The organism is Streptomyces flaveus (genome assembly GCF_014647675.1).
Classification (GTDB): domain Bacteria; phylum Actinomycetota; class Actinomycetes; order Streptomycetales; family Streptomycetaceae; genus Streptomyces; species Streptomyces flaveus.
In genome coordinates, this window is record NZ_BMPQ01000007.1 from 130,591 (window position 1) to 188,261 (window position 57,671).

Sequence of the window (57,671 nt, forward strand, 5' to 3'; positions counted from 1 at the left end):
GCTTCGCCGCAGTCCTCGCGCAGGCCGGCGCCACCGTGTTCGCCGCGGCCCGCCGCATCGACCGGCTGAAGGAACTAGCCGACTCCGACGCCCGCATCCACCCCGTCGCCTGCGACGTCTCGCTCGCCGCCGACCGTACGCGGCTGGCCGAGACCGCGCTGGCCGCCACCGGCCGTCTCGACATCCTGGTCAACAACGCGGCCACCTCCGGCGAGACCCGCGCCGAGGACGAATCGCCGGATGCCTTCGCCGACGTCCTCGGCGTCAACCTCACCGCGCCCTACCACCTGGCCCGCCTCACCGCCGAGGCACCCGGTGACACGGGCGGCAGGAGCATCATCAACGTCTCCTCCATCCTCGGTCTGGTGACCGCCGCCCCCCTCGGCGGCGCGAGTTACTCGGCGTCCAAGGCCGGACTGATCGGCCTGACCCGGGAGTTGGCCGGGCAGTGGGGTCGCAGCGGCATACGTGTCAACGCGCTCGCCCCGGGCTGGTTCCGCACCGAGATGACCGCCGACCTCTTCGGCGACGAGCGCTCCAGCCGCTGGGTCGAGCGCAACACCCTGCTGGGGCGCGGCGGCGACGGCCACGAACTCGACGGCGCGCTGCTGTTCCTCGCCTCGGACGCCTCCTCGTACTGCACAGGACAGGTGCTGACCGTCGACGGCGGATGGACGGCGCGATGACGGCCGGAGCGATGAGTGTCGGCATCGAGATCGACGACGACGGCCTTGCCCGCATCACCCTGCGCCGGGGCGAGGCGGGCAACGCCATCGATCTGGACACGGCGCGCGGACTGCTGGACGCGGCACGGATCTGCGCACGTGAGGCCGTACGGGCCGTGCTGCTCACCGGCGAGGGGAAGTCCTTCTGCGTCGGGGGTGACCTCAGGGAGTTCTCGCGCCTGTCCGGCGAGGCACTGGAGAAGCACCTCACCGCGGTGACCGACGCGCTGCACGACGCCCTGCGTACGTTCGCCGCGGGCGACGCGCCCGTGGTGGCCGCCGTGCAGGGAGCCGTCGCGGGCGCGGGCATCGGTCTGGCCGCGGCCGCCGATGTCACCCTCGCCGCCGACAACGCCTCGTTCACCGCCGCGTACACCGGTATCGGTTACTCACCGGACGCCGGAGTCAGCTGGTTCCTGCCCCGCCTGGTCGGCCACAAGCGAGCCCTGGACCTGCTGCTGACGAACCGTCGGATACCGGCGGCGGAAGCCGCGGACATCGGACTGGTGAGCCGCGTCGTCGCCCAAGACCGACTGGCCGCCGAGGCCGTGCGCACGGCAGAGGCCCTGCGCGGTGGACCCACCGCCGCCTTCGGGGCCACCCGTCGCCTCGTCGCCGCCGGGCTGACCGCGGACCTCGGTCCCCACCTGGACCGCGAGGCCCGTGCGCTCGCCGCCGCGGCCGCCTCCGACGCGGGCCGTGAGGGCGTAGCCGCCTTCCTCGGCAAGCGGGCGCCCGACTTCACGCGCGTCCCGCCCAGCAGCTGAACCCGTACCCGAAACCCCCTGGAGCCCACCGTGTCGGAAGCATTCATCGTCGGAGCCGTCCGCACCCCCGTCGGCCGCCGCAAGGGCACGCTCAGCGGCGTGCACCCCGCCGACCTCGGCGCCCATGTGCTGCGCGCCCTGCTGGAGCGCACCGGGGCCGACCCGGGCGCCGTCGACGACGTGTACTTCGGGTGCGTCAGCCAGCTCGGCGCACAGACCGGGAATATCGCCCGCACGGCCTGGCTGTCGGCGGGGCTGCCGCAGCACGTCCCCGGCACCACCATCGACCGCCAGTGCGGTTCCTCCCAGCAGGCCGTGCACTTCGCCGCCCAGGCGGTCGGCTCCGGCGCCGCCGACCTGGTGGTCGCCGGCGGTGTGGAGGTGATGAGCCTGGTGCCCATCGCCAGCCCGATGTTCGTCGGCGAGCAGGCCGGCATGGGCAGCCCGTTCGCGGGGGACGGCTGGCGCGAGCGCTTCGGTGACCAGGAGGTCTCGCAGTTCCGCGGGGCCGAGCTGATCGCCGAGAAGTGGGGCATCTCCCGTACGGACATGGAGCGGTTCGCGCTCACCAGCCACCAGCGGGCCCTCGCCGCCCAGGCCGACGGCGCCTTCGACGACGAGATCACCCCGGCCTTCGGGCTCACCGCCGACGAGGGCCCGCGCGCCGACACCACCCTCGAGAAGATGGCCGGCCTGAAGACCCTCACCGAGGACGGCCGGCTGACCGCCGCTGTCTCCAGCCAGATCTCCGACGGCGCAGCCGCCCTGCTGATCGCCTCCGAGGAGGCGGTGCGCCGTCACGGTCTGACCCCGCTCGCGCGCGTGCACACCATGGCCGTGGTCGGCTCCGATCCGATCCACATGCTCACGGGTCCGATTCCCGCCACCGAGAAGGTCCTGGACAAGGCCGGGCTGTCGATCGGCGAGATCGACCTGGTCGAGATCAACGAGGCCTTCGCCTCCGTCGTCCTCGCCTGGCAGAAGGAACTCGGCGCCGCCCCGGAGCGGGTCAACGCCTTCGGCGGGGCCATCGCGCTCGGGCATCCGCTCGGCGCCACCGGTGCCCGGCTCATGACGACGCTCGTCCATCAGCTGCGCAGGACCGGCGGACGCCATGGTCTGCAGACGATGTGCGAGGGCGGTGGCATGGCCAACGCGACCGTGCTCGAGCGTGTGTGACCTGAAGTCGATTGGCAACTGAGTTCAGCTTGGGGCTACTCTCGGGTAGGACCAGATGGGCGGCAGCCAGGAGACAGGCGGATCATGGGGACAAAGATCGTTGAACCGGAAGCGGGACCCAGGTCCAAGCGCGCCGCCATCCTGGCGGCCGCCGTCGACTGCTTCGGGGAGACCGGCTTCGAGGCCACCAAGTGGTCCACCGTGGCGGAGAGGGTCGGTATCGGGCAGACCGCGCTGTACCACTACTTCGAGTCCAAGACCCACTGTCTGCTCACCATCATGCGGCTCGAGTTGCAGCGTTCCCACGACAAGTTCACGGAGGCCACCGCGGACGCCGCGGAGCCGGTGGAGGCGCTCCGGGCCGCCGTACGTGCGGCGTACGACGTCTCCGACCAGGAAGTTCTGCAGATGCGCATCCTGCAGAACCACATGGACCTGCTCTCCGGCCCGCGCAAGTCCAAGCGGGAGGAGGCCGAGCGCGTCGCGGCCCGTCAGCTGGTCCAGCTCGTCGAGCGGGACTGGACGAACCTGCTGGTGCGGGGCATGTCCCAGGGCGCGTTCCCGTTGCGGGACGCGCAACTGCTGGGATCGAGCGTGCTCGGCCTGATCGTGAGCGTCTGGCGGTGGTACCGGCCGTCAGGGCCGACGCCGCTGTCGGAGGTCAGCGAACTGATCGAGGGTGCCTGCGTGCGGATGGTCGCCACGTGATGCCCTGAGCGGCCGCTGTCGGCTTCCCGTAAGTTTTCCTGCCCCCTGGCGGACATTCGTCAGGGGGCTTTGTCGTGCCCCGTTTCCGGCGCCGCGCTACCGCCGCGGAAGCTTCGTGACGCACTATTGCCAGGCCTGTTTCCGCGGGATTACCATCCAAACTGAATTGAACTTGGCTCAGGTTGATCTGAAGAGGGTTCCTATGGCGTTGCGTGACTACATGGCCAGCATGGACAGCCGGCATCCGGAGCGGACGCTGGACCTGCTCGAACCCGATTTCCGCTTCCTCATCGCCCTGCCGGGCAAGGAGGTCATCGGCAAGTCCAGGGAGGACTTCGCCGCGTACATCGCGGGCCGCAATCCCGTGGACCGGGCGCACGAGATCCTGCGCTACAGCAGGGACGGCGACGTCGAAACCGTCTACGGAGTGGTGACGGAGGGCGGGCGGTACTGCGGCTCCTTCCTCTCAGCCGCGGTCGTGTCACCCGACGGACTCCTGGCCCGCTACCAGTCCTTCTTCACCACTTCCTTCGAGCTCGTCGACTGGTCCGGGCAGGCCGCGAACGAAAGGAGCCGGACATGACCGACACCTCGACCGCGGCCCCCTTCCTCACCGCGTGGTTCGAGATCCTCGACGGGGACGAGCCGTCCCGGATCCTCGACCTGATCAGTGACGACTTCTCGCTGTCCATCCTGTTCTCCACCGGCGACGGCAACGCCACCGACTTCGCCGGGGACCGCGCCGCCCTCGTGGGCTACCTCGAACAGCGCGAGCGGGGCACCCGCACCCACCATCGGCTGTCGGCGACCACGCTCGGCCAGGACGAGCTCTTTCTGGGAGAGGTACGACGCGCAGGTGTCCCCGAGGCGAGCTTTGTCGCCGCCGGGCGGGTGAACGGAGAGGGCCGGCTGCAGCGCCTGCTGATCGGCCGCTCGTCCGAGATCCGCTTCGACTGACCGCACATCTTCACCCGACCGCGTACGGAGGACCGTCATGTACAACCTCGTCCTGCTGGCAGCTCGGCCGCCGGAGTGGACGCACGAGCAGTTCATCGAGTGGTGGCGCGGCGACCACGCGGAGCTGACCTACCGCCTGCCCGGACTGCGTGCCTGGCGGCACACCGAGATCGACGCCGCGCTGGAGCCGCGCTCCGAAGGCTGGGACGGGATCTCCGTGCTCAGCTTCGACTCCCCGGAGGACCTGAAGAAGGCCCTCGCGAGCGCCGAGTGGGCGGAGGCCGTCGCACAGGTCGGTGACATGAAAGGCCGCCGCATCGCGGTGATGGGGCACGAGGCGGAGATGTTCGCCGCTTGAGGCGCCTGGACCGACAGGTCCCGGTCCACCGGCACAGCAGGCACCGCAGCGTTCAGTAGACGGAGTTCGGCACAGCGCAGCGAGGGACGAGATGCGACAGGTAGTGCGGGAGTTCCAAGAGAAGGCGGACGAGGCCGACTTCGTTGCCGTCATCGATGACACGGGCAGCCATACGGCCCGGCAACTGCTCGACGAGGCCACACGGCTGGCCGGGGCCCTGTCCACCGGCACGGCCGGCAAAGCGGGCGGCACGGTCCTGGTCCAGGCGGACAACTCATGGCGTACTGTCGCCGCCACCCTCGCCGTGGGCCTGAGCGGCGGGGTGATCGCGGTGGTCAATCGGCACACCACACACGCCGAGTTCACCGCGGCCTGGGAGGACATCCGCCCGGACGCCGTCGTCGCCGAGCCCTCGGCGATGGAGGAGTGGGCGGTGGCCGAACGGCTGCCGGGACCGGCACAGACGGTGCTCGACGGCTGGACGTGCCTGTCCGCACCCCAGAAGCGCGAGGTGTCGCGCTGGTCCGGCGGCGTCCTGATCGGCCTCACCTCCGGGTCGACCGGGCGGCCCAAAGGCGTAGTACAGTCCGAGCAGGCCCTGCGCTATGCCGCCACGAGCACCATGACCGTCAACGGCCTGTCGCCCGGCGACGCCGTCGCCGCGATCGTGCCGCTGTCGTCGACGGCGGCGTACTGCTTCGGCGTCTACCTCTCTCTCTTGCTGCGCGGGCCGCTCGTCATGACGGGGAAGTGGGACAGGGCCGTCGCACTGCGGCGGATGGCCGACGCCGACGTCCGCTGGACCATGTGCGTACCGACCATGGCGCTGCAGATGGGTGCCGAGGCGGCCGGCTCCGGCATCCTCCGCGGGGTCCGGTCGATCACCGTCGGCGGCGGGCCCATGGACCGCGGCGCCCTGGCCCGGGCCGAGCAGTCCCTGGGCACGAGGATCCTCCGCGTCTTCGGTATGTCCGAGTGCCTCGGCCACACCTCGCCGAGCCCGGACGACCCCGAGGAGATCCGGCTCGGCCGAGACGGCCGGCCCTTCCCGGGCACGGACGTGCGCGCTCTCACCCCCGACGGGCGGGTGGCCGGACCGGGCGTGACCGGCCGGGCGCAGGTGCGCGGCCCTTCCCTCTTCCTCGGTTACGCCCGCGACGGCAAGGTCGATCCGCCGGCGCTGACAGAGGACGGCTACCTGCCCACCGGCGACCTGCTGATGACCCACGAGGACGGCAGCATCAGCATCATGGGCCGCGAGAAGGACATCATCATCCGCGGCGGCCGCAACATCGACATCACGGAGATAGAGCGCGCGGTCGCCAGTTACCCGCGCGTGGCCAGGGCCTGTGTCGCGGCGGTTCCCGACGACGTCCTCGGCGAACGCGTGGCGCTGCTCGTCGTCACCGAGGACGGCGGCGGCATCGACCTGGCCGAGGTGACCGGTCACCTGGAGAGCGTCGGCCTGTCCAAGACCAAGTGGCCCGAATTCGTTTTCGGCGTCGACGAACTGCCCCAGACCAAGGTCGGCAAGCTCGACCGGAGAGGGGCCCGGGACCTGGCCGTCAGACTGAATTCCCCTATGGTCGACCGGACCTGACGAGGCAACACACTGCGAAATGTGCCGTCGCGCGTGCCATCGGGCATGATCCACGGCGGTACATCAAGGAGGAGGAACATGACAGCGCGGTTCGACCAGGGCCCGTGGGCCGCCGCCGGGGTCCAGACCGTACAGCCCGGGGTGCATCGCGTTCCTCTGCCACTCCCCAACGACGGCCTGCACGCCGTCAATGTCTATCTGTTGGAGGACCTGGCCGACGACGGGGGCCTCGTCATGATCGACGGCGGCTGGGCGATCCCCGAGGCGCGCAAGGCGCTGGAGGAGGCGATGGCCTCCATCGGCCGCGACCTCGGCGACATCAGCCACATCCTCGTCACCCACATCCACCGCGACCACTACACGAACGCGGTGGAACTGCGCCGGCTGCTGGGCTCGCGCGTCTACCTCGGCGCGGGTGAACGCCCGGGCCTGGAAATGCTCGACCGACTGCGCAGCGACGAACCCGCCGGCTCACTGGAGACCCTGCGCAGGGCAGGAGCCGGCGAACTCGCCGACCGTATCCAGGCGATGGACCACGGCGGCTACGACCCGAGTGTGTGGGAGGCCCCCGATCACTGGCTCGCCGCCGAAACGCTCCGCTTCGGCGAGCGCGAACTGCATGTCGTACCAACTCCCGGACACACCAAGGGACATGTCGTGTTCCTGGACGAGCAGCGGGGGCTGCTGTTCTCCGGGGACCACGTCCTGCCGCACATCACCCCGTCCATCGGTTTCGAGCTGGCCGAACCGGGCGGCCGGCCGCTCGCCGACTACCTGGATTCGCTGCGGCTGATGAACCGGTACGCCGACGCCCGCCTGCTGCCCGCGCACGGGCCGGTCGCCGACAGTGCCCACACCCGGGTCGCCGAACTGCTCGCCCACCACGACGACCGGCTGGCCAAGAGCCTGACGGCGCTGGGTGAGGACACGCTCGACGCCCACGCGGTGGCGCGCAAGCTCGGTTGGACGCGCCGGGCGGTGCCGTTCGGCGAGCTCAGCGCCTTCAATCAGATGCTCGCGGTCAACGAGACGGCGGCGCATCTGGATGTCCTCGTGCTGCAGGGGCGGGCGATGGTGGCGTTGGTGGGCGGCGTGAACCAGTACACGCGCGTGCGTTGACACCACGGGCCTGTGCGGTTCCGGCACCAAGGGCACCGGACTGCCATGCGCAGGAGGTCGCCCAGGAAGATCACTCGTCCAGGACCACCACCGGGCCGGCGCGCAGGGCGCCCGCGCTCCCGGATGCGGTCCAGGACCGCATCCGGGACGTGCTGCGGCCGGCTCGAATGCGTCGGTGGGGCCATGGTGGTGGGGGGATCCACCCGCCTGGTGTCCGGCGGCGCGTACCGGATCTGTCCTTGGGTACCCGGGCACAAAAAGCCCAACGAGGATCACGTTGGGAGGCAGCAGATGATCTCCGACTTGGTGTTGGTACCCGCACGTGGGGCCCCGCTCGCAGGCGATCTGGTCGTCCCCGGCCCGGTGCGGTCGGTGGTGGTCATCACCGAGGGCAGTAGCAGTTCCCGGGGCAGTTCGCGCGACCGCGAGCTCGCCGACACGTTCCACCGGGCAGGAATGGGCACGCTTCTCCTTGATCTCCTCACTGAACTGGAGAAACGAGCGGACGCACGCTCGGCCCGGCATCTCTTCGACATCCCGTTCCTGGCCCAGCGGCTGGTGGCTGCCATCGACTGGCTGGAGCAGCGGCCGGAGACCGCCGATGTTCCGGTGTGTCTGTTCGGTGCCGATACGTCGGCTCTGCTGGCGGCTGCCGAGCGGCCCCGACGTGTCTCGGCCGTGGTCATTCGAGGCGGGCGTCCGGACCTGACGTACGACGCGCTGCAGAGCGTCCAGGCTCCGGTGCTGTTCATCGTCGGCGGCGATGACGAGCCGGACTCGCGAATCAACCAGGAGACGGCCGGAAGGCTCAGCGCGCCGAGCGAGATCCATGTCGTGCGCGGCGCGACGCATCTGTTCCATGAGCCAGGGGCCCTGGAGGAAACGGCTACTGCGGCTCGGCACTGGTTCGTCTCCCACCTGGGGAACGGGCGGGGGAGCGGACGCCGTTCAGTCTGAACGGCGACCATGGCCGACCTTCTGGTGTGCTTCAGCACGCCACTCTGAGCGGCACGTTGGGTAAGAAGGTTTGGGTAAGAGGGTGATGAAGAGTTTCTGCGATCAGGAGCGGTTGAGCATGGCGGTAGTGCGGAGGCCCGGCATTCTGACGGCGGTCGACGGCAATGCCCGTATCCCTGACAATGCTGCGGAGCATCTCGTATCGCCGGTCAATTCGCATAACGAGTGGGATCCGCTGGAGGAGGTCATCGTCGGGTGTCTCGATGGCGCGGCGTTCCCTTCCAAGCATCCGGTCGTGGACTGCAATATGCCGCCGTGGGCGGCGCGGCTGCTGGGGCTTGCCGCCGGTTTCAGATATCCGCGCGTGCTGATCGAACGGGCGCAGCAAGAGCTCGACCAGTTCGTCACCCTCCTGCAGTCCCTCGGCATCACGGTCCGGCGCCCGGACCCGGTCGACCACAGGCGACGCTTCGGTACTCCGGACTGGTCGTCGCGCGGATTCTGCAACACCTGCCCGCGGGACAGCATGCTCGTGATCGGCGACGAGATCATCGAGACCCCGATGGCGTGGCCGTGCCGGTATTTCGAGACGCACTCCTATCGCCCGATCCTCAAGGACTACTTCCGGCGTGGCGCGCGCTGGACGGCGGCTCCCGAGCCGCAGCTCACCGACGAACTGTTCGAGTCGAATTTCCGTATCCCCGAGGCCGGCGAACCGATGTGGCACATCCTCACCGAGTTCGAGCCCGTATTCGACGCGGCAGATTTCGTGCGCGCGGGACGCGACCTGTTCGTCACGCGGAGCAATGTCACCAATCGCATGGGTATTGAGTGGTTGCGCCGCCATCTCGGACCTGGCTATCGCATCCACGAGATCGAGAGCCGCTGCCGCACGCCCATGCACATCGATACGACGTTCGTCCTGCTCTCGCCCGGCAAGGTACTGGTCAATCCCGAGTACATCGATGTCGACCGCCTGCCCGACGTGCTCAGCTCGTGGGACATCCTGATCGCCCCGGAGCCCACCCCGATCGACGAGCGCCTGCTCAAGGTCACCTCGATGTGCGGCAAGTGGCTCAGCATGAACATTCTCATGATCGACGAGAAACGGGTGATCGCGGAACGGCATCACACCGGCATGCTGCGCGCCCTCGAGAAATGGGGGTTCGAGCCGATCCCGTGCGACCTGCTGCACTACGCGCCGTTCGGCGGATCGTTCCACTGCGCGACACTCGACATCCGGCGTCGCGGCACGCTCGAGTCGTATTTCGATTGATCGGCCGACAGCCGGCCACCTCTGGGACAGGGGCGCCGTCAAGGGTGGGGTGGGGACCCTGCGTCGCTGCCTGGGCGCAGGGCGGTTTCTCGTCGGCCCCGCCTTCGTCCGGTCCACGGCGGATGCCTGCGGTTCGGTCGATCCGGTCGGGCCCGGGTGGGTGTGCGGGACCGTGCGGCGGATCACGTACGTGCCGCTCGCCCGGTCCAGGACGGTCAGATGCTGATGGGTCAGGCCGCGGGCGCCGATGCTCCCCCAGAGGGGGCACCCCCAGCCAGGCGACCACTCCCGTGAGCCGCCATGGACGGTCGCCGGGCGTCTCCTGGATGCCGGACATGGCACTGGATACAGGCATGTGATTGAGCGTCAAACGCCGTTGTCAGTGCCTCCCCATAGAGTGAAGACATCACTCGGGGAACCTCGGAGGGGGAGCACAAACGTGTCCGCAAACAAGATCCAGCACAAGGTGAATCACGTCGCGCTGGTAGTGGACTGTTCGGGTTCGATGCGTCCGCACCAGAGTCAACTCATTCGAGTTGTGGACGAGTTCGTGGCGGGGTTGAAGGCCGAATCCGACAGCCTTGGCCATGAGACGCGGATCAGCCTCTACTCCTTCGACCACAGGGTGGAGAATCTGGTCTGGGACATGGACGTAAAACATCTGCCGTCCATGCGGGGGCTGTACCAGGTCAACAATGGCGCTACGGCCCTCATCGAGGCTTCTCTGAAGTCCCTGGATGACCTGGGTCATATTTGGGAGGAATACGGCGAGCACAGCTTCCTCCAGATCGTCGTGACGGATGGTGAGGAGAACGCCTCCGGCGGCGACAGGCGGCACGACGGCGACATGGCCATCCTTGGCCCCTGGCTCGACAGGATCGCGGCGAAGATGGGCAGGCTTCCGGGCCACTGGACTTCCGCGATCCTCGTTCCGAACTCACTGGCCAAGCGCACCGCCCAGAACTACGGTTTTCCGGCCGGGAACATCGCCATCTGGGATGCGGACTCCCAGAAGGGCGTCGAGGAGGCGATCGGCACCGTGCGCGCTGCCGCCACCAGCTTCCTCCGCGGGCGAGAGCAGGGGGTGCGCGGCACGAAGAACCTGTTCACCGTCGGTCAGGACATATCGGTTGACGAAGTGCGGGCGAACCTCGAACCGATCCCGGCTGACAAGTACCGGATCCTGAAAGTCGACAAGGAGGTCGAGATTCGCCCCTTCGTCAACTCGCATCCGGGCGTGACGTACGAACGTGGTTCGTGTTACTACCAGTTGGGCGCCCGGGCTCAGGTTCAGCAGAACAAGGAAGTCATCGTGGTCGAGAAAGACACCGACCGCGCCTATACGGGCGACGCGGCGCGCAGCCTTTTGTTCGGTACGGACGTCCAGGGGACCGTCTCCGTGAAGGCGGGAAACAATCCCAAGTTGGAGGTGTACGTACAGAGTCGTTCGGTGAACAGGAAGCTCAAGCCGAAGACGCGTCTGCTCATCATGCTCTGAAATCAATGAGCGAAGAGCGGGGTGATCCGGGAGCAGCCTGCTCTCATTGACGGTGGGCTGCCCCGATAGGGGCCTTCGTCTTCCATGGCGCAGTCGCCGCAGCAGCGATCCGCTTACGACTCCCGCCCATGATCCGCCGGACAGGACCGAGCCCCACCGGCTCCTGTCCGGCGGGCTACTTCAAGACCCTTGACGAGACGGACCGTATCGTCTAACTTCTTGTTCGTCGGTCGGCAGCTGGTGCTCCCTCTGCTTGCCGCACGATCCTGTTCACCCAGCAAAGGACTGCCCTTGCACTGTGCTTCCGCCCGCACCACCGTCACTGCTTCTCCTCTCACGACGTCTCAGATCGCTCTTGCCGAGGTGACCAAGCACTACGGCGACCGCATGGTGCTGGACCGCGTGTCTCTCACTGTCCGACCGGGCGAAAAGGTCGGGATCGTCGGGGACAACGGCTCTGGGAAGTCCACGCTCCTGCGGCTGCTGGCAGGACAGGAGCCCGTCGACAACGGCAGCCTGACCGTCATGGCACCGGGCGGGATCGGCCACCTTCGCCAGACTCTCGATCTGCCCGGTTCGGCGCGCGTGGGCGATGCCGTGGATCACGTACTGGGCGAACTGCGCGCCCTGGAGCACCGTATTCGTGTCGCCGAGGCCACACTGGGCACGGCCGGCCCCGCTGAGCTCGAGCGCTACGCCGCACTGGTGGCCGAGTTCGATGCGCGGGGCGGATACGGAGCGGATCGCCGGGTCGAGGTGAGCCTGCGCCGGCTCGGAGAGCACGCGCCACTGGACCGGGAGCGTGTGCTGAGCACCCTCTCCGGAGGGCAGCGCTCCCGGCTCGCGCTCGCCGCGACCCTGGCTTCGGCCCCCGAACTGTTGCTGCTCGACGAGCCGACCAACGATCTGGACGACGAGGCCGTGGCCTGGCTCGAAGGGCATCTGCACCGTCATCGAGGCACGGTCATCGTGGCCACGCACGATCGGGCGTTCCTGGAACGCGTCACCGACACCATCCTGGAAGCGGACCACGATCAACGCACGGTACGGCGCTACGGCAATGGATACGCCGGCTTTCTCGCCGCCAAGGCGGCGGCCCGGGCCCGGTGGGCGTGGGATCACGAGCAATGGCGCAATGAGGTCGCCCGGCAGGAACACCTCGCCGACTCCAGTATCGGGATGCTGGCCGAGATCCCCCGCAAGGGGCCGTGGGCGTTCAGCGGCGCCGGCGCTTTCCGGGCACGCTCGCGGGCGCACGGCGCACAGAGCCGCATCCGGAACGCACGCGAGCGGTTGCAACGGCTCACGGAGCACCCTGTGCCGCCACCTCCGCAGCCACTGCGGTTCACAGGCCGCGTCGAAGGCACGCCGGCCGCCGAGGAAACATCAACTGCAGCACACCTGGAAGACGTCCTGGTCGAAGGGCGGTTGTACGTTCCGTCCCTGAAACTCGCCCCTGGTGACCGCCTCCTCATCACCGGCCCCAACGGTGCCGGCAAAAGCACCCTTCTCCAGCTGCTGGCAGGGGAACTGACGCCTGACGCCGGTATCGTCCGCCGACCGCGCCGGGTTGGATTCCTACGTCAGCAAAGCGCGCCCGACGACGCCTTCGATGCCCGAACGCTGCTCGCGGCATTCGCAGCCGACAGGGCGGGGCAGCCCGACGAGCACGCCGACGCACTCCTTGCGCTCGGCCTGTTCCACGCCGCCGACCTCGATGTTCCCGTACGGAACCTGTCCGTCGGGCAGCGCCGCAAGCTCGAACTGGCCCGGCTCGTGACGGCCGGCTCACTCGATCTGCTCCTGCTCGACGAGCCGACGAACCACTTGGCCCCCGCCTTGGTGGAAGAGATCGAGGCAGCCCTGGCCCGCTACACCGGCACGCTGGTCGTGGTGACGCACGACCGGCTCCTGCGCGAACGATTCAACGGGCCCCGCCTGGAACTACCCATGGCCGCCGAGAAGACGCGCCAGAACTGACGGCCTTGAGCCGTCCTTGACCCGCCCAACCGTCCGCGCCGGATGGCCGCTCAAGGACGGGACGTGCGCGACCTGCCAGGAGCTCGCCGACACGGGAGGGATCCTGGCGACGAGCGGCTTCATCCCGGCCGACGGTTCTTTCCCGGCTCACCACCTCCCGGTCCGTCCTTGATCCGCCGGACACGCCGTAGGGCTCCGCGACGTCCCCCTCAGGGGGCGGCCCTGGCTTTGCAGGGCACCGACCCACGTAGGGAATCCAGCGGGGCCCTGCGTTGCGGCGGGGTTGCCGCGATGTTGCGTGAAGTCTTGACACGTTCTGTTCGACTGCGTAGACATGACACCGCAGTCATGACAGCGCAGTCATACAGCTGACCGGTCGGGCCGGCTGCAGGGCAACGGGCCATGACTGGCTAGGATTTGAGCCGCCGAGCATCGGGAGACCGCAATGACGCGAGTGGGAGGACGGGGCGGAAGCCCCGCCGCGCCGCGCAGCGTGGACGTGGCCCGGCTGGCCGGTGTCTCGCAGAAGACGGTGTCGCGGGTCTTCAACGGTGAGCGGTACGTGTCCGACGAGGTGCGCCGGCGGGTGCTCGAAGCCGCCGAGGAACTGGGCTACCGGATGAACAATGCGGCCCGGGCACTGGCCTCGGGGCGCTCCCGCACCATCGGCGTGGTCACTCTGGGAACCGCCTTGTACGGACCCGCCACGCTGCTCATCGGCGTCGAGCGGGCCGCCCGGGACGCGGGCTACGCACTCCGGGTGGTCAACACGCTGGAGGGCGACCCGGGAGGCGTCGCCGGGGCCGTGGAGTCACTGCTCGAGCAGGGCGTGGACGGCATCGTCGTATCCGAACCGATCGACGAGGGATCGGTCTCTCTCAGCGTGGACGTGCCGGTCCTCGTCCTTGGTGCGCCCGCGGTGTTCGGCGGTTCACGGACCGTGGCCGCGGGGGTCGGCGCCGAGCCGCTGGCCCGGGCGGCCACCGAACACCTGCTGGATCTAGGGCACGTGACGGTCCATCATCTCGCCGGTCCGCAGGGGTGGTTCGCCGCCCGGGACCGTCTCGGGGGCTGGCGCGCTGCGTTGTCGGCGCGCGGCAGGGAACAGCCGCCCGTGATCGAGGGCGACTGGTCGGCCGAGTCCGGCTACGCGGCGGGCCGTGAGTTCGCCTCCGCCGGTGACGTCACCGCCGTGTTCGCGGCCAACGACGACATGGCCATCGGTCTGATCCGCGCGCTGACGGAAGCCGGTCTGCGGGTGCCGGGCGATGTGAGTGTCGTCGGCTTCGACGACGTCCCCGTCGCGGCCTATGTCACTCCTCCACTGACCACGATGCGCCAGCCCTTCGACGCCGTGGCGAACGACGGGATCCGGCTCCTGGTGCAGGCCATCGAGAAACCGGACGCGGAGCCGGCGCCGGCGCACGATCCGCCGGTCGAACTCGTCGTCCGTGCCTCGACCGCACCCCCGCCCACCCGGAAGACCCCGGCACGCGGGCGGCGCACGGCCTCCGGCTCGAGCGGCTCGGCACACTCGCCTCCGGGCGGGGACAGCCGCCCGCCATTAACTGAGCCCACCGTCAACTGAACCGCATTCATCGGCCGCCCGAGTGGCACCCGCTCATGGCCGGGCGGTGACTGCCGCCTGCGCTGGACTCTGACCGCCCGTCAAAAACCTCGCACGACCGTGGGCTTACGGCCCGTGGACTTCCGCAGTACGGCACGTCACGCACGCGCCGGCCGCACCCCGCGCGACGCAAACCCGAACATGGCGACCCCGATGCCCTGGTAGCGACGTCCGCGCCTCAGCCCTTCTCGCGCCTCACCCTTCCCACCCATGCGCAGCGCCCTCGCCAGGCGCTCCGTTCCTCTGCCCATCGTCTTCCCAACGTCTGCCCTTCGGCGGGAGTCCACCATGCCCCGATCCTTCGTTCCCACGTCCTCCATGAGCCGTCGGCGGTTCCTCGCCGCGACCGGCGCGGTGTCCCTCGGCGCCGCACTCGCCGCGTGCAGCGGCGACAGCGACTCCGGCTCCTCCTCCGCCGAGCCGGTGAGCCAGGCCGATATCGACAAGGCGATGAAGACGCCCACCGAGCTGACGTTCTGGACCTGGGTCCCGGACATCCAGCAGGAGGTCGCGCTCTTCCAGAAGAAGTACCCCGCGATCAAGGTCAAGGTCGTCAACGCCGGCCAGGGCGTCGCCCACTACACCAAGCTGCGTACGGCGCTGAAGGCCGGAACCGGCGCGCCGGACATGGTGCAGATCGAGTACCAGGCGATCCCCACTTTCACGATCACCAACAGCCTGCTGAATCTCGCCCCGTACGGCGCCACGGCACTCAAGGACCAGTTCGTCGACTGGACTTGGGGACAGGTCAGCGGACCGGGCGGCGAGGTCTGGGCGATCCCCCAGGACACCGGCCCCATGGGGATGCTCTACCGCAAGGACATCTTCGACAAGCACGGCATCCAAGTGCCCGAGACCTGGGAGGAGTTCGCGGCCGCCGCACGCAAGCTCCACAAGGCGGACCCGGACGTCTACCTGACCAACCTCGCGGCGAACGAACCCGCCGCCTGGCACGGCCTGCTCTGGCAGGCGGGCGCCAAGCCGTATGCGACCTCGGGCAAGAGCAATCTCTCCATCAGCGTGGACGACGCCGTCTCCAAGAAGCTCGGCGAGTACTGGGGCGAGCTCGCGAAGGAAGGCGTCATCAGCACCGACCCGGACTTCACCGACCCCTGGTACGCCGGGTTCAACAAGGGCAAGTACGCCACCTGGCTCACCGCGGCCTGGGGCCCGTCCTTCCTGTCAGGCTCGGCCAAGCCCACCGCCGGCAAGTGGCGGGCGGCGCCGCTGCCGCAGTGGGATGCCGCCAAGCCGGTCTCCGGCAACTGGGGCGGCTCCACGACCGCGGTCACCGCGGCCACCAAGAACAAGATCGCGGCGGCGCAGTTCGCCCAGTTCATCAACAGCGACCCGGCCAGTGCCAAGATGTTCGCCACCAAGCAGTTCTTCTTCCCGGCGACCAAGGACCTGCTCGCGGACCCGAGTTTCACCGGCAGCGCGCCCGAGTTCTACGGCGGCCAGAAGGTCAACCAGATCTTCGCCGACATCAGTGAGACGGTCTCGCCCGAGTTCCAGTGGCCGCCGTTCCTCGACCAGGCGGCGACCGACTGGACCGAGACCGTCGGCAAGTCCCTCGCCGCCAAGTCCGACACCGTCGCCGCGCTCGGCACCTGGCAGTCCCGGCTCACGGCGTACGCCAAGAAGCAGGGCTTCACGGTCGAGGGGACCTGAGATGGCTGCCACGACCGCGGCCGCCGCCAGGAAGCCGCGCCGAGCGGGACCGTCGCCACGTCGCCGGACCCGCTCGGCAGGACCCCTGTTCGTAGCCCCGTTCCTGATCCTCTTCCTCCTCCTCTTCCTCGCCCCGCTCGGCTACGCCGCCTACCTGAGCCTCTTTCAGGAACAGCTCATCGGCGGCACGGTCTTCGTCGGCCTGGACAACTACGTCACCGCCCTCAAGGACCCTCAACTCCTGCACGGCGTCGGACGCGTGGCCCTGTTCTTCGTGATCCAGGTGCCGCTGATGCTGCTGCTGGCCCTGCTGTTCGCGCTCGCGCTGGACAGCGGCCTGCTGCGTCTCGCCCGCGTGATCCGGCTGGGCATCTTCGTGCCGTACGCGGTCCCGAGCGTGGTCGCCGCGCTCATGTGGGGCTACCTGTACGGCCCCGACTTCGGTCCGTTCGCCCAGCTGAGCCGCAATCTCGACCTGCCGGCCCCGCAGTTCCTCAGCGAGAGCTGGATGCTGGGCAGCCTGGCGAACATCGTGACCTGGGAGTTCGTCGGCTACAACATGATCATCCTGTACGCGGCCCTGCGGACCGTCCCGCACGACCTGTACGAGGCTGCCGCGATGGACGGCGCAGGAGCCTGGCGCGTCGCCTGGTCGATCAAGCTCCCGGCGCTGCGGCCCGCGCTTCTGCTGACTCTGCTGTTCTCGGTGATCGGCAGCTTCCAGCTGTTCAACGAACCGAGCCTGCTGATGAAGATCGCCCCCGACGTCATCAGCAGCTCCTACACCGCCAACCTCTACGCCTACTCCCTCGCCTTCACCGGCCAGCAGGTCAACTACGCGGCCACGGTGTCCTTCCTCCTGGGCCTGGTCATCGTCATCGCCTCCTACGCCGTGCTGCTCACCGCGAACCGAAGGAGGGAAAAGTGACGACCACCATGCCGAAGGCCACGACCGCACCGGCCGACGGCCCGGCCCCCACCGCACCGAAGCGGCGCCGGTCCGCATCCCCCCGCCGCAGCACCCCGCTGACGATCGCCATGCTGGCGGCCCTGGCGTACTTCCTCCTCCCGCTGTTCTGGCTGCTGGTCGCCTCGACCAAGAACACACAGGACCTGTTCAACAGCTTCGGCCTGTGGTTCTCCGGCGCCCCGCAACTGCTGGACAACATCAGCCAGACCTTCACCCAGGACGACGGCGTCTTCGTCGACTGGCTGCTCAACACCGCCGTGTACGCCGTCGTCAGCGCGGTCGGCGCGGCGATGATCGCGGCCGCCGCCGGCTACGGCTTCGCCAAGTTCCGCTTCCGCGGCGACCGGGCCGCCTTCAACCTCGTACTCGGCGCCATCATGGTCCCGGCCACCGCGCTGGCGATCCCGACCTACCTGCTGTTCGCCGAGGTCGGCCTGGTCAACACCCCCTGGGCGATCATCCTGCCCTCCCTCGTCAACCCCTTCGGCCTCTACCTCATGCGCGTCTACGCGGCCGACGCGGTCCCGGACAGCCTCATCGAGGCCGCCCGCATCGACGGGGCAGGGGAGGGGCGGATCTTCTTCCGGATCGCCCTCCGGCTGCTGGGCCCCGGCCTGGTGACCGTCCTGCTCTTCACGCTCGTGGCGACCTGGAACAACTACTTCCTGCCGCTGATCATGCTCAGCGACCCGAACCTGTACCCCGTCACGGTCGGCCTCTCCTCCTGGGCCGCCCAGGCGCAGAACGGCGGGAGCGGCGCCAGCAGCGACATGCTCCCGCTCGTCGTGACCGGCTCCATGATCTCCATCGTGCCGCTCGTCATCGCCTTCCTCATGCTCCAGCGCTACTGGCAGAGCGGCCTGGCGACCGGAAGCGTCAAGCAGTAACTCCCCCTACTTTCCCGGAGGTTGCTTCATGGCGGAACTGCCCGCCCGCGTCCTGTTCGGAGCCGCGTACTACCACGAGTACACGCCCGCGTACGACCCCGAACTGCGGCCCGACGAACAGCTCAAGACCGACCTCGACCTGATGGCCGCGGCGAACTTCACCGTGATCCGGGTGGGCGAATCGGTCTGGTCGACCTGGGAGCCGGAGAACGGGCGCTTCGACCTCGACTGGCTCCAGCCGGTCCTCGACGGCGCCCACGAGCGCGGCATCTCCGTCATCATCGGCACGCCGACGTACGCGGTGCCGCCGTGGCTGGCCCGCCAGTACCCGGAGATCACCGGGGAGTACGCCACCGGACAGCGCCTCGGCTGGGGCGCCCGCCAGGAGGTGGACTTCACTCACCCCGCGTTCCGCTTCCACGCCGAGCGGATCATCCGCAAGATGGTCGCCCGGTACGCCGACCACCCGGCGGTCATCGGCTGGCAGGTCGACAACGAGCCGGGCCTGCACCTCTTCCACAACCAAGGCATCTTCCAGCGCTTCGTCGACCACCTGCGCGACAAGTACGGGGACATCGAGACCCTCAACCGCGAGTGGGGCCTGGTGTACTGGTCCCACCGCCTGTCGACGTGGGCGGACCTGTGGACTCCGGACGGCAACGTCCAGCCTCAGTACGACGTCGCCTGGCGGGAGTTCCAGGCTCGCCAGGTCACCGAGTTCATCGGCTGGCAGGCGGACATCGTGCGCGAGTACGTCCGCCCCGAGCAGTTCGTCACCACCTGCATCTCGTACACCCGCCAGGGAGTTGAGGACGACGAGCTGTCCGCCCGGCTCGACATCGCCTCCGGCAACCCGTACTACGACATGCAGGACGGCCTCCTGCTCCCCGACCCCACGCCCGACGACCACCAGCAGATCTGGAAGACCACCGGCGTCTGGTCGATGTACCAGACCGCGGACTGGATGTTCTCCTCCCGCCAGGAACCGTTCCTGGTCACCGAGACCAACGCCCAGTGCATCGGCACCCCGTGGGACAACCGACCCGCCTACGACGGCCAGTGGCGGCAGGCAGCGTGGGCGCACGTCGCGCGTGGCGCGCGGATGATCGAGTACTGGCAGTGGCAGACGCTGCGCTTCGGCGCCGAGACCTACTGGGGCGGCGTCCTTCCCCACAGCGGACAGCCCGGCCGCGCATACGCCGAACTCGCCCGCCTGGGCGCCGAGTTCGAGGCGGCGGGCCCGCTCGTCGCCGGGCTCGAACCGGACGCCGACATCACGATGGTCTACTCGACGCCGAGCAAGTGGCTCATGCAGAAGCACCCCCCGCTCGCGACCGCCGACGGCGACCCCGACCCCGCCGCGTACCACCGCATCTTCGACCCCTTCTACCGCGGCGCCTTCGAGGCCGGCCGCCAGGTGCGCATCGTGCACGCCCGGCAGCTGCACGACCCGCGCGGCGAGGGGGAGGGCATGGCGCCGGAGGAGGCCGCACGCTGTCATCCCGTGCTGGTCGCAGCGGGCTTGTACATCGCCGCCGACGCGACTCTCGACTGGCTCGTGGCCTATGCCGACGCGGGCGGTCACCTGGTCCTCGGCCCCCGTACCGGATACGCCGACCACGAGGCGCGGGCCCGGCACGAGGCGGCGCCCGGACGCCTGGCCGAGGCCGCGGGAGTCACGTACGAGGAGTTCAGCAATCTCGCGCGCGACCTCTCGGTGCACCCCGTGGCCGGCAGCCCGCTTCAGCTGCCGCAGGAGGCGACGGCAACTCGCTGGGCCGACGGCCTGACCGTCACCGACGCCGAGGCGCTGGCCGCGTACGACCACCCGCACTTCGGCCGCTGGCCCGCGATCACCACCCGCCGCCACGGCGACGGCCGCGTCACCTACGTCGGTACGGTCCCGGGTCGCGCCCTCGCCCGCGCGTTGGCGACCTGGCTGGCACCTTCCGCACGCCACGGCTGGCGGGACCTGCCGGAATCGGTCACCGCGACGACCGGTACGTCCACCGACGGGCGCCGCGTCCACGTCGTCCACAACTGGAGCTGGGAGCCCGCCCGCGTCTCCGCTCCCATGGCGTTGACCGATGCCCTGAACGGCACGTCCGTCCCCGCGGGCACGGCACTGGACCTCGGCGCCTGGGACGTACGCGTACTCGTCTCCTGATCCACCTCCGATCCACCCCCTGATCCAACCTCACGAGCATCACCATGATCATTTTCGATCCCCGAGGAGGGGCTGTGCAGAGAAGAAGACTTGGCAAAGCGCTGGGAACTTTCGTCGCGGGTTCAGCGATGCTGGGCCTGACCATGAGCAGCGCGCAGGCGTACAACCCGACGGGCGGGATCCTGTACCAGCTCGGCGACGAACCGTGCCTGAAGGGCCGGGGCAACTGCGCGATCTACGTCAAGTCGGCGCAGTTGGAGAGCGGACGTCTCGTCGCGGCGTTCGAGAAGGCCACGGTCGTCCCGGAGACGGGAAGCGCCGACCGAGAGACCATGCCGGTCTACAAGAGCGACGACCACGGAACCTCGTGGCAGCCACTGGCGGACGTCAAGGCTCCGGCGTACCTCTCCAAGGACCCCAAGTACGCGAAGTACAAGAGCAACTGGGCGAGCCCGTTCCTCTACACGCTTCCGCAGGACGTCGGCAAACTGAAGAAGGGCACGCTGCTCCTCGCGACCATCGTGACGGGCGACGACCACTACTACCTCGAGAACAAGGCAGCCGACCCGAACTGGACGCCGTCCAACGACGGGGACCGCAGTGACATGGCGCTCGCCCTGTACTCCAGCACCGACGAAGGCGAGAGCTGGAAAGTCCTCAACGTCATCGCGACAGGCGGCTGGCAGGGCGGCAGCGCGGGCGCGGTCGGCAAGAACGTCGCCAAGGCGAACACGTACAAGCAGGTCGATCCCCTCTGGGAGCCGTACCTGATGGTCCACAAGGGCCAACTCGTCTGCTACTACTCCGACGAGAACGACTACCTCGGCTTCGACCCGGTCACCGGTGTGCCGAAGCTGGATCCGGACAACGACACCGCCCGGGACTCGCACGGCCAGATCCTCGTCCACAAGACCTGGAACGGCCGCAGCGCGCAGTGGAGCGAGCCCGTCGTCGACGTCGCCGGCCTGACCCAGGACATGGGAGGCGACAAGACGCAGATCGGAGGCGGCCGGCCGGGCATGACGACCGTCGTCCCGACGACGGACGGCAAGTGGCTGCTCCCCTACGAGTACTGGGGCGGCGGAACCAACACCCGATACGTGATCGCCGACGACCCGCTGAAGTTCTACCGCGGCTCCACGGACGCCCCCGTTACCTCCCTGCCGGTCGACGCCGGTTCCCGCAGGCTCGCGGTCAACGGCAGCCCGGTCGTCATCAACCTCCCCGACGGGCGCCTGGTGTACAACGCCGCCGGCAGCGGCAACGTCTGGGTCAACGAGAGCGGACGCAGCGACGGCGTGTGGAAGGAGTACCAGACGAACGCGCCGGCCTCCTACAGCCGCAACCTGCAGTACGTCGAGGGCACCGGCCGCATCTCGATCCTCAACCACCAGGGCACCTCGACGATCGCCTTCTCCGAGGTCGACCAAGGCCGCTCGGAGGGCGCCTACTACCAGCTCGTGAACCGCAAGACCGGGCAGGTCATCGGCACCGGCGGCAAGACCAACGACGCCAACATCGGCAACGGGGACGTTCCCGACGTCCGCCTGGAGGACGCCGGTTCGGTGGCGAACAAGGACACCCAGTACTGGCACCTGGTGAACGCGCCGAAGGGCGGCACGACGCTACTGAACAAATCAGGTGGCCGCATGGCAGGCATCTGGACCGGGAACGCGACGGTCGGCCAGCGGATCGGCCAGTGGGTCGACAACAGCCCCACAGGCGTCTGGAACCTCAGCAAGACCGCCGACGGCTACTACAAGTTCCAGGCGGCCAAGAACACCAACGTGTTCCTGACCGGCGCATCCGCCGGTGCGCCGCTGACCCTGCAGAACGCGGTCGCGGACGGCTCCCAGGAGTGGGAGCTCGTCCAGCAGGCCCCGACCGCCGCAGACCTGACGAAGGACACGCGGTCCAAGCGTCTGACCGCGAGCACCGTCGGGAGGAAGGGCGCCGTGTCGCTGAACGCCGCCGCCTCGGATCCCGCGGGCACGGCCCTGCATGCGAACAAGACCGGCCACGCCTACGTGTTCGCAGCCGACGGCAAGGTCACGGACCTGGGCCAGGTCTCCTTCGACGAGGCCCAGAAGGGCAGCGTGGCCCTCCCGGCGACCATCGCAGGCGGGAAGAAGATCAAGATCGCGGTGGTCTTCGACGACACACCGCTGATGTGGGACGAGGCCACCGTCCGGACCGCTGCCACCGGACGCTGATCCACGGCTCCTCGGGGTGAGCCGGCTCGCCGGCTCACCCCACGCGGCGGGGCCATGATCCAAGTGGTGACGTCCCCCGAACGGGCGTAGCTTCGAACGGTGGACGGAAGCAGCAGCCCGCAGCCGGCCTCCTCACCACAGACCACCACCCGGGAACGCGGCGGTGGCGGAAACGCGATGGCTCTGCTGGTCATCGCCTCGTGCCAGCTGATGGTGGTCCTGGACATCACCATCGTGAACATCGCGCTGCCGCACATTCAGCGCTCCCTGGAGTTCTCCACCACCAGCCTGTCCTGGGTGGTCAACGCGTACACCCTCACCTTCGGCGGGCTGCTGCTGCTCGGCGGCCGGACCGGCGACATCCTCGGCAGACGGCGCGTCTTCATCTTCGGCGTGCTGCTCTTCGTGTTCGCCTCGCTGCTCGGCGGGCTCGCGCAGAACGCCGGCCAACTCCTCGCCGCCCGCGCCCTCCAGGGCGTCGGCGGTGCCATCGCGTCCCCGACCGCCCTCTCCCTGGTCAGTACGACCTTCCGCGAAGGCCCCGAACGCAACCGGGCCTTCGGGGTGTTCGCCGCGGTCTCGGCGGGCGGCGGAGCCATCGGCCTGCTCGCCGGCGGAGTCCTCGTCGAGTGGCTGAACTGGCGGTGGGTGCTCTTCGTCAACGTCCCCATCGGGCTACTCATCGCCCTCGCCATACCCCGCTGGATCAGGGAGTCCGAACGCCACCCCGGCCACTTCGACATCGCCGGCGCGCTGACCTCCACCGTGGGCATGGTGCTGCTGGTCTACGGATTCATCAGGGCCGCGCAGGAAGGCTGGCGGGACGGGCTCACGGTGGCCTCGTTCGCAGCGGCGGTCGTCATCCTCACGGTGTTCATCCTGATCGAGAGGCAATCCAGACAGCCGATCACGCCGCTGCACATGTTCGCCGACCGTAACCGCGCGGGCACCTACGGCATGATGCTGTGCCTGGCCGCCGCGATCTTCGGCATGTTCTTCTTCCTCACGCTCTTCACGCAGAACGTGCTGGATTTCAGCCCGCTGCAGACCGGTCTCGCCTTCCTGCCGGTCAGCGCGGTCATCGCGATCGGCGCCGGGCTGGCCTCGCGGTTCCTGCCCAGATACGGCCCCAAGCCCTTCATGGTCGTGGGCGGGATCCTGGCGGCGTCCGGCCTGGCGTGGCTGACCCTGACCGACGTCCACTCCACCTACGTGGGCAGCGTCCTCGGTCCGATCCTGGTCTTCAGCCTGGGGATGGGCATGGAGTTCGTCTCGCTCACGCTCATGGCGCTCTCCAACGTCCCCACGCACGAGACCGGCGCCGCCTCCGGACTCCTCAACGCCACCCAGCAGGTCGGCGGCTCGCTCGGTCTGTCCATCCTGGTCACGGTGTTCGGCACGGCCAGCCGGAACGAGGCGGACGAGCAGGTTCCGCGTTTCCTGGAACAGGCGACGTCGGCGGAGCGCGCGCGGTTCGAGCGCACCGGGGACCTTCCGCCGCCCTGGGCCGACGAGGTCCTCGCCTCCGGTGTCTCGGCCGCCTTCGTCATGGCGGCGATCTTCGCCGTGCTCGCCGCACTGATCGCCGTCGTGGTCATCCAGGTCCGCCCCTCCGACCTGGAACACCTGGGCGGGAAGGGCCTCGGCCCGGTCTGAGACCGAGGCCCCTCATCCTCAACGGCAGGAGACTCAGCGGTACGAGACCTTCAGGTCGCGAAGCCTCCCGATGTTGTCGAACGATCCGAAACCCACCCTGCCGGAGGCGAGCGTGGAGTCGACAGCGGTCATCAGCGGACGTTTCGAGCCGTCGACGTAGACCGCGATCTCACCGCTGCTCGCGCAGCGCACCACCCGCACCTTGTGCCAGTCGCTGTCGGTGATGGCCGGTGGGGCACCCGTCCTGCCGTTCCACTGGTCCTCGATCCGGAGCCGGTCGGCGTCGTTGACCACGAAGATGCCGTTGTGCGGATAGATGGTGTTGTCCGTCGACAGATGGGCGTAGGCGAACTTCGTGTCCGACTCGTAGTCGAAGACGATGATCACGTCCCGGTTGGTGATCTCGACGGGGGTGTCGATCCGCACCTCGGCGTCGATCCGTACGGAGCCCAGAGCCGCCGGGCCCGCGGTCAGTACGGCGTACTCGAAGGGGCGGCGCGGGCCGGGCCGCTGGGCCCCGGGCTTGGCGAGGACGGCCTCGTGGCCCGGGAACCGCCACTTCGACGGGGTGACAGGAGCCCAGTTCCGTCCGGCCATGACATGGCGAAGAGAGGAGCCGCCCGTGTCGCAGGAGGCGAACATCCGGGTCCCGGTGACCTTCCAGATCTTGCCGTTGGCCTTGGAGAGCAGATACAGCTCGCCGTCCGCGTCCTGTCCGAAGCGCAGGTCCACCCGGGTGTCCCCGGCCAGGTCCCGCATGGTGACGCGCTTGCCGCTCGCGTCGTACAGCATCAGGTCGTAGAGCTGGGCCAGTTCCTTCTCCCCGCGCCGCATGTCCAAGGCGTCGGCGAAGAGCAGACGGCCGTCGACGATGTCCCCGAAGACGTACTTGCCGCGCAGCTCGGGCAGGTCGTGGCCGCGGTAGACGAAGCCGCCCACGATGGCGCGGCCCACGTCGGAGGTGCAGTTCCAGTCGGCGGGCGGGTCGTGGTCGTAGGCGGCGACGGGATAGGTGTAGCCGTACTTCTCGTCGTCCTCGGGGAGCGGGAGCATCTGGTCGCAGGGGTCGGCGGCCGTCTTGTCGAAGACGAACGCGCCTTCGCGTTCGCTCCAGCCCAAGTTGTCGCCCGCGCGCACCTCGTAGACGGATTCGACCGCGTGCTGTCCGATGTGACCGAGGTACATGCGCCGGCTGCCACCGGTGTCCCAGCTGAAGCGGTGCGGGTCGCGCATGCCGTACGCGTAGATCTCGCCCAGTGCGCCGGGGGTGCGGGTGAACGGGTTCCGCGCCGGGATGCCGTACTTGCCGTTGGCGCTGTTCGTGCCGCGTGGGTCGATACGCAGGATCTTGCCGTGGGGGAGGGAGAGGTCCTGCGGCTCGGTGTTCCTGACACCTTGGCCGCCGTCGCCGACGGCGACATGGAGGAGTCCGTAATCGGGGGTGTGAGGCCGGGCGTTGGGGTTGAAGTCGATCTGCTGGATACCGTGGATCGTGCCCGCGAAACCGATGCGCAGGATTTCGCGGCGGGTGCCCTGGAAGGTGTCGGCCGAGGGGTCGTCGGCGGTCCACTCGGTGATGATGCCGTGGTAGTTGGTCGCCGCCTGCTGCCGGAAGTCGGGTACGGCGGTGGTGGCGGAGGCCAGTTCGGTGTGGACGGTGTAGAAGCGGCCGTTGCGCCTGAAGCCGGGGTCGAAGGTCACGAACCCGAAGCCCTGGCCGAGGCCACGGCTGGCGAAGAACGCGGGGCCGAAGGTGGCCGCGATGTCGAGATAGACCTGCGGGCTGCCGCCGTCCTCGACGAGATACAGCTTGCCGTTGAGGTCGGGGACGGCCATCCGGCCCGAACCGTCGGGGAGTTCGCTCAAGTAGTTGATGCGGGCTTGCCGTACCAGCCGTGGATCGGTGACCGGACCGGGCGGCGGCTCGGTCTTCGGGAAGGAGGCGTACTCCTCGACGGTCAGCCCGATACCGGAGGTGGCGGGCCGCTCGGGGATGGGGTCGGTGATGGGCTCGGCCGCGGCGTGCGCCGTGCCGGGCAAGATGACGAGGGCCGACAGCAGCAGGGAGAGGACGAGGAGAGGGGCCAGTACGAGAGGTCTCGGTCTGACGCCGGGGGATGTGGTCATCGGTATCACTCCTTTTGTGCGCTCAGCGCCGGCCGGAGTTCGACAGGTGGTACTGAGCCCGTATCCGGTCGCCGTCCACGGCACGGTTGAGGAACATCAAGCTGTCCATGCGGCAGTCACAGGGATTGCGTTCACCGGTGTTCTGCGGAAAGCTCCCGCCGATCTTGATGCCCCGGGGATCGGTCGGTGAGGCCCGGTGCGGTCCGGGTCCCGAGAGGTCCCAGGGGTCGCCGGGAACGGTGTAGAAACCCTCCAGCCGCTGTCCGTTGCGGTAGAGCGCCATGGCTCCTGTGTCGAAGTCGAAGGTCGCAGCGAGGAACACCCACTCACCGTCCGGCAGCAGGGTCCGCCAGTCCCCGGACGCGGCGAAGGTCTGGGAGCTCGCCCCGTCGATGCGCCGGCCGAGGGCGACCAGCCGCAGTTCGCCGTTCACCTCGATGATCTCCAGCAGGCCGCGGACCGCGTGGCCGTCGGAGTCCCCGGACAGCACGCCTGCCAGGCCGACGGCGTTGTAGTGGTCGTCCGGGGAGGCCGTGTTGCTGTTCCGGCCCGGGTTCGGACCGGTCGACTTGAACCAGCCCATGACGGTGATCCCCTTGGCGGCGTTGAAGGACCGCAGGCTCGGCACACCCGAGGCCCCGTACACGCCCGCCTTCCAGTCGTCGTTGCCGGCCGCCTCCGGGTTCACCTGCCGAACCTGGAGTGAGGTCCGGCTGCCCCGGTGCGCCCCGTCCCGCGTGCGCATCGCCGCACCGCCGCCCACCAGGTCGATGTCGGTACGCGAGAAACCCTGGTCACGCTCCCTCGCCGGGTTGCCGCGCACCGGGTGCTCGAAGTCGTAGTACGCCGCCAAGTACGGCCTGAGAGACGGGTGCACGGCACCCCGGTCCACCCCGGCTTCGGCAGGTGCCGCGGCCAGAGCGGTCAGGGCCGTCAGGAAGGCGGCGACAGCCACCGCCGTGTTCCGCCTGCGTTGCGTGAACATCCACTCGCTCCTTTGCGAGGCGTGTCTACGAGCCGTGTCATCGGCGTGCGGGACGGCCTCCGAGATAGAGCTCGCCCAGTTGCGGATCGGCGAGCAACTCCCGTGCAGGGCCCGAGACATGGACCCGGCCGAGGTCGAGTACGCAGCCGGTGTCGGCGGCCTCAAGGGCGCGCCGCGCGTTCTGTTCGACGAGCAGGACAGCGGTGCCCGCGTCCCGCATCCGTACGATCTGCTCGAAGACGACGCCGGTCGCCTTGGGGTCGAGCCCCATCGACGGCTCGTCGAGCAACACCACCCGGGGCTTGACCATCAGCGAACGCGCGAACTCCACCTGCTTCTGCTGGCCTCCGGACAGCAGCCCGGCCAGGCTCGTCCACCGCTCCCCGACGACCGGGAAAAGGTCCCGTACGAAGCTCACCCGCTCGGCGATGAGTTGCTTGTCCCGGAGGGTGTAGCCGCCGAGCAGAACGTTCTCGGCGACCGTCATCTCCCGGAAAACGCTGTGGCCTTGGAGGACATGGGCGACTCCGGCGGCCAGCATCCGCTGAGGTCCATGGCCGGTGAGGTCCTTGCCGTCGACGAGGACCCGGCCCGCGCGAGGGGCGAGGAGTCCGCTGGCGACCTTCAGAACGGTGGACTTGCCCGCGCCGTTCGGCCCGACCAGGCAGACGATCGCCCCTGCGGGGACCCGGACGGTCAGACCGCGCAGCACCAGGGCCGCCCGGCCGTATCCGGCCCGTATGTCGTCGAGTTCGAGGAGGAACGGAGAGTCGGGAGATGCAGTGCCAGTGCCAGTGTCAGACGCCAAGGTATGCCCCGAGGACTCGTTCGTCGGACTGGATCACGGAGGGCGGGCCCTCGGCTATCGGTCGGCCGCGGTCGAACACCACGACGTGGTCGCTCAGGCCCATGACCAGGTCCATGTTGTGTTCGACGATCAGGAAGGTGCGTCCCTCGGCGTTGAGTTCGCGCACCAGGTCGCAGATGCGGTCGATGAGCGCCGGGTTGACCCCTCCGGCCGGCTCGTCCAGCAGAATCAGTTCGGGCTCGCTCATCAGCACACCCGCGAGTTCCAGCAACTTCTGTTGCCCCCAAGAGAGTTGGCGTGCCTCGGCCCGCTCCAGATGCTCGATGCCCATCCGCGACAGCCAGCCACGAGCCCGCTCGGTCTCCTCCCTCCGGCCTGCGCGGGCGAGTTGCCCCGCGAGGGTGGACGGCTGTACGGCGGCGAGGAGGTTGTCGAGCACGGTCATCCGCGGGAAGACACGGCACAGCTGGAAGGAACGCCCGATGCCGGCGCGGGCGATCCGGTGCGGAGGCTTTCCGGTGATGTCGCGCCCGCGATAGGTGGTACGGCCCGCGTCCGCGCGGATCATCCCGGTGACGCAGTTGAAGAAGGTGGTCTTGCCGGAGCCGTTGGGACCGATCAGGGCGTTGACCTTGCCGTGGTGGAAGGTCACGGTGGCCGAGTCGAGCGCGGTGACACCGCCGAAGGCCTTGCTGAGGCCGACGGTTGCCAGGCTTGGCCGAGTCCCGGTCTCAGCCGCCGCTTCCGCTTCGCTCACTGTCCCTCACCTCCGAACCGTCCGTTCCGTCTCTGTCCTTCTCGCCGCGCTGTCCGTGCCGCTCCTTCAGTTCGGCCGCGGTCACCTCGCGAATGGAGGTCTCGCCGGACTTGCGGAAGCGGCCAAGCACCGCGGTGGCGGCCGGGATGACCCCGTCCGGCATGAACATCACGACGACGCCCAGCAGCAGCCCCGCCACGACCAGATGCAGGGGGGTGTCGCCGTACTCGACCTTGGAGTACTCCAGGGCGTACCCGACGATCACGGCGCCGAGCAGCGGCCCGTACAGATGGCGTACGCCTCCCAGCAGCGCCATCAGCACCATGTACGCCCCGCTGAGGATGGAGAACTGGAAGACCGGGTCGAGATCGCCGAACCAGAGCGCGTAGAGCCCGCCGGCCAGCGAGGTGAAGGCGGCGGAGACCACGAAGACGACGAGTTTGTAGGCGAAGGTGGGTGTGCCCAGGGACTGGGCCTTGTCCTCGTCCTCGCGGATCGCCTTCAGGCCCATGCCGAACCGCGAGCGGTCGATGATCCACCAGGTCAGCAGGGCCACCGCGAGCAGCGCGGCGAACAGGAAGTAGAAGGTCCGGTGGTGCTCGGAGCGCAGCATGCCCGGGAACGGCCGCGGTACGACGAGTCCTCTGGAGCCGCCGGTGAAGGAGGCCCAGCTCTGGAAGACCAGCAGCAGGATGAGGACGAGGGCGATGGAGACGATGACGAAGGAGGCGCCGCGCACGCGCAGGGCGGCGTAGCCGACCGGCACGGCGAGCGCGGCCACCAGTGCGGCTGCTACGAACAGCGCGGCGAACGGCGGGAGTTCGGCCTTGGTGACCAGCAGCCCCGTCCCGTAGGCGCCGAGTCCGGCGAAGGCACCGTGCCCGAGCGAGATGTAGCCGGTGAAGCCGCCGACGAAATTCCAGGAGGTGGACAGCACCGCGTAGTTGAGGATGGCGATGCCCACGGTGATCTCGTACGGGCTCGGGGCCATGGACGGGAAGGACAGGGCGACCGCGACAGCGGCCAGCAGGGCGCCGACGTGCAGCAGTGTGCCCGTACGCAACCTGCCTGCCCGGAACGGGGTTTCAGAACCTCTGCGCAAGCCGCCCCCCGAAGAATCCCTGGGGCCGGAAGGCCAGGGTGGCGAAGAGCGCGACGTAGAAGACGGTCTGCGCCCAGGTGGTGGAGAGCTCCAGTTGGAGCAGACTCTGCAGCATGCCCAGCGTCATGGCGGCGATGGCGGCTCCCGGCACGCTGCCGAGTCCGCCGACGACGATGATCGCCATCAGTGGGCCGATCCAATGCCAGTGCAGTGACGGATAGATGGTGGTGTCGAGGGCGAGCGCCGTGCCGCCGACGGCCGCCGTGGCGAGGCCGAGGCCGAAGCCGTAGCCGGCGATCCGGTCGGTGTCGATGCCGAGCAGCTGGGCGGCTTCCCGGTGCTGGATGGTGGCGCGCAGCGCCTGGCCGAACCGGCTGTGCTTCATCAGCACATAGAGCCCCAGCAGGGCGAGCGCGGCCATACCGAAGGCGATCAGCTTGACCGCCGCGATCCTCGCCCCCAGGAATTCGAAGCCGGCCGAGCTGTAGCCGAGCCGGATCCGGCGCTGGGTGCCGCTGAAGGCGTACCCGAGGAGGCCTTCGATGGTCAGGGCGACCGAGAAGGTGAGCAGCACCGACATCATGGTGAGGGTCGCGGGGCGGAGCCGGGTGAGGAGCAGCCGTTGCATGGCGACGCCCGCCGCGAAGAACAGCGGCACGGTGACGACCAGGGTGAGCAGCGGATCGATCCCGGTCTCCCGGTGGGCGTACCAGGCGAGGTAGGCGGCGAGGATCAGAAAGGCGGAGTGGGCGATCATCACGACGCGCATGACGCCGAAGTAGAGGGTCAGGCCTGCGGCGAGGAGGGCGTAGAGCCCTCCCAGCAGCACACCGAGGACGACGCTCTGGAAGACGAGGCTCGCGGAGGGCACGCCGGCCTCACCAGGCCGGCTTGGGGTGGACCAGATCCGCTTCCTTCTGCGCTTCGGGGAGCACGATCTGGATCTCCCCGTCGATCCATTGCTGGATCATGTGTGCGCTCTGCGGGCGGCCCTTGTCGTCCCACTTCAGCGGTCCGACGACGGTTTCCACCTCGTTGCCGCGCAGCCAGTCGACCAACTTGCTCTGGCATTCGGGGTCCTGGGAGGCGCAGTCGGCGGCCTCTACGGCCGCCGCGACCACCTGGCCGGTGGTGTACGCGTTGGCCTCGTCCTCCTCCGGGGCCTTGCCGAACTGTTTCGTGTACTTCTCGACGAACTCCTTGTTGCTCGGATAGTCGGCCTTCTGCGTGTAGCCGGTGGGCGCGAGGATGCCCTCGGTCTTGTTGCCGATGGCCTTCGCGAACTCCGGTTCGGTGGGCGCCGTGGAGAAGGCTGCCATCTTCGGCTGGTAGTTGAGCTGTTGGAGGGCGACGATCAGATTGACGCCGTCCTGGTACTGCGAACCGCCCACCACCATGTCCGCCTTCGAGTCGGCGATCTTGGCCGCGATGCTGCCGAAATCGGTGGTGTTGGGCGGATAGACCTCGTCGACGACGGTCTTGATGCCGCCCTTCTCCAGCTTCTCCTTGAGTCCGTACGCGGTTCCCTGGGCGAAAGGGTCGTCCATGGCGGCGTACGCGACCGACTTGGGACGCTCGCCCGCCGGCAGGGCGAGAATGTAGTCGGCCAGGTGGTTGTAGTGGTCGTTGGCGACGGCCGGCGCGGCGTAGAAGAGGTTCTTGAAGCCCTGGTCGAAGACCTCCGGCGCGGCTCCCGCCGGTTCGACGAAGAGCATGCCGTACTCCTCGGCCACGCGGGCGGAGGGGACGACGAGCCGGGTGGAGAAGGGGCCGAAGACCAGGTCGACCTCGTCCCTGCCGATCAGCTGCTCGTAGTCGGACACGACGCGGTCGGCATTCGACTGGTCGTCGAGGATCTTCAACTCGACCTTGCGGCCGAGGAGTCCGCCCTTGTCATTGACGATCTTCGCCCAGGCCTTGTAGCCGCGTTCGACGCCCTTGCCGGGTTCGGAGAAGTCACCGGTGAGGGGCAAGGAGACACCGATCACGATGGAGTCATCGGAGGAATCTTCGGAACCGGAACCACCGGCACAGCCACTGGCAGCGAGCGCCAGCGTGAGCGTGCCTGCTGCGATTCTCCCTTGTAGACGGCGTGTTGGTCTCATCAATGGACACCCCTCATCGGCTGGACACCCGCATGGGTCGGCCGGATTCCGTGGTGCACGAAAGCGCTTTCGGGGGCGCTTTCCTACTATGTAAGCCGTGTCTCACCGGTCTGGACAACAGTCGTGCACATATCAGTTGTCCTACGTGTGGCGTTGGTGGGCGTGATGTCCGCGGGTGAGTCGAAGGGGTCGGCCACTCCCGGAAGAGAGATCACGCACGAGCCATGAGTACGGCTTCGGGATCTCGAGTGTTGGCCACAACTGGGCCAGTTTCGTGTGGAGTTGTTGCGTTCTTCGGCGCACTGGTTCACGTTGTTGCCTCTGCAGGCCGCCGAAGAGGGGGGACCTCGTGCGAAGACGGCGTTTCATCAGTGGAGTGCTCGGTGCCGGGGCTCGTCTCGGCGAGCGGTGGGGCTGCCGGGGCTTCCTCGGGTGACCTTGTCCGGGACACGGGTGTCTTGGGCCAGGACGTTCGGGAAGCCCATGAGTGGCAGGCCGTCGCAGCGCCGGAGTGCGCGGAGACCGACCACCTGGCCGGCCTGGCCGCCGCGGGGCCCACACTCGCCTGGGCGGTGGGGGAGGAAGGGCGCTCCGGCAGAACCCGCGGGACGCCGCTGGCCCTGGTGTGGGACGGCGAGGCGTGGGCGCGTATCGGCCTCGCCCATCTGGGATTCAGCGGCTCCCTGCACTCCGTCGCCGGCACATCGGCCGGCTCTGCCGGGGCCGCGCGCTTCTATCCTGGTGAGTGGTGTCCGGCCCGCTTTGGGCGAGGAGGGAGGCACCATGTCCGAGGAGACCACCGGCAGCGAACAGGCGGCCCCGCAGGCGTTCTGCCACGAGATCGAGCAGGCGAGGGACGCGGTCGCCCGTGAGGCTTGGGCCGAGGCGTATGCCGCCTTGCGTGACCTCGACCACGACCGGCTGACTCCTGACGACCTTGCCGCGCTCGCCGACGCCGCTTGGTGGACCAGCCGTGTTCCGGAATCGATCGAGGCACGGATGGCGGCCTACTCCGGTTATGCCGCGGCGGGAGCAGACCGTCGGGCCGGGTACTGCGCCTGGATGCTCTTCTACGAGCATCAACTGGCGGGCCGCACGGCAGCGGCAGCGGGCTGGCTGCACCGGGCGCGCCGCCATCTGAGCGGCGAGCCCGAGTGTGTCGAACAGTGCTATCTCGCCTGGGTCGAGGCAGAAGAGGCACAGCGGCGGGGCGCGTTCGGCGAGGCCATGAGCTGCGCGCGTCGGATGGCCGACATCGCGGAGCGCTGCGGCAGCGACGATCTGCTTGCCATGAGCATCGAGGCGCAGGTGAGTGTCCTGCTGGCCCAGGGACGGATCGCCAGTGGACTTGACCTGCTCGACGAGGTCATGTGCTCGGTGATGGCGGGCGAGCTCAGCCCGTTCTTCACCGGGTGGATCTACTGCCTGGGCCTTCAGCAGTGCATGGCCTGCGCCGACCTGGAACGCGCCGTCGAGTGGACCGACGCCGCGATGGCCTGGTGCGCGTCGATGCCCGAGGAGAACAACTTCCGGGGACTGTGCCGCGTCCATCGGGTGGAAGTGCTCGAACTGCGCGGTGACTGGCCCGCCGCGGAGAGCGAGGCGACCGTGACCTGCCGGGAGCTGCTGCCGTACGAGGCCCGGATGGCCGCCGAGGCGTTCTATCTGGCCGGCGGCATCCAGCGACGGCGCGGCGACCTGGCCGCGGCCGAGGCCTCGTACGAGCGCGCCCACGAACTGGGCCGGGATCCGCAGCCGGGCCTTGCCCTGCTGCGGCTCGCCCAGGGCAAGGCCACCACCGCGTCCGCCGCCCTGCGGCTCGCCCTCGCCGGGGAGGACAGCGGCGGACCCGGCCGCCTCGAGCGCTGTCGGTTGCTGGCGGCTCAGGTGGAGGTCTGTCTTGCCCTCCGTCAGCTGGATGAGGCCCGTACGGCGGCGGGCGAACTGGCGTCGACCGCGCGCGAGTGGCAGCAGCGGCGTGAGTCAGGGACGACCGTGCTGCACGCGACCGCCGCGCAGGCAAGCGGCGCGGTGGCACTGGCCGAGCGCGACCTCGACCGCGCGCAGCCCCTGCTGCGGCGGGCGCTGTCCCTGTGGCGGGAACTCGGTGTCCCGTACGAGGCGGCTCAGGTCCGTATGACACTCGCCGCCGCCGACCGAGCGGCGGGGGACGATGAAAGCGCTCGGCTGGAGCTGAAGGCCGCGCACGCGGCCTTCGAGCGGCTGGGCGCGGAACCCGATGCACGGCGGGCGGCAGCCCTGCTCAGCGCAGTGCGGGATCAGCTCCCGGGCCGGCTCACCGAGCGGGAGGCCGAGGTGCTGCGCCTTGTCGCCGCCGGCCGGACCAACCGGTCCATCGCCTCCGAGTTGATGATCAGCGAGCACACCGTCGCGCGACACCTCAACAACATCTTCGCCAAGCTCGATGTGCCGTCGCGGGCCGCGGCCACGGCGTACGCCTACACCCACGGCCTCGCCTAAGCGCTCCGCTGGAAGTGCGGTTCGAAAGCTGAGGGTCCGTCGTGGCTGGTCGCACCCCGCGGCGCAGGGCCGTATCGGTCTAGGGGCGCAGGGCCGCACCGGACTTCGGCAAGTCCGCTCGGCTCCGCATCCGACCGGCCGCATGGGCTGTTCTTGCCATGCCCGTCCCGGCGACATGGGCCGTTCGGGCGATGAGCGGAGACGGGCTCTGTGCCTACAACGGTGCCGTACTCCTTCCCCGACCACACGGAAAGCCGGTGGGGGCCATGACCACCTACACACCCGCCCTCGACGAGACGCTGACACAGCGACTGAGGGAGGCGGTCCGGGGCGAGATCATCGAGCCCGGGGACCCGGACTACGAAGAGGCCCGCACGGTCTACAACGCGATGCACGACAAGCGGCCGGCGATCATCGTGCGGGCGGCCGACGCGGGCGACATCAGGGCCACCGTGGACTTCGCCCGGGACCACGAACTGCTGCTGGCCGTGCGCGGTGGCAGCCACAGCGTCCCCGGCTACGGCACCTGCGACGAAGGTGTCGTACTCGACCTCGGCGCCATGCGCGGGATCCGGGTCGATCCCGAGAGGCGCACGGCTCGGGCCGAGGGCGGCTGCACCTGGGCCGACTTCAACCACGCCACGCACGCCTTCGGCCTGGCCACCACCGGCGGTGTCGTCTCCACCACGGGAATCGGCGGGCTGACCACCGGAGGCGGCATGGGCCATCTGGCCCGGCGGTGCGGGCTGGCCTGTGACAACCTGATCTCCGTCGACCTGGTCACGGCCGATGGATCATTCGTGACCTGCACCGACGAGCACAACGCCGACCTGATGTGGGCCGTACGCGGCGGAGGCGGCAACTTCGGGGTCGTCGCATCCTTCGAGTACCGGCTGCACCCGGTGGCCGACATTCTCGGCGGACCGACCTTCTATCCGCTCGACGGTGACGTGATACGGGCCTACCGCGAACTGATCGCCGATTCCGCCGAGGAGTTCAACGCCCTGCTGGTCGTCGGGCTCGGTCCTCCGCTGCCGTTCCTGCCGGAGCGTTGGCACGGTCGGCCGATGTGCGGGGTGCTCACGTGCTTCAGCGGCCCCGAGGACGAGGACGACCGGATCCTGGCCCGGCTCGCCGGCCTCGGCCCGGTCGTGGGACAGCACGTCGCGCGCATGCCGTACCCCGTGATCAACACGCTCTTCGACGAGCTGCTGCCCGCCGGCCTCTACCACTACTGGAAGGGCTCCTTCAGCAGAGGCCTGCCCGACGGTGCGATCGACGCCTACACCGAGTACGGCGCGACCACGCCCACCATCCAGAGTGCGACGGTTGTGTTCCCCATCGACGGTGCCTGCCATCGGGTGGGCCCCGAGGAAACCGCGTTCGCCTACCGCGACGCCGACTTCTCCACCGCCCTCAGCCCCACCCTGCCGACCCGCGCCCAGTGCGAGGCGAACATCGACTGGGCGCGCGCCTTCGCAGCAGCACTGGAGCCATACTCGGCGGGGGGCGGCTACGTGAACTTCATGGACGCCGACGACCAGGACCGGGTGCGAGCCAACTACCGGCAGAACTACGACCGCTTGGCGTCCGTCAAACGACGCTACGACCCCGGCAACCTGTTCCGCCTGAACCACAACATCGCTCCCTGAGAGGTCGTTCGATGTCGACCTCCCAGGGCGCGGTCGGGCCAGTGAGCAGGTGGACCTGTTCAGGATGATGCGGAGGAGTAGATGGCGGCCTCCTCGGAGGTAGCGGCAATGCCGTTCGCGCCGTTGAAGATCCGCTGACCCCAGCTGGTGAGCCGGCTCGGGTCGAAGTTCGTGGCCATGTCCAGGTACTCGACTCCGCCTCCGTTGCCGCTCCAGGACCAGCCGAGGTAGCCGAGCCCGAGCTGCTGGGCGGTGGCCAGAATGGCGTCCTCGTCGGGGTTGCCGTCCGAGTGGTCGTGGCCGAACTCGCCCACCACGATGGGGAGTTTCGCGGCGACGAAGCGGTTCAGGTAGTCGGTTATCTCGGCGGCGGTGTCGAAGACGCCGTACATGTGGATGGAGAAGATCGTGTTGGCGTCCGGATCCGCGGCGAAGACCGAGGCGGCGTTGTCGCGCATGGTGAACGCCCAGTCCTGGCCCCAGTTGGGCGCGTCGACCATGATCGTGTGGTCGAATCCGGCGCCCCGGAGCTTCTGGATGGCCGCCTTGGTGTCGGCCGTCCAGTCCGCGTAATTGGTGTTCCCGTACGGCTCGTTGCCGATGTTGACGATGACGTAGTCCTCTTGGCCGCTCAGGGCGCTCTGCACGCTGAGCCAGTAGTCCGCGGCCCGCGAGAGCGTGACGGCTCCACTCTGTTCGCCGTAACCGGTCGTGTCGTGGACCTCCAGGACGCAGATGAGCCGGTTCTGCTTGCACTGGCTGACGACGTTCGCCACATCGGCGGTGTCGTTACGGGTCCACCGGTCACCGCTGGAGAGGACGACACGTACGGTGTTGGCGCCCTTCGCCTTGATGTGCGCGAGGGAGCTGATCCGGTCCGGATACCAGGTGTGGGCGTGGTTGACGCCCCGCATCACGAAGTCGTTCCCGGACGCCTCAAGCAGCCGGCCGTTCTCGATGCGGAAGCCGGTGGGCGCGGCATGAGCCGGGGCGCTGAGGCCGAGCAGGGGGAGGAGCAGGGCGGCGACAAGGCCGAGAACCGGAACGAGCCGTAAGGGTAAGTGGCGGGTGCTGCGCATGGTGTTCCCTTCTCCGAGTGAGGTGGGAGCGCTCCCAACCCATCAAGCCATTGTTGTCAGTGACACGTCAAGAGGTTGGACGGCGGGCGGCGAAGGAGCCGCAGTCGAGGAAAGGGCTGCCTAGTCGCTCCCTGTCCCGACCCGGGTTTCCACCTCGGAACGCGAGGTGAGGTCGCGCAGCTGCTCGGCCGGGACCTCGGACGGATAGAACTGGGCGTACCAGCGTCGCAGCGCCCTGATGCCCTTCTCGTGAGGCAGCAGAACCGGGCGCGGCTGGTGGATCTTGTGGTCCCAGATCCGGACCTCCTCGCGCACCTCGCCCAGGGCTTCCGCCCGGAAGACGAGCTTGAGGAGGGGGACCAGGAACGGGAGCCGCGCCGGCTTGCGGAGGTAGTACAGCATTCGCATCTCGCTCGTACGGTCGTCGACAGGGGTGGTCAGGGCGACCGCGGTGACCGAGAGGACGGGGCCATGGGAGCGGACCACCATGACGCCGGGTCCGTACATGAACGCATCGAAGCTGTTGTTGATGTCCCGGCCGAGAACGCGCCGCCCGATCCGGCCGCGGACCTCGGCGAAGGGTCCGTCCGGCCGCAGGTCCTGCACGGGTGGTTCGCTCTGGCCGTGGATGAAGTGGAAGTGGGACTCGTCCACGATGTTCTCGCGCATCTCCTGGACGTGGATACGCGCCCGGCAGGTGTCGTCGATCGGCTCGGCGAAGTCCCTGGCCGCCGCCTCCGGGATCTCCGGCACCTCCCACGTCGGCTCGCCCGGTCCGGCGTAGACGAAGACGAGCCCGCTGTGCTCACGGACCGGAAAGCCGCCGATGGACACCTTCGGGGTCCGGAGCGCGAACGGTGCTTCCACGCACTTGCCGTCCGTACCGAATCGCCATCCGTGGAACGGGCACTCCACGGTGCCGTCCACGACCTTCCCGCCCACGCCCAGATGCGCCCCGTAGTGCGGGCAGTGCGCGTCCCGTACGGCCGGCTGTCCGTCCGCTCCGCGGAAGGCGATGAGGGCACGTCCGAAGTAGTGCAGGTTGACGACCCTGCCCGGGCGCAGCTCGGCGCTGCGGAGAACGGCGTACCACCCGTAGGGCACGGGCGGCATCGGGTACTCGTCGGCTCGCGGATCACGCGGCAGGGCGGAAAGGCTGTCATGGCTACGACGAAAGAGCATGCGCCGAGGCTAGCTTGCCCGCCTGTCCGACTGATGGGCCATCAGGCAAGGGCGATCTCCATCAGCCCCTTCCTGATTCCGTACGGGATCACTTCCAGCCGTAGGCGTACGCAGCGACCCACGTGACCTCGAGTTGGGCGCTGCTGCCCGGAGCCGCACCCGGACCCTGCAGGGCGCTCTCGTTCTGGAGCACCCAGGACAGGGGGCGGTTCGGTACGCCTCGGGTGTCGTGTCCCGTCTGGCGGCCGTCCACGAAGAACCGTACATGTCCCGGCGTCCACTCGGTCGAGACGGTGTGCCACTCGGTCCAGTCGTCGGCGCCCGGGAAGTAGCCCTGCTCGCCCCCGCCGCACGGATGGTGGAAGGCGGTGAGGTCGCCGGTCCACTCGCCTTCAGGGTGGTCCATCTCGCAGCCTCCGCCGTAGTGCAGCCACGCTGACTTGTAGCCCGGAGCGAGCTTCGTCACCTTGATACGGGCGCTGTACTTGCCGTACTTCATCTGCATGACGGCACGCGGTACCACTGCCGCGGCATGCACGGGACCTCCGTCGGCGGGCCGCCACATCCGGATGCGCATCCTGCCGTCGCCGTTCTGAGCGGGACCTACGCTCACGGTGTCCTCCGGGTGGTAGACACCCACGACGTCCCGGTTACGGTCCCGCGCGGTGTCGGGCCAACCGGTCGGATACGCCCACCAGTTGTCCCGGTACGCACCGCTCAGGCCCCCGCAGTACGCGGCCGAGGTGTCGACATGGTGATCGCAGTCGCTGAACGCGCCCAGCGGCACCCGGTCCCCGTTGAAGTCCTCCGCGAGGACCTGCCAGAACGGACCGCAGTCGCCGCGCGGCAGTTCGGTGCCAGTGGTGCGGCAGGCGTCGGCCGGCGCAGGCGCCCCGTCGGCACGGGGGACGCCGAGGAGCACGGCCAGGAGCAAGAGCCCGACGGGCACCAACAGGGCGCGCCTACGGCGGCTCGGCGCTGCGTGTGAACCCATCGGAAGCTCCTCCGGCTCCTCGGCCCGCGTGCGGTGGGGTGTTGCTGCGCGAAGGAGCATCCTCGCGGTAGGGCGGGGGCAACGCCATCCTCGGAACGGGACGCGTACCGGACCGCCGGGCTCCGCTGTCGACCGCGTACGGGGTCTCCGGCCACGCCCGGTAACCTGGCGGGGTGACAGGCTCGGAAACATCCCCTACGTTCCGCCTCGCGTACGTTCCGGGGGTGACGCCCGCCAAATGGGTGCGGATCTGGAGCGAGCGACTGCCCGACGTCCCGCTGACCCTCGTCGACGTGTCGGCCGCCGAGGCATCCGACGTGTTACGCGGCGGTGGAGCCGACGCGGGGGTCGTACGGCTTCCGGTCGACCGTACGGTCTTCAGCGCGATCCCCCTCTACACCGAGTCGACGGTGGTCGTGGTCCCGAAGGACCACCTGGTGACGGCGGCGGACGAGGTGAGCGTCGCGGATCTCGCCGACGACATCGTGTTCCACCCGCTCGACGACGTCCTCGAGTGGGAGCAGCTACCGGGACGGCCCGCCCTCGAGCGCCCCGCCACGACGGCGGACGCCATCGAACTCGTGGCGGCGGGTGTGGGCCTCCTCGTCGTCCCCCAGTCGCTGGCCCGTCTGCACCATCGCAAGGACCTCACGTACAGGCCGCTGGTCGACGCCCCTCAGTCGAGCGTCGCGCTGGCGTGGCCCGAGGACGCGACCACCGACCTGGTCGAGGACTTCATCGGCATCGTCCGCGGCCGAACGGTCAACAGCACACGCGGCCGCACCCCGCCTCCGGCACAGCCGAAGTCCAAGCGCCGCGAAGCGGCGGACGCCCGCCGGAAGCCCACATCGACCGGCAGAAGCCCCCGAAGCGGCGCCGGCGGCGCGAAGGGTGGCAAGCGGGGGAAGCCTCGCCGCCGGTCGTAGGTCTGTGGTAGTTCCCCAGTCCCGCCCCTTCCCGGCTGCGTCAATTTGCGGCTCCGCCGCGTGGGGGGCTGCGCCCCAGGCCCCCGCCAGGGGGTGGGGTGACAGGTCGTGTCGCGGCTGTGGGTGCGTTGTGGCTGGTCGCGCAGTTCCCCGCGCCCCTGAAAAGCAAAAGCCTGCGACTCCCCGCGCTCCGGGAAAGCCCGCACCCCCGACTACCCGCAGCTTCCCTCCGGCGGGAGGGGTCGTGGGCCGGTGCGTCGTATGCCCGTCGCTTAGGTTCTGTCTCGGAGAACCCGCACCCTGTACCAGGCCAGGGCCGTATGCCCGCCCTGCGACGGGCTGACGCACCGGCCCACAACCCCGCACCCACCACCCACCCCAGGGGCGCGGGGAACTGCGCGACCAGCCACAACGAACCCGCACCCGACAACGAACCCAACCGCCGGAGGCAACCCGCATGACCGCCCGTCCGCCCGCTGAAGACGGCGAGGGCCCCGCTGCCGCGGCGACCCGCCTCACCGGGCGCCCGGCGACCGGCGAGCGCCAGCTGTCCGGCACGCTCGCCGAAGTCACCCTCGACAGCGGGCAGTTGGTAGTGGTCAAGCGCGGCGACGCCCCGGGCGCGGTGCGGGCCGAGGCCGCGGGGCTGCACTGGTTGGCGGACACCGGCACGGTTCGTATCCCGGCGGTGCACGGCCACGACGAGCGCTGGCTGGTGACCGACCGCGTCCCGTCCGGGCGCCCGAGCGCTGAGGCCGCGGTCCGGTTCGGCCGCGACCTGGCGGCCCTGCACGCCGCGGGCGCGCCCGAGTTCGGTGCCCCACCACCCGGCGGCCCCGAGGACGCGTACATCGGCCTCGCCCCGATGCGCAACGCCCCCGGCACCGACTGGCCACGCTGGTACGCCGAGCACCGGGTGCTGCCATACCTGCGGCGGGCGGTCGACGACGGCACGATGCGCCCGGCCGAGGCGACCGTCGTCGAGCGTGTCTGTGAGCGACTGCCCGAACTGGCCGGCCCTGCCGAGCCGCCCGCCCGGCTGCACGGCGACCTGTGGAACGGCAACGTGCTGTGGGGCGCCGACGGACACGTCTGGCTGATCGACCCGGCCGCGCACGGCGGCCACAGGGAAACCGACCTGGCCATGCTCCACCTGTTCGGCTGCCCCCACCTGGACCGGGTGCTGGACGGCTACCAGGACGCGGCGCCGCTCGCCGACGGCTGGACGGACCGCGTAGGCCTGCACCAGCTCTTCCCCCTGCTCGTACACGCCGTACTGTTCGGCCGCGGCTACGCCGAGCAGGCGCTCGCGGTGGCACGGTGACCCGGACCCGCTGACGGGACTTCCTGCTTTTCGGGCGCGATCGACGTGGACCGCGCGTCACGGTGAATCGGCGTCGCCGAGCCGGTCAGTGGGCCACCCGAGCCGCCGTGTCGTACCGCGACGATCTCGGCGGCGATGGACAGGGCCGTCTCCTCGGGCGTACGGGCGCCGAGATCCAGCCCGATCGGGGACCTGAGCCGCGCCAACTCCCGCTCGGTGACGCCGACTTCACGCAGCCGCCGGTTGCGGTCCTCGTGGGTGCGGCGCGAGCCCATCGCACCGACGTACGCGACCGGTAGCCGCAGGGCCGCCTCCAGCAGCGGTACGTCGAACTTGGCGTCGTGAGTCAGCACGCACAGGACCGTGCGGGCGTCCGTCTCGGTGCGTCGGAGGTAGCGGTGCGGCCAGTCGACCACGATGTCGTCGGCCTCGGGGAAACGGGCCCGCGTGGCGAAGACGGGGCGGGCGTCGCACACGGTCACGTGGTAACCGAGGAACTTGCCCGCCCTGACAAGCGCCGCGGCGAAGTCGATCGCACCGAAGACGATCATGCGGGGCGGCGGCACGCGCGACTCGACGAACACCGTCAGGACGACCCCGCAGCGCGACTTGTCCTCGGAGATGTCGAACGTGCCCGTGCGGCCGGCGTTCAGCAGGGCGCGGGCCTCGTGCACCACCGTGCGGTCCAGCTCGGGATGCCCGCCGAGTTCGCCTTCGTACGATCCTTCCCCGGGCTCCGTCCGGGGGGACCCCCGTCTCGCTGCGCTCGGGCGGACGAGCAGCGCCCTGCCCAGCAGTTCGACCGGTCCCCGGACCACGCGGGCGAGGGCCGCCGCCTCGCCCCCTGCGGCGGCCGAGAGCGCCGACGCGAACACCTCCCTGCCCGGCGTGTCCACACCCACCGGAGTGACCAGGACCTCGATGACCCCGCCACAGGTCAGTCCCACCGCGAAGGCATCCTCATCGCTGTAGCCGAACCGCTCGCGCACCACCTCGCCGTCCTGGAGCGCCTGGACACACAGGTCGTACACCGCCCCTTCCACACAGCCGCCGGAGACCGAGCCGATGGCCGTGCCCTCGCTGTCGACGGCGAGGGCGGCGCCCGGACTGCGCGGTGCGCTGCCGCCCACGGCCACGACGGTGGCGACGGCGAAGGCGCGGCCCTCCTCGACCCACCGGTTCAACTCGTCGGCGAGGTCAAGCACTTGAGCCTCCCGCGCTGTTCGCCGACAGGACCCGGTCGGGCCGGATGGGGAGGTGCCGGTGGCGTACGCCGGTCGCGTGCCAGACCGCGTTGGCGATCGCCGCCGCGGCGCCCACGATGCCGATCTCGCCGATGCCCTTGATCCCGACCGGGTCGTCCGGGTCCGGGTCGTCCACCCAGTCCGCCTCTACGAGCGGGACGTCGGCGTGTGCGGCGACGTGATAGCCCGCGAGGTCGGCGCCGTAGTGGCCGCCCGAGGCCCGGTCCCGGACCGCCTCCTCGTGCAGGGCCATGGAGATGCCCCAGATCATCCCGCCGACCAACTGGCCGCGCGCCGTCAGCGGGTTGACGATCCGGCCCGCCGCGAAGATGCCGAGCATGCGCCGTACGCGCACCTCTCCGGTGGCGGGGTCCACGGCGACCTCGGCGAACTGCGCCCCGAAGGAGTGCCGTTCCTTCTGGGCCAGGGCGCCGATGGCCGCGGTGGTGTCCGACCGCACCGTGATGCCCTCCGGTGGGATGCCGGTGTTCAGGGCGAGCCGCTCCCGCAGTTCGCCTGCCGCGGCCGTGACCGCCCATGCCCAGGAGCGGGTGCCCATCGAACCGCCGGCGATCCACGCCGGTCCGAAGTCGCTGTCGCCGATGCGGACCTGGACACGGTCCGGTGCCACCTCCAGCGCGTCGGCGGCGACCAGGGTGAGCGCGGTCCGGGCCCCGGTGCCGATGTCCGCCGCGTTGATCCGCACGGTGAACGTGCCGTCCGCCTCCGCCGTCATGGCCGCCGTGGACGGTCCGGCTCCGGCACCGAAGGAGGCCGCCGCCGTACCGGTGCCGAGCAGCCAGCGCCCGTCCCGGCGCAGGCCCGGACGCGGGTCCCGGTCCGCCCAGCCGAACCTGCGGGCGCCCTCCCGGAAGCAGGCGAGCAGGTTGCGGCTGCTGAACGGCAGCCCGGACACGGGGCCCGTCTCGGGCTCGTTGCGTACGCGCAGCTCGATCGGGTCGATACCGCACTTCTCGGCGAGCTCGTCCAGCGCCGCCTCCACCGCGAACGACCCCGGCGCCTCGCCCGGCGCGCGCATCCACGTCGGGGTCGGCACGTCGAGCCGTACGACCCGGTTGGCCGTGTGGTGGGCGTCGGCGTCGTACATCACCCGTGCCACCCCTGCGCTCGGCTCGACGAACTCGTGCACGGTCGAGGTGAGGCTCAGGGAGCTGTGGTCCAGCGCGCGCAGCCGTCCGTCGGCACGGGCGCCGAGCCTGATCCGCTGCGTCGTGGGGCTGCGGTAGCCGGCGAGCGAGAACATCTGACGGCGGGTCATGACGACCCGGACCGGACGCCGCAGGCCGGTCGCGGCCATCACGGCGGCCACCTGGTGCGCGCGGAGGCCCTTGCTGCCGAAGCCGCCGCCGACGTGCTCGGATCGCACCCGTACCGAGGCCGGGTCGAGGGAGAACATGTTCGCGATCTCGCTCGCGACCCAGGCGGTGCCCTGGTTCGAGTCGACCACTTCCAGTCGGCCGCCGTCCCAGAGAGCCGTCGCCGCATGGGGCTCCATCGGATTGTGGTGCTCTTCCGGCGTGGTGTATTCCGCGTCGACGACGAGGGCGGACGCGGCGAGTTCCGCCTCCAGGTCCCCCTTCTCCGTCACCGCCGGCATGAAGCCGTCCACCTGGTATGCGTCCGGGTGTCCGGCCGAGAACGTGACGTCGTGCGGCTCTTCCTCGTAGTGCACCACGAGCGCTTCGGCGGCCTCCCTGGCCTGCTCGGACGTCTCGGCGACGACCAGTGCCACCGGCCAGCCCATGTGCGGCACCCGCTCGTGCTGGAAGACGGCGGCGGTCGGGTCCGGGGTGCCCAGCATGCCGACGTAGTCGCTGTCGACCCGCGGGGCGTTCCCGTGGTGCAGGACGGTGAGGACACCCGGCATCCTGAGGACGGCAGAGGTCTCCACCGAGCGGATGCGGCCGCGGGCGACGGTCGACAACACCATCCATCCGTGGGCCAGTTCGTCGAAGGGGATCTCGCCGGCGTAGCGGGCGGCTCCGGTGACCTTGTCGCGGCCCTCCACGCGGGTGTGCGCGGTCCCGACGGCACCCGTCACCGCAGTGGCCTGAGTCGTCGTGGTCATCGGGAGGCCTCCTCGGCGAGTTCGGTCAGCACGGCCACGACCAGGTTGCGCATCAGCGTCACCTTGTAGGCGTTGTGGGGCAGCGGCCTGGCGGCCGCCAGTTCGGCGTTCGCGGCGGCGGCGAAGGCATCGGCCGTCGCCGGGCCCCCGGCCAGGGCCCGCTCGGCCTCCCGGGCTCGCCACGGCCGGGACGCGACCGCCCCGAAGGCCAGGCGCACGTCGCGTACGAGCCCGTCCTCGACGTCGAGCGCGGCGGCGATCGAGCCGATCGCGAAGGCGTACGAGGCACGCTCGCGCACCTTGCGGTAGCGGGAGTTGGCGGCCGTGGGCGCGGGCGGCAGCGTGACGCCGGTGATCAGCGCTCCCGGCGGCAGCGCGGTCTCCAGATGCGGGGTGTCACCCACCGGCAGGTAGAAGGCGGCCAACGGCAACTCGCCCGGCCCGTCGGCGGTTTCGTACGAGACGACGGCGTCGAAGGCGGTCAGCGCCACGCCCATGTCCGAGGGATGCGTGGCCACGCAGTGCTCGGAGGCGCCGAGGATCGCGTGGTTGTGGTGCTCGCCCTCGATGGCGGGGCATCCGCTGCCGGGGACGCGCTTGTTGCACGGCTTGGTCACGTCGGTGAAGTAGCCGCAGCGGGTGCGCTGGAGCAGATTGCCGCCGACGGTGGCCATGTTGCGCAGTTGCCCGGAGGCGCCGGCCAGCACGGCCTGCGTCAATGCCGGGTAGCGGCGCCGGACTTCGGGGTGCGCGGCGAGGTCGCTGTTGGTGACGGTGGCGCCGATGCGCAGACCGCCGTCTCTCGTCGACTCGATCCGGTCGAGGGGCAGTTCGCGTACGTCGACGAGCCGCGCGGGCCGTTCCACGCCGGTCTTCATCAGGTCGACGAGGTTGGTGCCGCCGCCCAGGAAGCGCGCGTCCGGATCGGCGTCGAGCAGCGCGACCGCGCCGGAGACATCGAGGACACGCTGATAGCCGAACTCCCTCATGCGGCAGCCTCCTCGGCCTCGGCCTCGGTCGTCTGCGCCTCTGCCGCCTGTGCGACCGCCTGCACGATGGACACGTACGCGCCGCAGCGGCACAGATTGCCGCTCATCCGCTCCCGGATCTCGTCCGCGCTGAGCGGTGGGGGCCCCGCTTCGGGTCGTACGTCGTCGGTGACGGCGCTCGGCCAGCCCGCCGCGTGTTCCTCGATCACCCCGAGGGCCGAACAGATCTGGCCCGGAGTGCAGTAGCCGCACTGGTAGCCGTCGAGATCGAGGAACGCCTGCTGTACGGGGTGCAGTTGCTCGCCCTCGGCGACGCCTTCGATGGTGGTGATCTCGCGCCCCTCGGCGGCCACCGCAAGCTGGAGACAGGAGACGGCACGGCGTCCGTCGATCAGTAACGTGCAGGCACCGCACTGACCTTGGTCGCAGCCTTTCTTGGTACCGGTCAGATCGAGATGCTCGCGGAGCGCGTCGAGCAGGGTGGTGCGGTGGTCGACGGGCAGCGAGTACTTCTCGCCGTTGATGTTGAGGGTGATGACACTGTACGTCGAGGGAGCTGGAGCCATGATCAGCCTTCCTTCGCGTGGGTGGTGCGCGTCGAAGCCGGACGGGACAATGCGGTCGGCAATCGATTCCGGCCGTCCGCGCAGGAGTGTTCGCCGCTAAGGTGGACCTAAGCGGACAGCTGTCCGGTAACCATGAACCTAACGGACAGTTGTCCGCTTAGCAAGGCGGGCTCTGACGTGATTCCTGGAAGGAGGACGAGTGCAGGACAGAAATGACGCGCCCATGCGCTCGGACGCGCAACGGAATCGCGAGCGCATCCTGGAGGTGGCGCTGGCGGAGCTGACCCGCTCGGCCGACGTCCCGCTGAGTACGATCGCGAAGAAAGCGGGTGTCGGGCAGGGGACGTTCTACCGCAACTTCCCCAGCCGCGAAGCCCTCGTCCTGGAGCTCTACCACCACGAAATGCAGCAGGTCGCCGACGCCGCGGCCCAGTTGCTGCAGACCCGCGCACCGGACCAGGCGCTGCGCGAGTGGATGGACCGCCTGGCCCAGTACGCCATGGCCAAGGTGGGGCTGGCCGACGCGATCCGCAAAGTGACCTGTGCGCCCGGCGGCCCGGCGAAACCGGGGCACGGCCCGGTGAGCGACGCGATCGCGCTCCTGCTGAAGGCGAACGAGGACGCCGGCACCATCCGCCCCGGGATGACCCCCGACGACTTCATGCTCGCCATCGCCGGGCTCTGGCAGATAGATCCCCACGGGGACGACTGGCAGGGACGCGCCGGGCGACTCATGGACCTTGTCATGGACGGCCTGCGCGCCGGCGCTCCGGGGCGCTGAGCGGGCGCCTTCGAGGGGTGATCCTCAGCCTGCCGCCTGGCTGCTGTCCCGGAGGTCACCCCAGCCGTGCCAGCGGTCGATCTCGATCCAGGCGCTGACCCGGGCGCGGTCCCGTTGCGGGTACGGGCGCCCGCCGTAGTGCTGGCACAACCGGTCGATGTCGGCCAGGCCCTCGTCGTCGCGCAGATCCACCACCCGGCCGATGAGCGTGATGTGCGTGTACCAGTTGCCCTCGTCGAGCACCGTCAGCGTGACGCGGGGATCGTTGCGCATGTGGTCGAGCCGCTTGCGGCCCTCGTCCATGTTGACCAGCACCCGCCCGTCGTCTTCCCAGAGGTACCAGGTGGCCGTGGACACCGGCTGCCCGTCGGACCGCACCGTGGCGATGACAGCCGGGTTGGGCTTCTTCAGCACGACGACGGCAGCTTCGGGGAGCGGCGGTTTCGACATAAGTCCTCCTGCTGGTCGTGATCTTCGCGTTCCTCATGGGGTGCAGCCGCGTGGCGCTGATCCACGGGCTGCGCCTCCACGCTGCCACATTCCGGCCCGTACGCAGCCGCTTTCGATCTCACCCGGCTCCCCGCTCACGTTTGCCTCCCGCGCAGGGGGAACGCGTCACGGTGACGGAGCCACCCGAGAGGAGCCGATCATGAGCAGTGCAGCCGGACTGCGGGTCGTCGTCACCGGTGCCACCGGGAACGTGGGCACCAGCGTGATGCGTCTTCTGAGCGAGGATCCGCAGGTGGACTCCGTACTCGGCATCGCGCGCAGGCTGCCCGACGGGCCGCCGGTGCCGTCGGCCGAGTGGGCCGCGGTGGATCTGACGGCCGAGTCCGAGTTGACCAAGCACTTCGAGGGAGCCGACGCCGTCGTCCACCTGGCCTGGAAGCTCCAGCCCGCCCGGGACCCGGCGGTCACCTGGCGCACCAATGTGCTCGGCAGTGCGAAGGTGTTTCACGCGGCGGCCACGGCCAAGGTGCCGGCGCTGGTGTACGCCTCCTCGGTCGGCGCTTACTCGCCGGGCCCGAGGGAGCGTGCCGTGGACGAGTCCTGGCCGACGCACGGCTGGCCGGAAGCGGCGTACTGCCGTGAAAAGGCCTATGTGGAACGGGTGTTGGACACCTTCGAGTACGAGCGGCCGGAGACCCGCGTCGTCCGTATGCGGCCCGCCTTCCTCTTCAAGGAGGAGTCGGGAAGCCAGCAGCGCCGCCTGTTCGCCGGGCGCTTCAAGCCGGGCCCGCTGGCCCGGCCCGAACTCCTGCCCATACTCCCCGACGTCCGCGGACTGCGCGTACAGGCGCTGCACACCGAGGACGCGGCCGAGGCGTACCGGCTCGCGGTGACGAGCGACGTCCGTGGCGCGTTCAACCTGGCGGCCGAACCGCCGCTGGACGCCGAGGTGTTGGGCGAGCTGTTCCACTCCCGGCTGGTGCGGATGCCCCGCAAGGCGGCGCGGTCCGCCCTTGCCGCGGCCTGGGGCCTGCACCTGGTGCCCGCTTCGCCGCAGCTGTTCGACGCGGTGCTGCGGCTGCCCCTCATGGACTGCACCCGGGCCCGCCACGAACTGGGCTGGCGGCCGCAGTACACCGCGATCCAGGCGGTCGAGGAAGTCCTGCAGGGCATGCGCGAGGGCGCCGGCGAGGAGACCGCTCCGCTGGCCGGCCAGAAGGTCGGCTGACCCGGCCCGCCGGCGGGTGAGCGTCGCGAAGGCGGGTACTCGGCGAGCGCCCGGGGCGACGGCGAGCAGCCGATGACCGAGCAGCCGACGAGCAGCGGCGAAGGGAGCGCACGATGAGGGCCGTGACCTGGCAGGGCAAGCGCGAGGTACGGGTGGAGACCGTACCCGTCCCGGAGATCGAGGAACCGACGGACGCGGTCGTACGCATCACCTCCAGTGGGCTCTGCGGTTCCGACCTGCATCTGTACGAGGTGCTCACCCCGTTCATGACACCGGGGGACATCCTCGGTCACGAGCCCATCGGCGTGGTCGAGGAGGTGGGCTCAGCGGTGAAGGGGCTGAAGCCCGGCGACCGGGTCGTCGTGCCCTTCCAGATCGCCTGCGGGCATTGCTGGATGTGCGGCGCCGGGCTGCCGACGCAGTGCGAGACCACTCAGGTGCACGACTCGGGCATGGGCGCGGCCCTGTTCGGCTACACCAGGTTGTACGGCGGCGTGCCGGGCGCCCAGGCCGAGTATCTGCGGGTCCCGCAGGCCCAGTTCGGGCCGATCAAGGTACCGGACGGGCCGCCCGACGACCGCTACGTCTATCTCTCGGACGTCCTGCCGACGGCCTGGCAGGCCGTGCAGTACGCCGACATCCCGCCCGGCGGCTCCGTCGCCGTCCTCGGCCTCGGACCGATCGGCGACATGTGCTGCAGGATCGCCCGGCTCCAGCGGGCCGAGGTCGTCATGGGTGTCGACCTGGTGTCGGAGCGGCTGCGCCGGGCGCGCGAGCGGGGCGTGGAGACGTACGACCTGCGGCGGTACGAGGGACGGCAGGAACTCGTCGAGGAGATCCGCGACCGGACCGACGGCCGTGGCCCCGACGCCGTGATCGACGCCGTGGGAACGGAGGCCCACGGCAGTCCCGTCGGACGGACCGCCCAGCAGATGTCGTCGATGCTGCCCCGCGCCTGGGCCGCCCGGCTCGCCGAACGGGCCGGCACCGACCGGCTGGCCGCGCTCCTCACCGCCATCGAACTGGTGCGACGCGGCGGCACGATCTCGCTGAGCGGTGTCTACGGCGGCATGGCCTCGCCGCTGCCGCTGATGACGATGTTCGACAAGCAGATCCAGCTGCGGATGGGCCAGGCGAACGTACGGCGCTGGGTCGACGACATCCTGCCGCTGCTCACCGACGAGGACCCCCTCGGAGTCGACGGTTTCGCCACCCACCGGCTCCCGCTGGAGGAGGCCCCGCACGCGTACGAGATCTTCCAGCGCAAGCAGGAGGAAGCGGTGAAGATCCTCTTCCAGCCGTGAACCCAGCCGTGAACCAGCAGGCCGGGCGTCGGCGGATCAGGAGGATGCAGCCGAGCGTACGAGCCAGTCGTACGCGGCCCGCGCCGTGAACTCGCTCTGGCCGCCGCGCACCAGCAACCCCGCCGTGGCGAACGCCGGATCGTCGGCCTGCGCGGCCAGGTACGGGATCGCGATGCAGCGCATCCCGGCCGCGTACGCCGCCGCCGCGCCCGGAGCGGCGTCCTCGAGGACCACACAGTCCGCCGGGGCCGCTCCCAGCCGCCGTGCCGCCTCCAGAAAGACGTCCGGAGCGGGCTTGCCCCGGGCGACCTCCTCGGCCGAGACGACGGTGCGCAGCGAGGCGTCCAGTCCCGTGCCCGCCAGGATCGCCTCGATGGCCTCCCGCGAGGAACCCGAGGCCACGGCCATACGTACGCCTTCGACGGCCAGCAGCTCCACGAACTTCCGCATCTCCGGATAGACGTGCGTGGCGGTGCGGGCCAGTGCCAGATAGTGCCGGTTCTTCTGCTCGAGCAGCACGTCCCGCGGGGCCTCGAGGGCGTACCGCTCCTTCCAGTGAGCGACCGTCTCCGCGGTGCTGATGCCGACGTATTGCTCGAAGTCCGTCCAGGTGAAGTCCGTGACGCCGTGCCCGGCGAGTGTCTGCCGTCCTGCCTCGTAGTAGTTGGGCTCGCTGTCCACGAGCGTGCCGTCGAGATCGAAGATGACCGCGGTACCGCCGAGAGAGCTCATGGTCTCCAGGATGCCAAGGACCGGTTATCGGCCGTTGAACAGCTCTCGGCCGCCAGTCGGTCTTTCTGCGCCGGTCAGTTCCTGGCCGCGCGTCCGACCGCCGCCACGAGCGGCAGCAGCCGGTGCGGCACGCGCTCGCGCAGCGCCACCTCCGTACGCGTGCGGACGACGCCCGGCAGGCTGATCAGCGCCTGGATCAGATCCTCCAGGTGGGCGTTGTCGCGTGCGACGACCCGCGTCAGCAGGTCACCGCCGCCGGTGATCGAGAACGCCTCGATGATCTCCGGTACGGCGGCCAGGGCGTCGCCCACGTCGTCGAGATGGCCCTGGGTGACCTCGATGTGCACGAAGGCGAGTACGGGGTGGCCGAGCGCGGCGGGGGAGAGCGAGGGGCCCGTGCCGGTGATCACGCCGTCCCGTTCCATCCGGTCGAGCCGGGCCTGGAGCGTGCCGCGGGCGATGCCGAGGATGCGGGCGTACTCGCGGACGCTGGTGCGGGGCTGCTCCAGGAGCAGCCGCAGGATCCGGGTGTCGAGTTCGTCGACGGCCATGGTCCGTTGGCCTCCCTACGGTCTTGGCTGATCGTCCTCGACTGTACCAATGGCCCATCCGATCACGAGCCTGTTGAGCCACTGCCCCTCCCTTGCTTACCTTGTCGGTATACATGGCGCCGCGAAGCGCCGGACGGCAAAGAAGCCGGATCCGGACCCGCGGCGCCATTCCCATGTGAAGAGGGGGCGGGCTGCCGACGGTGAAGAAGATGTTCATGGCTCCGGATCCGGGCCTGGTACGGCTGCGGGTCTCGCTGCGGGCGGTGCTCGGCACCGGCCTCGCGGTGACCGCCTCCGAACTCGCCGGGCTCTCGCTGCCCGCCTCGATCACGGGCGGGCTCGCCGCGCTTCTCGCGCTGTTCACGGTCGGCGACCCGACCGTGCGCGGCCAGGCGGTCACCACCGCCCTGCTGCCCCTCGTCGGCTTCCCCGTGCTGGCCCTCGCGACCGTGCTGCACTCGGTGCCGGCCGTGCGGGACGCGAGCTGGCTCGCCGTGGTGTTCTGCGGTGTGTACGCCCGCCGCTGGGGGCCGCGTGGTCAAGCGCTCGGCATCTTCGCGTTCATGACCTTCTTCATCACCCAGTTCCTGCACGCCGTACCCGGTCAACTGCCGCAGCTGTACGCCGCGATGGCGCTGGCGCTGGCCGCCTCCTCGGCCGTGCGCTTCGGCGCGTGGTGCATCGAGCGACGTACTCCGCCACCTGCGATCCCCGCCCCGCTCGGCGGTCGCGGGCTCGCCCGGCCGACCACCCGGCAGGCCTTCCAGGCCACGGCCGCCTGTGCCTTCGCGATGGCGGCGGGCCAGTTCCTGTCGGACGAGCGCTGGTACTGGGCCGTCGGCACCGCCTGGTGGATCTTCGTCAACACGGCCTCGCGCGGCGAGACGCTGGTACGCGGCTTCCGGCGCATCGTCGGCACGGTCACCGGAATCGCGGCGGGACTGCTGATCGCCGTACCGCTGCACGGCGCGCCGACGCCCACGGCAGTGATCGTCGCCGTGTGCGTGTGGGGCATCTTCTACACCGCGGCGCTCTCGTACAGCTGGATGATGTTCTTCGTCACCGTCATGGCGGGCCTGCTGTACGGGCTCCTCGGCGTGCTGCATCCGGGGCTGCTGGGGCTGCGCCTCGCCGAGACCGCGGCCGGTGCGCTCGGAGCCGCGCTCGCCGTCGCGCTGATCCTGCCGGTCACCACGCACACGGTGACCGATCGCTGGGTGGCCCGGGCTGTGCACGCCGTACACGACTGCGCCTCGGCGGCGGCCCGGCGCCTCGCCGGTGACCTGGGCGCCGATCCCGCGCCGCGGGCCGCGGAGCTGGAGGCGCTGCTCGGCCGGGTCCGGTTCGCGCTCGCCCCGCTGGTCCACCCGCTCAACCCGATGCGGGCCCGCAAGTCCAGGGCCCGTCAGGTGCTCGCGCTCCTCGACGACTGCGCCCGCGAGGTACGCGGCCTCACGGTCGTCGCCGCCGACCCCGACGCCTCGCACGACGCCCGCCTCATCGCCGCCTGCGGACGCGTCGAGGCGGCGATCGAAGGGCTGGTCGGTGCGGTGCCGGAGCGTGCGGTGGCGTCGGACGCAGAGGCACTGGGCGAGGCGGTGCCGGGCCACGACGCGGGAGCCGAGCAGGCCCTCGCCCACCTGCACGGCCTGGAGCGGGCGCTCGCCGCGCTGGCCACGCCGCTGCGGGGCTCCTCGACGATGGGGGCGTGAACACGAACCAGGCTGTGTGTCGCACAGGCGGTCGGTTTGTTCCAGACCTTTGATCGTCGGCTGCTACCGCCGCCCCGACGGCGCGGTACCGAGAGGCGCCGGCGGCGTCATGCGTAGCGATCGGCCAGGTCCTACCGCCAGGCCGTACGAAGGCGGACACGTCGATGGGCCCGCTCCTGCGAGAGGAGCGGGCCCATCGACGTACGGGGTGTGCCAGGGTCAGCGGACCGGCGCGCCCTGCGGCTGCTGCGGGGCGATGCCCAGTGCCGTCGTGTACTTGGAGAGCGCGAGCTTGCCGATCGCCGGGTACGCGCCGAGCCCCTCGGCGGCAGAGCAGCCGGCCTCCTTCGCGGCGGCGTCGAGCAGCGTCGAGTCGAGCTCGGGGCCGATCAGGTACGGCGCGAGCGCCAGCTGCTGGGAGCCCGAGGAGCGCAGCTGCTCGGCGGTGGACGCGATCGCGCCCTCCTCGTCGAGCGCCGCAGCCATCACCGGCACGGCGAGGCGGGCGGCGAGCAGCATGCCGGTGATCCCGGCAGCCTGTACGGCCTCCTCGCCGCCCACGGACGCCAGGATGATGCCGTCCGCGGCGGTCGCCACGGTGAACAGGCGGGCACGGTCGGCGCGCGCCAGACCCGCCTCGGACAGCCGTACGTGCAGCGCCTCGGCGAGCAGCGGGTGCGGGCCGAGCACATCGGTCAGCTCGGCCGCGACACGGCTCTCCATGACGGCCTGACGGATACGGCGCAGCAACGCGTTGTCCGGACCGGCGAGCAGCGGCACGACGACGGCGACGGGGCCCTCCGGCTCGCGGACATCCACACCGGCGGCGCGGGCCTGCTCGAAACGGGCGGTGCGCTCCTCGGCGGTGTGCACGAGCACCGACTGAAGCGTGGGGAACTCCGAGTCGTCACCGTCGAGGTACGCGATCCGCGCATCGAGGCCGGGGAGCTCGGAGCGCGCGATGCTCACGACCTCGTCGGCGAGGCTGCGGACGGCGCCGCTGGGCGTGCCGGGCACCGCGAGGACGAGCGCGGGCGCGCCCTCGGGAGCCGCCAGCGGCTCCGGACGGCGGTGCCGCCCGGACTGGCGGGGTCGCGGCATTCGTACTGGCAGGCCGGACGCGGGCCCAGTGGGGGAGCTCATGGCGCCGCATGTTACTGGTTTCTTGGGCTCCCCTGTTCGGGGAGGGGGCAGGTGAACGGTATACGTCCGCTTTTGTCTGATGAGTTACGTACGGATTGATCTCTTTGCGTACGTGCGGATCATGGTGCGGGGGTCCCGGGTGCGAGGGCCTCGGGTGCGGGGGTCTCCGCGATCACGTACAGCATGTCCTCCTCGCGCGGCAGCGTCAGCCGGTCCTCGGCCAGGTCGACGGCGATACGTACGGCGCCGGCGAGCGGATCGCCCGCGGCCGGAACCTGTCGCGCGTACGGCAGCCGGTCCGTCAGCGCGGCACGCAGGGGTACGAGGAGGGGGTCGCCCATCTTGAACAGTCCACCCGTAAGGGCGACTTGGACCTCCCCGAAAACCTCGCCGCCGGCGGGGCAGACCGCGCGGGCCGCGTCGGCGATGTGCCGGGCGGCCTCGGCCAGGATGTCCACGGCCACCGGGTCGCCGTCGGCGCAGGCCGCCACCTCGGGTGCGAAGGACGCGAGCATGGCGGGGCGGTCGGGGCGCGGGTAGAGCTGCCCCGGCCAGGTGCCGGCCGGGCCGAACATCACCTCGCCGCGCGCCAGGAGCCGGGCCGAGCCCCCGGAACGTCCGTCGTGCGCGCGCAGGGCCGCGTCGAGTCCGGCTCGCCCGATCCACGCTCCGCTGCCGTTGTCGCCCAGCAGATGACCCCAGCCGTCCGCTCTGCGCCAGCGCGTCAGATCCGTACCGATCGCGATCAGGCCGGTGCCGGCCGCGACCACCGCACCCGGTCGCTGCCCCAGCGCACCCACATACGCGGTGACCCCGTCGGCGGCCAACGCGAGCCTGCGCACACCGAGTTCGCGGGCCAGCGCTGACGGCAGGTCGGCGCGCAGGGCGTTGCCCAGCGAGGTGTAACCAGCGGCCCCGACGGTGACGGCGCGAAGCGTGGTGATCCCCGCGTCCGCCATCAACTGCCGGGCCATCGGCACCAGTTGCTCCATCAAATGCCCGGCGTCGATGCCGCGCGGCCCTGTGCGCACCGGCTCCTCGGACTTCAGCGGAACAGCCGTGCCCCGGCCCTCCCGGCCACCCTCGACCGCCAGTACGGCACGCAGCCCCGAACCCCCGGAGTCCACACCCAGCACCCCCGACAGCTCGCCGGGACCGGTCACGGCAGCCGCCAGTCCACGGGTTCGCCGCCCTGACGGACCAGCAGTTCGTTGGCCCGGCTGAACGGGCGCGAACCGAAGAAGCCCCGGTCCGCCGACATCGGCGACGGATGGGCCGACTCCACCGACGGCAGGTCACCGAGCAGCGGCCGGAGGTTACGCGCGTCGCGCCCCCACAGGATCGACACCAGTGGTCGGCTCCGCGCGGCAAGCGCCCGGATCGCCTGCTCGGTGACCTCTTCCCAGCCCTTGCCCCGGTGCGCGGCGGGACGCCGCGGGGCTGTGGTGAGCGCCCTGTTGAGCAGCAGCACACCCTGCTCGGTCCAAGGCGTCAGGTCGCCGTTGGACGGCTGCGGCAGCCCCAAGTCGCTGATCAGCTCCCGGTAGATGTTGATGAGGCTGCCGGGCAGCGGCCGCACCTCGGGCGCGACCGAGAACGACAGCCCCACCGCATGTCCCGGTGTCGGATACGGATCCTGGCCGACGATGAGGACCCGGACGTCGTCGAAGGGCTGCTGGAAGGCACGGAGGACATTCGGTCCGGCCGGGAGATAGGTGCGTCCCGCGGCGATCTCCGCGCGCAGGAAGTCACCCATCTCGGCGATCCGTCCGGCCACGGGTTCCAGGGCCTTGGCCCAGCCCGGTTCGACGATTTCATGCAAGGGTCGTGGAGCCACGGCGTCACCCTACTGCCGTGCGGGCAGGGGCGATCAACCGGTGGTCGTGACACGACTGAACGTGATACGTCCGGTGACGGCGAGGGGCGCAGAGGATTCGCCCGATGCCCGATGCCCGACGACTCATGACTGACAATTGCCGGCACTCAATCGATCACCGCCGCACGTACGCACAGCACATCCGGTAGATGCGACGCCAACTGCCGCCAGCTGTCCCCGTCGTCGGCCGATGCGAACACCTCTCCATTGCGGTTGCCGAAGTACACGCCCGCCGGGTCCGCGCCGTCCGTGCACATCGCGTCGCGCAGCACCGTGCCGTAGTGGTCCTCCTGTGGCAGCCCCGCCGAGAGCGCCTCCCAGGTCTTGCCCGCGTCCGCCGTGCGGAAGACCCGGCATCGGCGCTCGGCCGGGATCCGGTCAGCGTCGGCGTTGATCGGGAACAGGTACGCCGTGTCCCCGCGGTGCGGATGGGTGGCCGCGGCGAAGCCGAACGTGGACGGCAGGCCCTCGCCGATGTCCGTCCAGTGCGCGCCCGCGTCGTCGCTTCTGTAGACACCCCAGTGGTTCTGCAGATACAGCCGGTCCGGGGTCGTCGCGTCCTGTGCGATCTTGTGCACGCACTGGCCGAACTCCGGGTTCGGATCGGGCAGGAACACCGCGGAGACACCGGAGTTGGAGGGCGCCCAGCTCTCGCCGCCGTCCTTCGTACGAAAGACACCGGCCGTGGAGACGGCGACCGTCACCGCGCTCGGATCGCGCTCGTCCGTGATGACCGTGTGCAGGCCCTCTCCGCCGCCGCCGGGCACCCACTGCGAGCGCGTCGGGTGCTCCCACAGGGGCCGGACGAGTTCGAAGGTCTCGCCGCGGTCCTCGGAGCGGTACAACGCGGCCGGCTCCGTGCCCGCGTACACCACGTCCGGCTCGGCCGCCGCCGGGTGCAGCTGCCACACCCGCTCCAGCGAAGCCTCCGTGTCCTGAGGGAACTTGACCGCCGGCTTGGCCGGTTCGGTCCAGGTGCGGCCCAGGTCGTCGGAGTGGAAGACGGACGGGCCCCAGTGCGCGCTGTCCCCGCCGACGAGGAGCCGCGGCACATCACCGCGGGTGTCGATGGCGACCGAGTAGACGGCCTGCGCGTTGAAGTACGGACTGTCGTCGAACTCCCAGACGCCGCCGCGCCGTCGCCCGATGAACAGGCCTTTCCGCGTGCC

Annotated in this window: 48 protein-coding genes and 1 pseudogene (2 of these 49 only partly in view); 28 read left to right on the top strand and 21 right to left on the bottom strand. The window is 69.9% G+C overall.

Annotation, left to right across the window (positions count from 1 at the left end):
- From IEZ21_RS16675 to IEZ21_RS16770, 20 genes and pseudogenes are all read left to right on the top strand, one after another.
- A protein-coding gene (locus tag IEZ21_RS16675) for an SDR family NAD(P)-dependent oxidoreductase (protein ID WP_189322681.1) crosses the window boundary here: on the top strand, positions 1-686 show its 3' portion. The gene continues 88 nt to the left of window position 1, outside the view; 686 of the gene's 774 nt are visible here — the last part of the coding sequence; the start codon falls outside the window, past its left edge; the stop codon is at positions 684-686.
- The gene (locus tag IEZ21_RS16680) at positions 683-1,492 is read left to right on the top strand and encodes an enoyl-CoA hydratase/isomerase family protein (protein ID WP_213089307.1); all 810 of its coding nucleotides are present in this window, start codon (positions 683-685) and stop codon (positions 1,490-1,492) included. Before IEZ21_RS16675 ends, IEZ21_RS16680 begins: the two co-directional genes overlap by 4 nt.
- Before the next feature lie 30 nt (positions 1,493-1,522).
- The gene (locus tag IEZ21_RS16685; RefSeq protein ID WP_189322682.1) at positions 1,523-2,671 is read left to right on the top strand and encodes an acetyl-CoA C-acetyltransferase; all 1,149 of its coding nucleotides are present in this window, start codon (positions 1,523-1,525) and stop codon (positions 2,669-2,671) included.
- Positions 2,672-2,755: 84 nt separating this feature from the next.
- The gene (locus tag IEZ21_RS16690; RefSeq protein ID WP_165338442.1) at positions 2,756-3,379 is read left to right on the top strand and encodes a TetR/AcrR family transcriptional regulator; all 624 of its coding nucleotides are present in this window, start codon (positions 2,756-2,758) and stop codon (positions 3,377-3,379) included.
- A 202-nt stretch (positions 3,380-3,581) separates the two neighbouring features.
- Positions 3,582-3,962 carry a nuclear transport factor 2 family protein gene (locus IEZ21_RS16695; protein ID WP_189322683.1) on the top strand — a complete coding sequence of 127 codons (381 nt, stop codon included), beginning with the start codon at positions 3,582-3,584 and terminating at the stop codon, positions 3,960-3,962.
- Positions 3,959-4,336, top strand: a complete 378-nt coding sequence (locus IEZ21_RS16700; protein ID WP_165338440.1) for a hypothetical protein — start codon at positions 3,959-3,961, stop codon at positions 4,334-4,336. Before IEZ21_RS16695 ends, IEZ21_RS16700 begins: the two co-directional genes overlap by 4 nt.
- A gap of 37 nt (positions 4,337-4,373) precedes the next feature.
- The gene (locus IEZ21_RS16705) at positions 4,374-4,694 is read left to right on the top strand and encodes an EthD family reductase (RefSeq protein ID WP_165338439.1); all 321 of its coding nucleotides are present in this window, start codon (positions 4,374-4,376) and stop codon (positions 4,692-4,694) included.
- Positions 4,695-4,785: 91 nt separating this feature from the next.
- Positions 4,786-6,294, top strand: coding sequence for a class I adenylate-forming enzyme family protein (locus IEZ21_RS16710; RefSeq protein WP_189322684.1), 1,509 nt, complete (start codon positions 4,786-4,788; stop codon positions 6,292-6,294).
- 78 nt (positions 6,295-6,372) lie between these two features.
- Positions 6,373-7,413, top strand: coding sequence for an MBL fold metallo-hydrolase (locus IEZ21_RS16715; RefSeq protein WP_189322685.1), 1,041 nt, complete (start codon positions 6,373-6,375; stop codon positions 7,411-7,413).
- Positions 7,414-7,704: 291 nt separating this feature from the next.
- Positions 7,705-8,370: a dienelactone hydrolase family protein gene (locus tag IEZ21_RS16720; protein WP_189322686.1), complete on the top strand. Its 666-nt coding sequence runs from the start codon at positions 7,705-7,707 to the stop codon at positions 8,368-8,370.
- Between the two features lie 118 nt (positions 8,371-8,488).
- Positions 8,489-9,646 carry an amidinotransferase gene (locus IEZ21_RS16725; protein ID WP_246567848.1) on the top strand — a complete coding sequence of 386 codons (1,158 nt, stop codon included), beginning with the start codon at positions 8,489-8,491 and terminating at the stop codon, positions 9,644-9,646.
- Between the two features lie 439 nt (positions 9,647-10,085).
- Positions 10,086-11,144 carry a vWA domain-containing protein gene (locus tag IEZ21_RS16730; RefSeq protein ID WP_189322687.1) on the top strand — a complete coding sequence of 353 codons (1,059 nt, stop codon included), beginning with the start codon at positions 10,086-10,088 and terminating at the stop codon, positions 11,142-11,144.
- 291 nt (positions 11,145-11,435) lie between these two features.
- Complete coding sequence (abc-f, locus tag IEZ21_RS16735) at positions 11,436-13,124, top strand: ribosomal protection-like ABC-F family protein (RefSeq protein ID WP_373302238.1); 1,689 nt, start codon at positions 11,436-11,438, stop codon at positions 13,122-13,124.
- A gap of 445 nt (positions 13,125-13,569) precedes the next feature.
- Complete coding sequence (locus IEZ21_RS16740) at positions 13,570-14,712, top strand: LacI family DNA-binding transcriptional regulator (protein ID WP_189322688.1); 1,143 nt, start codon at positions 13,570-13,572, stop codon at positions 14,710-14,712.
- 327 nt (positions 14,713-15,039) lie between these two features.
- Entirely contained in the window at positions 15,040-16,422 is a 1,383-nt protein-coding gene (locus IEZ21_RS16745; protein WP_189322689.1) for an ABC transporter substrate-binding protein, read from the top strand.
- 1 nt (position 16,423) lies between these two features.
- Entirely contained in the window at positions 16,424-17,350 is a 927-nt protein-coding gene (locus IEZ21_RS16750) for a carbohydrate ABC transporter permease (protein WP_189322690.1), read from the top strand.
- On the top strand, positions 17,347-18,279 hold the full coding sequence (locus tag IEZ21_RS16755) for a carbohydrate ABC transporter permease (protein WP_246567814.1): 933 nt from the start codon (positions 17,347-17,349) through the stop codon (positions 18,277-18,279). Before IEZ21_RS16750 ends, IEZ21_RS16755 begins: the two co-directional genes overlap by 4 nt.
- A 28-nt stretch (positions 18,280-18,307) precedes the next feature.
- Complete coding sequence (locus IEZ21_RS16760) at positions 18,308-20,446, top strand: beta-galactosidase (protein WP_189322691.1); 2,139 nt, start codon at positions 18,308-18,310, stop codon at positions 20,444-20,446.
- Between the two features lie 128 nt (positions 20,447-20,574).
- Positions 20,575-22,320: pseudogene (locus IEZ21_RS16765) on the top strand (RICIN domain-containing protein); the annotation flags it as partial.
- Positions 22,321-22,836: 516 nt separating this feature from the next.
- Positions 22,837-24,315 (top strand): MFS transporter, encoded by a 1,479-nt coding sequence (locus tag IEZ21_RS16770; protein WP_189322899.1) that lies wholly within the window; start codon positions 22,837-22,839, stop codon positions 24,313-24,315.
- 33 nt (positions 24,316-24,348) lie between these two features.
- On the opposite strand, the gene IEZ21_RS16775 is transcribed toward IEZ21_RS16770, so the two are convergent.
- Genes IEZ21_RS16775 through IEZ21_RS16805 form a run of 7 tightly spaced genes read right to left on the bottom strand, consistent with a single transcriptional unit; the run spans position 24,349 to position 32,082 of the window.
- On the bottom strand, positions 24,349-26,442 hold the full coding sequence (locus IEZ21_RS16775; RefSeq protein ID WP_189322693.1) for a PQQ-dependent sugar dehydrogenase: 2,094 nt from the start codon (positions 26,440-26,442) through the stop codon (positions 24,349-24,351).
- 22 nt (positions 26,443-26,464) lie between these two features.
- Entirely contained in the window at positions 26,465-27,427 is a 963-nt protein-coding gene (locus IEZ21_RS16780; RefSeq protein ID WP_189322694.1) for a LamG-like jellyroll fold domain-containing protein, read from the bottom strand.
- Positions 27,428-27,464: 37 nt separating this feature from the next.
- Positions 27,465-28,235: an ABC transporter ATP-binding protein gene (locus IEZ21_RS16785; protein ID WP_189322695.1), complete on the bottom strand. Its 771-nt coding sequence runs from the start codon at positions 28,233-28,235 to the stop codon at positions 27,465-27,467.
- Positions 28,225-28,992: an ABC transporter ATP-binding protein gene (locus IEZ21_RS16790; RefSeq protein WP_189322696.1), complete on the bottom strand. Its 768-nt coding sequence runs from the start codon at positions 28,990-28,992 to the stop codon at positions 28,225-28,227. Before IEZ21_RS16790 ends, IEZ21_RS16785 begins: the two co-directional genes overlap by 11 nt.
- On the bottom strand, positions 28,967-30,055 hold the full coding sequence (locus tag IEZ21_RS16795; RefSeq protein WP_213089308.1) for a branched-chain amino acid ABC transporter permease: 1,089 nt from the start codon (positions 30,053-30,055) through the stop codon (positions 28,967-28,969). The genes IEZ21_RS16790 and IEZ21_RS16795 overlap by 26 nt, the downstream gene beginning before the upstream one ends.
- A 22-nt stretch (positions 30,056-30,077) precedes the next feature.
- Positions 30,078-30,965: a branched-chain amino acid ABC transporter permease gene (locus IEZ21_RS16800; protein ID WP_189322697.1), complete on the bottom strand. Its 888-nt coding sequence runs from the start codon at positions 30,963-30,965 to the stop codon at positions 30,078-30,080.
- A 7-nt stretch (positions 30,966-30,972) separates the two neighbouring features.
- Entirely contained in the window at positions 30,973-32,082 is a 1,110-nt protein-coding gene (locus IEZ21_RS16805; RefSeq protein WP_213089309.1) for an amino acid ABC transporter substrate-binding protein, read from the bottom strand.
- A 900-nt stretch (positions 32,083-32,982) separates the two neighbouring features.
- Between IEZ21_RS16805 and IEZ21_RS16810 the strand changes: the two genes are divergently transcribed.
- On the top strand, positions 32,983-34,680 hold the full coding sequence (locus IEZ21_RS16810; RefSeq protein WP_189322699.1) for a LuxR family transcriptional regulator: 1,698 nt from the start codon (positions 32,983-32,985) through the stop codon (positions 34,678-34,680).
- 266 nt (positions 34,681-34,946) lie between these two features.
- Entirely contained in the window at positions 34,947-36,332 is a 1,386-nt protein-coding gene (locus IEZ21_RS16815) for an FAD-binding oxidoreductase (protein WP_189322700.1), read from the top strand.
- Positions 36,333-36,391: 59 nt separating this feature from the next.
- Here IEZ21_RS16815 and IEZ21_RS16820 read toward each other — a convergent pair whose 3' ends face one another.
- The 3 genes from IEZ21_RS16820 to IEZ21_RS16830 form a co-directional block, all read right to left on the bottom strand.
- Complete coding sequence (locus IEZ21_RS16820; protein ID WP_189322701.1) at positions 36,392-37,411, bottom strand: glycoside hydrolase family 5 protein; 1,020 nt, start codon at positions 37,409-37,411, stop codon at positions 36,392-36,394.
- A gap of 120 nt (positions 37,412-37,531) precedes the next feature.
- Positions 37,532-38,593, bottom strand: coding sequence for a Rieske 2Fe-2S domain-containing protein (locus IEZ21_RS16825; RefSeq protein WP_213089310.1), 1,062 nt, complete (start codon positions 38,591-38,593; stop codon positions 37,532-37,534).
- Positions 38,594-38,681: 88 nt separating this feature from the next.
- The gene (locus tag IEZ21_RS16830; RefSeq protein ID WP_189322702.1) at positions 38,682-39,587 is read right to left on the bottom strand and encodes a glycoside hydrolase family 16 protein; all 906 of its coding nucleotides are present in this window, start codon (positions 39,585-39,587) and stop codon (positions 38,682-38,684) included.
- Between the two features lie 173 nt (positions 39,588-39,760).
- On the opposite strand from IEZ21_RS16830, the gene IEZ21_RS16835 reads away from it, so the two are divergent.
- Complete coding sequence (locus IEZ21_RS16835; RefSeq protein WP_189322703.1) at positions 39,761-40,513, top strand: LysR family transcriptional regulator substrate-binding protein; 753 nt, start codon at positions 39,761-39,763, stop codon at positions 40,511-40,513.
- A 457-nt stretch (positions 40,514-40,970) separates the two neighbouring features.
- Positions 40,971-41,837, top strand: a complete 867-nt coding sequence (locus IEZ21_RS16840; RefSeq protein WP_189322704.1) for a fructosamine kinase family protein — start codon at positions 40,971-40,973, stop codon at positions 41,835-41,837.
- On the opposite strand, the gene IEZ21_RS16845 is transcribed toward IEZ21_RS16840, so the two are convergent.
- Genes IEZ21_RS16845 through IEZ21_RS16860 form a run of 4 tightly spaced genes read right to left on the bottom strand, consistent with a single transcriptional unit; the run spans position 41,804 to position 46,725 of the window.
- Positions 41,804-43,042, bottom strand: coding sequence for an XdhC family protein (locus IEZ21_RS16845; RefSeq protein WP_189322705.1), 1,239 nt, complete (start codon positions 43,040-43,042; stop codon positions 41,804-41,806). The two genes, IEZ21_RS16840 and IEZ21_RS16845, sit on opposite strands and share 34 nt — an antisense overlap.
- Positions 43,035-45,170, bottom strand: coding sequence for a xanthine dehydrogenase family protein molybdopterin-binding subunit (locus tag IEZ21_RS16850; protein WP_189322706.1), 2,136 nt, complete (start codon positions 45,168-45,170; stop codon positions 43,035-43,037). Before IEZ21_RS16850 ends, IEZ21_RS16845 begins: the two co-directional genes overlap by 8 nt.
- The gene (locus IEZ21_RS16855; RefSeq protein WP_189322707.1) at positions 45,167-46,159 is read right to left on the bottom strand and encodes an FAD binding domain-containing protein; all 993 of its coding nucleotides are present in this window, start codon (positions 46,157-46,159) and stop codon (positions 45,167-45,169) included. Before IEZ21_RS16855 ends, IEZ21_RS16850 begins: the two co-directional genes overlap by 4 nt.
- Positions 46,156-46,725: a 2Fe-2S iron-sulfur cluster-binding protein gene (locus IEZ21_RS16860; RefSeq protein ID WP_189322708.1), complete on the bottom strand. Its 570-nt coding sequence runs from the start codon at positions 46,723-46,725 to the stop codon at positions 46,156-46,158. The genes IEZ21_RS16855 and IEZ21_RS16860 overlap by 4 nt, the downstream gene beginning before the upstream one ends.
- A 223-nt stretch (positions 46,726-46,948) precedes the next feature.
- On the opposite strand from IEZ21_RS16860, the gene IEZ21_RS16865 reads away from it, so the two are divergent.
- Positions 46,949-47,506 carry a TetR/AcrR family transcriptional regulator gene (locus IEZ21_RS16865; RefSeq protein WP_189322902.1) on the top strand — a complete coding sequence of 186 codons (558 nt, stop codon included), beginning with the start codon at positions 46,949-46,951 and terminating at the stop codon, positions 47,504-47,506.
- A gap of 24 nt (positions 47,507-47,530) precedes the next feature.
- On the opposite strand, the gene IEZ21_RS16870 is transcribed toward IEZ21_RS16865, so the two are convergent.
- Positions 47,531-47,956 (bottom strand): PPOX class F420-dependent oxidoreductase, encoded by a 426-nt coding sequence (locus IEZ21_RS16870; RefSeq protein ID WP_189322709.1) that lies wholly within the window; start codon positions 47,954-47,956, stop codon positions 47,531-47,533.
- A 199-nt stretch (positions 47,957-48,155) separates the two neighbouring features.
- Here IEZ21_RS16870 and IEZ21_RS16875 point away from each other — a divergent pair, with 199 nt between their 5' ends.
- Together IEZ21_RS16875 and IEZ21_RS16880 are read left to right on the top strand one after the other, a co-directional pair.
- The gene (locus tag IEZ21_RS16875) at positions 48,156-49,184 is read left to right on the top strand and encodes an NAD-dependent epimerase/dehydratase family protein (protein WP_189322710.1); all 1,029 of its coding nucleotides are present in this window, start codon (positions 48,156-48,158) and stop codon (positions 49,182-49,184) included.
- 113 nt (positions 49,185-49,297) lie between these two features.
- Entirely contained in the window at positions 49,298-50,488 is a 1,191-nt protein-coding gene (locus tag IEZ21_RS16880; protein ID WP_189322711.1) for a zinc-dependent alcohol dehydrogenase, read from the top strand.
- 36 nt (positions 50,489-50,524) lie between these two features.
- Here IEZ21_RS16880 and IEZ21_RS16885 read toward each other — a convergent pair whose 3' ends face one another.
- Together IEZ21_RS16885 and IEZ21_RS16890 are read right to left on the bottom strand one after the other, a co-directional pair.
- Positions 50,525-51,220 (bottom strand): HAD family hydrolase, encoded by a 696-nt coding sequence (locus IEZ21_RS16885; protein ID WP_189322712.1) that lies wholly within the window; start codon positions 51,218-51,220, stop codon positions 50,525-50,527.
- Positions 51,221-51,294: 74 nt separating this feature from the next.
- Positions 51,295-51,771 carry an Lrp/AsnC family transcriptional regulator gene (locus IEZ21_RS16890; protein WP_033318679.1) on the bottom strand — a complete coding sequence of 159 codons (477 nt, stop codon included), beginning with the start codon at positions 51,769-51,771 and terminating at the stop codon, positions 51,295-51,297.
- Between the two features lie 209 nt (positions 51,772-51,980).
- On the opposite strand from IEZ21_RS16890, the gene IEZ21_RS16895 reads away from it, so the two are divergent.
- Complete coding sequence (locus IEZ21_RS16895; RefSeq protein ID WP_189322713.1) at positions 51,981-53,483, top strand: FUSC family protein; 1,503 nt, start codon at positions 51,981-51,983, stop codon at positions 53,481-53,483.
- A gap of 219 nt (positions 53,484-53,702) precedes the next feature.
- Here IEZ21_RS16895 and IEZ21_RS16900 read toward each other — a convergent pair whose 3' ends face one another.
- The 4 genes from IEZ21_RS16900 to IEZ21_RS16915 form a co-directional block, all read right to left on the bottom strand.
- Positions 53,703-54,626, bottom strand: coding sequence for a sirohydrochlorin chelatase (locus tag IEZ21_RS16900; RefSeq protein ID WP_189322714.1), 924 nt, complete (start codon positions 54,624-54,626; stop codon positions 53,703-53,705).
- Positions 54,627-54,745: 119 nt separating this feature from the next.
- Positions 54,746-55,789: an N-acetylglucosamine kinase gene (locus tag IEZ21_RS16905; RefSeq protein ID WP_189322715.1), complete on the bottom strand. Its 1,044-nt coding sequence runs from the start codon at positions 55,787-55,789 to the stop codon at positions 54,746-54,748.
- The gene (locus tag IEZ21_RS16910) at positions 55,786-56,463 is read right to left on the bottom strand and encodes a uracil-DNA glycosylase (protein ID WP_189322716.1); all 678 of its coding nucleotides are present in this window, start codon (positions 56,461-56,463) and stop codon (positions 55,786-55,788) included. The genes IEZ21_RS16905 and IEZ21_RS16910 overlap by 4 nt, the downstream gene beginning before the upstream one ends.
- 146 nt (positions 56,464-56,609) lie before the next feature.
- Positions 56,610-57,671 carry the 3' portion of a WD40/YVTN/BNR-like repeat-containing protein gene (locus IEZ21_RS16915; RefSeq protein ID WP_189322717.1) on the bottom strand. Its footprint extends 24 nt past the window's final position, so only the last 1,062 of its 1,086 coding nucleotides appear in the window; the start codon falls outside the window, past its right edge — the gene reads right to left on this strand; it ends in the stop codon at positions 56,610-56,612.

Excerpts from the sequence above, each read along its gene's own strand:
- IEZ21_RS16695 (WP_189322683.1), top strand. The coding sequence starts at position 3,582 with ATGGCGTTGCGTGACTACATGGCCAGCATGGACAGCCGGCATCCGGAG.
- IEZ21_RS16885 (WP_189322712.1), bottom strand. The coding sequence starts at position 51,220 with ATGAGCTCTCTCGGCGGTACCGCGGTCATCTTCGATCTCGACGGCACG.
- IEZ21_RS16880 (WP_189322711.1), top strand. The coding sequence starts at position 49,298 with ATGAGGGCCGTGACCTGGCAGGGCAAGCGCGAGGTACGGGTGGAGACC.
- IEZ21_RS16865 (WP_189322902.1), top strand. The coding sequence starts at position 46,949 with ATGCGCTCGGACGCGCAACGGAATCGCGAGCGCATCCTGGAGGTGGCG.
- IEZ21_RS16780 (WP_189322694.1), bottom strand. The coding sequence starts at position 27,427 with ATGTTCACGCAACGCAGGCGGAACACGGCGGTGGCTGTCGCCGCCTTC.
- IEZ21_RS16710 (WP_189322684.1), top strand. The coding sequence starts at position 4,786 with ATGCGACAGGTAGTGCGGGAGTTCCAAGAGAAGGCGGACGAGGCCGAC.
- IEZ21_RS16900 (WP_189322714.1), bottom strand. The coding sequence starts at position 54,626 with ATGAGCTCCCCCACTGGGCCCGCGTCCGGCCTGCCAGTACGAATGCCG.
- IEZ21_RS16815 (WP_189322700.1), top strand. The coding sequence starts at position 34,947 with ATGACCACCTACACACCCGCCCTCGACGAGACGCTGACACAGCGACTG.
- IEZ21_RS16740 (WP_189322688.1), top strand. The coding sequence starts at position 13,570 with ATGACGCGAGTGGGAGGACGGGGCGGAAGCCCCGCCGCGCCGCGCAGC.
- IEZ21_RS16690 (WP_165338442.1), top strand. The coding sequence starts at position 2,756 with ATGGGGACAAAGATCGTTGAACCGGAAGCGGGACCCAGGTCCAAGCGC.
- IEZ21_RS16750 (WP_189322690.1), top strand. The coding sequence starts at position 16,424 with ATGGCTGCCACGACCGCGGCCGCCGCCAGGAAGCCGCGCCGAGCGGGA.
- IEZ21_RS16720 (WP_189322686.1), top strand. The coding sequence starts at position 7,705 with ATGATCTCCGACTTGGTGTTGGTACCCGCACGTGGGGCCCCGCTCGCA.
- IEZ21_RS16830 (WP_189322702.1), bottom strand. The coding sequence starts at position 39,587 with ATGGGTTCACACGCAGCGCCGAGCCGCCGTAGGCGCGCCCTGTTGGTG.
- IEZ21_RS16840 (WP_189322704.1), top strand. The coding sequence starts at position 40,971 with ATGACCGCCCGTCCGCCCGCTGAAGACGGCGAGGGCCCCGCTGCCGCG.
- IEZ21_RS16810 (WP_189322699.1), top strand. The coding sequence starts at position 32,983 with ATGTCCGAGGAGACCACCGGCAGCGAACAGGCGGCCCCGCAGGCGTTC.
- IEZ21_RS16875 (WP_189322710.1), top strand. The coding sequence starts at position 48,156 with ATGAGCAGTGCAGCCGGACTGCGGGTCGTCGTCACCGGTGCCACCGGG.
- IEZ21_RS16760 (WP_189322691.1), top strand. The coding sequence starts at position 18,308 with ATGGCGGAACTGCCCGCCCGCGTCCTGTTCGGAGCCGCGTACTACCAC.
- IEZ21_RS16855 (WP_189322707.1), bottom strand. The coding sequence starts at position 46,159 with ATGAGGGAGTTCGGCTATCAGCGTGTCCTCGATGTCTCCGGCGCGGTC.
- IEZ21_RS16895 (WP_189322713.1), top strand. The coding sequence starts at position 51,981 with ATGTTCATGGCTCCGGATCCGGGCCTGGTACGGCTGCGGGTCTCGCTG.
- IEZ21_RS16745 (WP_189322689.1), top strand. The coding sequence starts at position 15,040 with ATGCCCCGATCCTTCGTTCCCACGTCCTCCATGAGCCGTCGGCGGTTC.
- IEZ21_RS16890 (WP_033318679.1), bottom strand. The coding sequence starts at position 51,771 with ATGGCCGTCGACGAACTCGACACCCGGATCCTGCGGCTGCTCCTGGAG.
- IEZ21_RS16715 (WP_189322685.1), top strand. The coding sequence starts at position 6,373 with ATGACAGCGCGGTTCGACCAGGGCCCGTGGGCCGCCGCCGGGGTCCAG.
- IEZ21_RS16775 (WP_189322693.1), bottom strand. The coding sequence starts at position 26,442 with ATGACCACATCCCCCGGCGTCAGACCGAGACCTCTCGTACTGGCCCCT.
- IEZ21_RS16825 (WP_213089310.1), bottom strand. The coding sequence starts at position 38,593 with ATGCTCTTTCGTCGTAGCCATGACAGCCTTTCCGCCCTGCCGCGTGAT.
- IEZ21_RS16725 (WP_246567848.1), top strand. The coding sequence starts at position 8,489 with ATGGCGGTAGTGCGGAGGCCCGGCATTCTGACGGCGGTCGACGGCAAT.
- IEZ21_RS16820 (WP_189322701.1), bottom strand. The coding sequence starts at position 37,411 with ATGCGCAGCACCCGCCACTTACCCTTACGGCTCGTTCCGGTTCTCGGC.
- IEZ21_RS16680 (WP_213089307.1), top strand. The coding sequence starts at position 683 with ATGACGGCCGGAGCGATGAGTGTCGGCATCGAGATCGACGACGACGGC.
- IEZ21_RS16700 (WP_165338440.1), top strand. The coding sequence starts at position 3,959 with ATGACCGACACCTCGACCGCGGCCCCCTTCCTCACCGCGTGGTTCGAG.
- IEZ21_RS16860 (WP_189322708.1), bottom strand. The coding sequence starts at position 46,725 with ATGGCTCCAGCTCCCTCGACGTACAGTGTCATCACCCTCAACATCAAC.
- IEZ21_RS16770 (WP_189322899.1), top strand. The coding sequence starts at position 22,837 with ATGGCTCTGCTGGTCATCGCCTCGTGCCAGCTGATGGTGGTCCTGGAC.
- IEZ21_RS16850 (WP_189322706.1), bottom strand. The coding sequence starts at position 45,170 with ATGACCACGACGACTCAGGCCACTGCGGTGACGGGTGCCGTCGGGACC.
- IEZ21_RS16705 (WP_165338439.1), top strand. The coding sequence starts at position 4,374 with ATGTACAACCTCGTCCTGCTGGCAGCTCGGCCGCCGGAGTGGACGCAC.
- IEZ21_RS16870 (WP_189322709.1), bottom strand. The coding sequence starts at position 47,956 with ATGTCGAAACCGCCGCTCCCCGAAGCTGCCGTCGTCGTGCTGAAGAAG.